Genomic DNA, 54928 nt, shown 5'->3' on the forward strand with positions numbered 1-54928 from the left:
CCCCCCCTCCCCCTCCTCCTGCGTCACGCTGTCGGTCACGCTGTCACGCTGGGGTGTCACGCTGGCCTGCGTGACGTCACGCCGGCGGGTCTGCGTGACAGCAGGCGCCACGGGCACCGACCGGGCCGCCAAGAGGCTGGCGAGGACGCGCTCGTACGCGGCGCGCTCGCCCTCCGCGCGGCCCTCGCTGCGCGCCAGGTCCTCGCGCAGCTGCGCCACCTGGACGCGCAGGGCGTCCAGTTCGTCGTGCAGGGCGCCCGGGTCGAAGGTGTGCGCGCAGCAGGCCCCTGCGGGCTCGCGGCGGTAGGTGGGCGCCTCGGGCTCCGGCGCGGGTGAGGCCTCGCTGGGCCAGCGTGCCTCTGGCGGAAGTTCGCCGGGAATCACCTGGGCCGCTTCCTCCTCGCTGACGAGCTGGCCGGACAGCAGGCGCATCATGCCCGGGGGCACGGAATCGCCCTCGGCGATCTCTGGAGGCGGCGGAGGAACGGGCTGGCGCCGCTGGCGGACGGGCTGCTTGGGGCAGGTGCTCATGGTGTCGTGTCCAGGGAGAGCCGAGGGCAGCAGGAGGGAGGAATGGGTCGGTCCACGCAGTCGGCCAGCGCCGCGACGCCGTGGGGGCAGGTGGGCCACTGCGTCGGGTGGCGCCCGCGCACGGACTCAGAGGCGACACGCGGCGCGTGGGGCGACGGCCGGCCGTCCTGCGTGATGGCGTCGCCCAGGCGGGTGGCGCCGCAGTGCTCGCAGCGCACGGCGGGCAGGCGGCAGCGGCTCAAGGCGACACCCCTGCGGCGCAGCTGTGCGGCAGGCACCCGGGCGCGGTGCAGCGCCAGGCCCGGCACGTGGAGCACTTCGTCATCGCGCGCCGGCAGCTGCACTTCCGGAGGACGCGGTCCTTCAGCGACTCGGGCTCGCGGCCTCCGGCACGCGCGGCGCGGGCTTCGTAGGCGTCCCAGCGTGCCTTGTCCGCTCCGACGAGCGCCCCGAAGCCCAGCCGCACCCGGGCCAGCACCTGCGAGGGAACCTCCCACAGCGTGTCCGCGGGCCCAGGCTCGCAGGCCACGGGCTCCCGCAGCGCGACCACGTCCTCCAGCCACAGCCCCACCGGGCCCACGTACCAGCGCGACTGCCGCTCGCCGTCCGGCCATAGCGACACCGCGGCGACGCGCGCCACCGCCACCACCGCGCTGGTCGGTACCTCGCCCGCGCGCGGGGCCGCGACGCCCGGCCCATGCCAGGAGGCCATCCACTCGGCCAGCTCCGGCACGTACTCCGCCGCCGCGCACACCGCGACGTAGGCGCCCAGCACGTCCTCCTCCGGGGCCTGGTGGAGGTTGAGCACCGGCGCGTTGCGGACCTGGATGCTCCACGCCCATGGCTGCGGCGCCGTCACGCCGTAGATGGGGACACGCATGGGGGCGTCGCAGGAGGTCACGCTGCCCTCCGGTTCTTCAGGAAGGCCTCGGCCAACTTCCGTACGCGCCCCTCGTCCGTCTCCAGCCGCTCCATGAGGCTGGCCTGTGGATCGCGGATGCCATCCATCTGGTTGCGCTTGATGCCGAGGACGTCCGCCACCACCGGGTCGGAGCCGGAGTCGGACACCAGGAAGTAGGCCATGACGGGGTCCGTCTGGCCGTCGCGGTGGACGCGGCCGCACGCCTGCTCGTGCACGCCGGGGCTCCAGTCCAGCTCGCCGAACACCACCGTGCGGCAGCAGTGCTGGAGGCCGTCGAGTCCCGCGCCCGCGCGCAGCGACATGATGAGGATGGGCGTCTGCCCGTCCTTGAAGCGCTTCGCCTGCCCCTCCTTCTGCGCCGGACTCTCCTGGCCGGTGAAGATGGCCGGGGAGTACTCCGCGAGCCGCTCGCGCCAGATGCTGTACACCTCGTGGTGCCAGCCGTAGAGCAGCACGCGCTCGCCGTTCTCCACCAGCATGCGGACGAACTCCGCGACGAAGGGCGCCTTCGCGATGCCGGTGGCCTGCCGCAACCTCCAGGACAGCTCCCCGGAGGCGTGGAGCCGCTCCTCGGGCTTCACCCCGCCTTGCGCGAGGATGATGCGGGCGAGCTCCGCGGCCTTGTCCTGCACCTCGTCGAGCACCCGCGTGTCCGACTCCACGGTGTGCACGTCGCGTGAGAGGGACGGCAGCTCCCGCCCGACGTCCTGGCGTGTGCGGCGCAGCATGAGGCCCGCGTCGCGCAGGTACGTGCCGAAGGCGCGCGGGTCCTTGAAGTTGAGCTTCTCGTCCACGCCGGTGCACCACTCCCGGCTGAACTCCTCGCGCGTGCCCAGGACGCCGGGCTTGAGGGCGTCCAGGACGTGAAACATCTCCCCGCCGTAGTTGTAGATGGGGGTGGCGGACAGGCCGATGACGAAGGGCGTGCGCTCCGCCAGGTAGTGGGCGGCCCGGTACTTGTCCGACTCCGGCCCGCGTCGCAGCTCCTGGCACTCGTCGAAGACGATGGAGCGCACGCCCGCGTTGGCCAGCGTGTCCGCCCAGCCCGACAGCTTGTGGTAGTTGAGGATGAGGACGTCGGGCCAGGGCAGCTTCTGCCCTCCGCGCCCGCGGGTGACGTCCTCTGGCGTCGCGCGCTTCGCCACGTGCACGCGCAGGCGCGGAAGGAAGCGCGCCAGTTCGCGCTGCCACTGGCGGGGAAGGTGCGTCAGCGTCACCACCACCGCCGGCAAGGTGCGCGTGTCCGTGAAGCCCGTCAGCGCGGAGGCCGTCTTCCCGAGGCCCACGTCGTCCGCCAGCAGCAGGCGTTGCAGGCGCAGCCACATGTCCGCCGCCTTCCGCTGGTACTCGCGGGGCGGGACATGCATCGCGAAGTCGGGCGCCTGGTACTCAGCGGCCAGCAGCTCCGCCACCTGCGCCTCGCGCCGGGCGTGCTCGCGCGCACCGCGCCGCAGGAAGTCCTTGGCCTCCTTCCCCACCACCTCCATGGGGTAGCGCTCGAGGAACCACTCCAGCTCGCGCGCCGTCTCCGCGGTGGCTGCCAGGAGTACTTCGCCGACGTCCCCTTTGTTGATGCGGTCGAAGACGCGCTTCAGGCGCACCGCCACGTGGGGCTCCGCCTGCACCACCCACGCGGGCCGCTCCCCTCCCCTGCTGCCCAGCTTCCGCGCCTCCAGGCGCACCGTCCCGTACGTCTTCACAGCAGGCCTCCTCTCAGCACAGCGACGCGCACGGGCTTGCCCTGCATGTGGGCCGGCAGGCTGTCGTGGCGGGAACGAGTCGTGATGAGCAGGAGGGCGTGGATGTCCTCCCGCTCCGCGTAGCGCAGCAGTTGGCGGGTGACCTCGGAGAGGCCCCCGTCCACCTTCACCTCGAGGCCCACGCGGGCCTCCGTCAGCAGGAAGTCGATGCGGCCCGCGTCCCCTAGCCGCACCTCGCGCTGGAAGGGGATGCCCGCCTCCGTCAGCACCTGGGCGAGTGCCTCCTGCAGGAGGGCCTCCCCGGCGCAGCGGAAGCGGTGGCGGGTGACGAGGGCGCGGACCTGCTCCAGCGCCCTCATGGCGGGCGTGGACGTGCTCATGCCCCACCTCGGCTCGAACCAGGGGCGCCTACGACCCACACCAAGGAGAGCCTCGGACTGAGACCGACAGCACGTCCGTGTGGGTAGGGCTGGAGTACGGTCTCCGCGTGGCCCTTCAAGACCTCACATCGCGGGAAGCAGTCCTGGCAGCCATCGCCGAATTTCGGGAGATCGGCCGAGAAGCCTTCCTCCAGAAGTACGGGTACGGAGAAGCCCGGAGCTACTTCCTCTCGTTTGAGGGGGAGCTTTTCGACTCGAAGGCCATCGTCGGTGCGGCCCACGGCTTCCAGCACCCGAAGCCGCTCGCCAACACCGCCTTCAGTGGCGGCGATGCCACGGTGCGCGCGAAGCTTGAGTCGCTCGGCTTCAACGTCGTGTCGTCGAAGGAGTCCGCCGGCGGCTCCTCGCCGCGCCCCCTGCCGAGCCTCGAACCAGGTCGCATCTACTCCTGGGACGAGCTCGGCAATCTCTTCGACTGCGAGGCGAACTACTTCAGCTCCGTCGGAGGAATGGCCTCCCGGCCCGAGATGCAGGCGCTGCTGCTCATCACCCACATCGGAGGGGCGAAGTCCTTCGACTACGAGGACTACTGGGACGGCGACGAGCTCATCTACACGGGCCGCGGGCAGACTGGAGACCAGCGCATGGACGGGCAGAACAAGCTGCTCGCCAGCAACCGCTACACGAACTTCATGTTCGAAGGCGCCGCCACACGTCTCCTGCGCTTCCTGGGTGTCGTGCGTAGCACGCAGCACTGGTGGTCGACCGGCCCAGACAGCAACGGCACCCAGCGCCGCATCATCCGATTTCGGCTGAGATTCAACGAGCGGGCCGGCGCCACCACCGCGGCGCCAACCACAGCTAGTCGACGGGCGCGCAGGGCGCCGACGCTCACGCCTCGCCCATTTGACGAGACACGGGTCCCGAGTGCCGCCGTCCCTGGCGAAGAGAAACGGTCGCCCGAGGAAACGCTCGCGCTGAAAGAGAAGGCCGTGCAAGGCCACTTCCACCTGGTTGCCGCTCTCAACCGCGCTCTCCTGTCCGCAGGCTGGCAGGAAGTCAGGGAGATACCCACGTCGGTGGACCTTTGGGGAAGGCGTCCTGGCGATGGAAGGCGTGTCATCTTCGAGGTGAAGACGCTGGGCGAAAGAAGTGAGGTTGACCTGACGCGCGACGCGCTCTCGCAGCTGCTGGAGTACCGACACTTCCGCGGCGAGCCAGACGACCTCCTCTGCCTCGTCATGAACGCGCCGGTGTCCGATGCCCGAGAGCGCTTCCTCCGCTCGCAAGGCGTCGCTGTCCTCACGTACGACGGCACGGGCTTCGAAGCCGCGGGACCGCTCGCGCTGGAGATGGTCGGCACGCTCGTCGAGCAGACGTAGCGCCAAGGAAGCAGCCGCGACAAGCGCCGCGAAGAGGGAGAGGACGGCGAAGAGAAAGGCGCCCAGGCGCGGATCCGCGTGGGCGAGGAGATAGCCGGCGCACGTGCCGGCCAGGAGGAGGCGCGCGGGGCTCACGACAGAGCCTCCCGGTAGAGCTGCGGCCGCAGGTGGCCGGCGAGGTAGAGCGGGTGCCGGGGCTCACCCGCGCCGGTGAGCGCGAGCGCGTGCACCGGGTGGTACCGGCGCAGCAGGGCCAGCACCGCGGGCGCGCGCTGGGGCACCAGGCGGTGGGCGCCCCAGGCACCGACGACGAGGGAGGCCTCGCGCGCGGCGCACTCCAGGGCCGCATCGTTGAGCGGCCCCACCGCGTCCTTCGCGGGCACCAGGTCCGCCGGGTCCGTGGCCCGGAAGGCGAAGAGGTTGCAGAGCGTGAGCGCGCCGTAGCCCCACGCCTGCGCGAAGCCCACGCAGCGGCGCAGCGTCGGGTCGTCCTGCTGCCCGTCGGCGACGGAGGGGTTCAGCATCACGAAGAGGACGCGCGGCGCGCTCTCCAGCGCGGACCAGCGGCGCCAGAGGCGGTACCGGTACAGGCCGCACTCACTCAGTTCTGCTCCGGTATCCAGGTAGCGGGGGGTCATCGCACGCCCTCCACCTGCTTGAGCTCCACGCGCCAGACCCAGGGGTTGGCGTCCCAGGATTCAGCGCCGTTGATGGACTCCCAGAGGATGCGGAAGCCGTCGCGATACGGACCGCCGAGGCTCGGGACGATGCGTGCGCCACGTGCCTCATCCCGGAAGGTGATGCCAATGGGCTCAGCACCCTCCGCCTTCGCGTCCTCCTCGGTGATGTCGTGCAGGCGTTCCGCGCGCACGGACACCACCTCTCGGATCAAGCGGCAGGCCCAGCGCGGCATGTGGATGGAGGGGCGCCAGCGCGTCGGTGTGTAGTCCGACGCCAGGTAGAAATGCTTGTCGAGGTTCGCGCGCCACGCCGCAGCGCGGTCGGCCTGCCACACAACGCGTTGGCCATCCCCCTCCAGGTCCTCCAGGGCCCACGTCTCGCGAGCCCAGAGCCGGTCCCCGGGCTGTCCGTAGGGGCTCACCTTCGCGAGCGACGCCACCGCAGGGCGCCCGTCAGGGGTCTGCCCGTAGCACCAGTCCTTCCAGCACAGGTTGCCGCGGTCGCTGATGGTGGGCTGGGGCTTGATGATTCGCCGGGTGACTGTCTTCCGGCCGCCGAGCAGCGCTCGGACCATCGGCCCGCTGAACAGGATGGGGCGCTCAACCACGGGCCACCTCCGGCATCTCGTCCCAGGTGCGCCCGTCGAGGACGCGACCAGCGACCTTCTTCCGCACGCCGCCCCACTGCTTGAAGAAGAAGGCCACGCCGGCGGCGGTGCACTGGTCGCGGATGGAGCGGACCCAGTCGGGGTGCAGGGCCCGCGCGCCGGGGCCGCTTTCGCCGCCAACGATGACCTGGTGGATGCCGCGCAGGTCGAGCGTCCCGAGGTCCTCCAGCAACGGCTCGACGGAGAGGACGCGGACAGCGGCCGGCGTCTGCCGCAGGTGCTCGATGCGCGGCAGGCCGTACTTGCGGTCCTCCACGCTGACGCCCAGCCACACGTTGGGCAGCGGCCAGGGCGGGTAGGAGATATGCCGCGAGCGAGTGGTGTAGCGGTCCGCCTGTCCGAGGCACGCGCGCACCTGCGCGTCCTCACCGGGCGCGTCCAGTCCTCGCACCCACTGGAACCACGCCAGCATCCGCGTCGCACGCTTCGTGAGCACCTGGAAGGTGTGGTCCCCCCGAGCCGCCATCACGCCGAAGACGGCGGCGATGTACTCGCGCGGCACGTCCTCGTGGAACAGGTCGGACATGCTGTTGACGAACACGCGGCGCGGCTCGCGCCAGCGCAGCGGCTCCGGCAGCTTCTCCGGGACAAGGCGCAGCTCGAAGCCCTGCTCGTAGGGATGCCCAGGCACGCCCCGGAAGCGCTCCGCGAACGTCTCCGCGTAGCAATGCTTGCAGCCCGGGCTCACCTTCGTGCAGCCGCGCACCGGGTTCCACGTCGCGTCCGTCCACTCGATGCTCGTCTTACCCACGGGCCACCTCCCGCTGCGTAGAGAGGCCACCCGGCAGCACGCGCAGGGCGGGCCTGCCGGTGGTGGAGGTGGCGGCGCGGGACCCACGGCGCGCCAGGAGGAGCAGCACCGCGGACACCAGGTGCAGCGCGACGGCCGCGAGGTGCAGCGACTCGACGAGCAGCTCACGCATGGGACACCTCGTGCCCCGGCGCGAAGGTGGCCAGCAGCGCGGCCTTCGCGCGCTCATGAAGCGAGCGCTCCCGCTTCAGCGCGCGGCGCCAGAGGTACCAGCAGGTCCTGTCCTCACAGGTGGCGACGGGCCGCTCCTGAAGCTCGTTCAGTTGCTGGCGGCGCGGGCGCAGCGTCCAGCACACCGCGCACCGCGCCTTCAGGCCGCCGTACCCGGCGTCCTCCGGCGACATGGGCGTCTCCTGGTACAGCCGCAGGCGCAGCAGGCCGCGCTCGCCATCCGGACATGTGCGCACCAGCGCGCGGACCTGCTCGCGGCGCTCCTCGGGCGTGGGCAGCGCGCTACCCATGGAGCACCTCGGGGTGCGCCGAGAGGTATGCCTGGGCCACGGCCTTGCCGGACGGGGTGAGGCGCAGCGAGCGCGCCACCTTCGCCTCGCGCGTCAGGAGCCGGAGCTGCTCCAGCCGGCCGAAGTAGTCAGCTGCGGCGTTCGTCGAGGCCCAACTGAAGCGCTCGCACAGCTCACGCGCCGTCGGCGCGCGCTCGTGGGCCTCCTTGTAGGCGTGGACGTACGCGAGCACCTCCTGCTGGCGCTGCGTCGGAGCGCCCCCGGAGGGGCCATTCTCGGGGTGGGGACGGCAACTCATCGCGTGGGCCTCCGGGTGACGACGGTCTGGCAGCTGGCGGCGCGCTCGCGGCGCGCGCGGTCAAGGTCATCGGCCTTCGCCCAGGCCGCGCGCGCCTCTGCGTCCCAGACGCTGACGACAAGGCCGGTGGCGTCGCTGATGGACACGCGGTGCCCCGTGCCGCTGCGCAGGGACACCTTGATGACGGCAGCGGAGCGGGTGCCGGCGGCGCTCACGCGGCACCTCGCAGCGCCTCCGGGGCATCCCCGGGCACGCGCACCACCAGGGCGGTGCAGTTGTCGCGGCTACCAGCGGCGAGCGCGGACTCCACCAGGGCCTGTGCTGCAACCTGGGCGTCGGCGCCGTCCGCCAGCACGGCGGCGAGTTGCTCGGGCGTCAGCGAGTCGTGCACGCCGTCCGTGGACAACAGCCACACGTCTCCGGGCCGGACGTCCGTCTCCACAACGTCCGGCGCGGTGTCGTCAGCGGTCGCGCGCTCGCTACCCAGGCTCCGCGTGATGGTGTGCCGGGAGAACGGGTGCCGGTGGTCCTCGGTGAGCTGCTCCAGCTTCCCCGCGCGCAGCCGGTACACGCGGCTATCGCCCACGTGCGCCACCACCGCGCGCTCCCCCACCACCAGAAGCAGGGCCAGCGTCGTCGCGCCCGGCTTGCCCAGGGCATCCAGCGCCTGCCTCGCTTGGAGATGGGCGTCAGCGACGGCGCCTTCGACACCGGGCCGGAGCGAGTCATCGGCCACGACTCCCGGCGCCCAGAAGTGATGCTGCAGCATCGTCCGCACCGCAACCTGGGCGGCGAGGTCACTGCCCTCGTAGCTGCCCACGCCGTCCGCTACCGCGGCAATGAGCCCGCTGGTGATCGGCTGACGGCCCACGGCGTCCTGCTGGTAGTCCCGGCGGCCCTGCTCGGAGCACGCCCCGACATCGAAGGCGTGGCTCATTGGCCACCGCCCTTCTGGCCGTCAATGGCAGACGTGATGTGCGGAAGGCCAACAGCGGAAGAACGGAGACACTGCAACTCCGCGACGGCTGCCTCCAGGGCGTGGCGAGTACATGCCTGGGCAGGAGAGCCAGGCCAGCACGCTAGGCCGCAGGAGACGCACCCGGGCACGGGCGGCACAGACCTCGCGAAGGCGAGGACCGCACTCGGCTCGGCGTCGGAGACTGTGCCGCAACGCCACGACAGCGCCACGGACCGGGTGCGCCCGGGAGCCCGCGTCCCCGCCCCGACGAAATCTTCAGTCGGGACGGGGGGTTGCGGAGTGACCCCGACAGGAATCGAACCTGTGGCCTGCGGTTTAGGAAACCGCCGCTCTATCCAACTGAGCTACGGGATCGGTGCTGGCGGGCGTTATAGCAGGGGACTTGTCGCGCGCAACGGGTCTGACACCCGTCCATGCGGGCTCTGTCCACCCTGCGGCTGACGGCTCCCCGAGAGCGCACGAGGCAAGCAGGCAGGGTCCGGTCCTCGCGGTCTTCCTGGAACAGAAGCCCGGCGTGGTTCCAGCTTCTGGAGAACCCACCGTGACGTCTGTCTGGGTTTGGCGTTCCGTCAGGCCATCAGCGCAGATCGCCCACGGCAAGACCCGGGGACCCTTCAGGCCCCGCCTCGAACTCGACACCTTGAAGTCAGGCCCGGAATCATCAAAATTGCCGGGATACGCGTGCTTCCGGGCCTGCCCGGCGCCTGCTCCCCACCTCGCGAGACGACACCCATGCTCGACCGCCCGATGTACCTGAAGCCCGATGTCGCCATCGAGCCGCTGTTCAACCAGTGGTACGTCTGGTGGTACCTCATCTCCCCCGCCACGGCGCCGCTGTTCATGTCCCGCCTGCATCTGAAGCTGATGCAGTCGTTCGTCGCGAACCCGGACGTGCACGTGGCCGCGCTCCAGAACCCGGCGCTGATGGGTGGCCCCTTCATCAACCACCCCGTGTCGCGCGTGAACGAGGTGAAGGCGCTGCTCGAGCGCACCACCCGCGAGAATGCGGACATGCTGGCCTACACCAAGGCCGTGTCGGACCTGGAGCAGCTCCTTGCCAGCTCCAAGGGTGAGTCGCTGGAGCCGCTCTATGCCAAGGTGCCGGACATGCTCCGCGGCTTCGTGGAGCTCCACTACGACCTGGCCCACCGCGCCAACGCCCGCATCATGGAGCCGCTGCTCTACCGCAGCAGCCTCTACAAGGAGTCGTCGCAGAGCATCTCGCTGATGCGCGTCTCCGGCGACGCCCGCAAGTACGTCTTCAGCACGCCGCGCCTGGAGGGTGATTCGCCCCTGTGGCTCCAGGTGCCCTTCCGTCACGAGGGCATCGACGCGCTCTTCCGCATGCGCCACACGCCGGGCAGCCCCGGACAGGTGGCGGAGATGCTGGGCGTGCCTGCTTCCGCGGCGAACGCGTTCGCGGACCTCTTCACCGAGACGGCCCCTCGCAAGCCCGCGCCCTACACCGGCTCCGGCGTGCGCGTGCGCTACTTCGGCCACGCGTGCGTGCTGATGGAGACGCGCGAGGTGTCCGTCCTCACCGACCCCGTCATCAGCTACGAGTTCCCCACCGAGCAGGGGCGCTTCACCCACGCGGACCTGCCGGAGAAGATCGACTACGTCCTCATCACCCACGGCCATGCGGACCACCTGATGATGGAGACGCTGCTGCAGCTGCGTCACCGCATCGGCACCATCGTCGTGCCCCGCTCGAACGCGTACTCGCTGGCGGACCCCTCGCTGCGCCTGGTGCTGGAGAGGACGGGCTTCCGCAACGTCATCGAAATCGACGACCTGCAGGAGATCGCCATCCCCGGCGGGTCGCTGATGGGCATCCCCTTCATCGGCGAGCACAGCGACCTGGCGGTGCAGGCGAAGACGGCGCACCTGGTGCGGCTGGCCGGCCGCTCGCTGCTGATGGCCGCGGACTCCAACGCGCTGGAGCCGCGCATGTACCAGCACCTGTCGGAGCTGGTGGGGCCGCTGGACGCGCTCTACCTGGGTATGGAGTGCGAAGGCGGCCCGATGAGCTGGATGTACGGCCCGCTGCTCAGCCAGCCCCTGCCGCGCAAGATGGATCAGTCGCGGCGGCTCAACGGCTCCGACAGCGCCCGCGCCACGGAGATCCTCAACCACCTGAACCCGAAAGAGGTCTTCATCTACGCCATGGGCCAGGAGCCCTGGCTGCGCCACGTCATGGTGCTCCAGTACGACGAGACCGCGCCCCAGATGATCGAATCCAACAAGTTCATCGAGGTCTGCCGCGGCCGGAACATCCCCGCCGCGCGGCCCTTCCTGACCATGGAGCGCATCCTGGAGTAGCGCGGGCGTGGGCGGACGACCGGCCACTGGCGCTCGCGCCTGGGCACCGGAACGCAAAACGCCGGCAGGTCCGCTGCCGGCGCTTCGCGCTCACGTCATCCGCTCAGATCGTCTTCCTGCCCGGCAGATCGAAGCGGTCCAGGTTCATCACCTTGGTCCATGCGGCGATGAAGTCCTGCACGAAGTGCGCTTCGCCGTCGCTGGCCGCGTAGACCTCCGCCAGGGAGCGCAGCTGCGAGCTCGAGCCGAAGACGAGGTCGGCGATCGTCGCCGTCCAGCGCAGCTCGCCCGTGGCGCGGTCGCGGCCCTCGAACACGTTCGGCGTCGTCTCCGACCGCTTCCACGCGGTGCGCATGTCGAGCAGGTTGGCGAAGAAGTCGTTGCTCAGCTTGCCCGGGCGCTTCGTGAACACACCGTGCTGCGCGTGGCCGACGTTGACGTCCAGCGAGCGGAGGCCGCCCACGAGCGCCGTCATCTCCGGCGCGGTCAGGGTGAGCAGGCTGGCGCGGTCGATGAGCGCGGCGGCGGTCGTCGGCTCGGCGCCGGCGCGGACGTAGTTGCGGAAGCCGTCGGCCGCGGGCTCCAGCACGAGGAAGGAGTCGACGTCCGTCTGCTCCGCCGACGCGTCCGTGCGGCCCGGGGTGAAGGACACGGAGACCTTGTGGCCGGCGTCGCGCGCGGCGGCTTCAACGGCCGCGGTGCCGCCCAGCACGATGAGGTCCGCCAGCGACACCCGCTTGCGGTTGCCCTGCGCGGCGTTGAACCGCTTCTGGATCGCTTCGAGCTTGCCGAGCACCTGCGCGAGCTCGGCGGGCTCGTTGACCTCCCAGTCCTTCTGGGGCGCCAGGCGGATGCGCGCACCGTTCGCTCCGCCGCGCATGTCGCTCCCGCGGAACGTCGACGCCGAAGCCCAGGCCGTCTTGATCAGCTGCCGGTTCGAAAGGCCGGACCCAAGCAATTCGGCCTTGAGCGCGGCGATGTCCGCGTCATCGATCAGCGCATGATCCACGGACGGGATGGGGTCCTGCCAGAGCAGGTCCTCCTTCGGCACCCAGGGGCCCAGGTAGCGCACCTTGGGGCCCATGTCGCGATGGGTCAGCTTGAACCAGGCGCGTGCGAAGGCGTCCGCGAACTTCGCCGGGTGGGCCATGTAGTCGCGGGAGATGCGCTCGTAGACGGGGTCGAAGCGCAGGGCCAGGTCGGCGGTGGTCATCATCGGCGCGTGGCGCTTGCCGGACACGTGCGCGTCCGGCACGGTGCCGGCGCCGCTATTGCCCACGGGCTTCCACTGGTGCGCTCCGGCCGGGCTCTTCGTCAGCTCCCACTCGTAGCCGAACAGCGTCTCGAAGTAGGTCATGTCCCACTTCGTCGGCGTGGGCGTCCACGCGCCCTCCAGGCCGCTGGTGGTGGCGTGCGCGCCGATGCCGCTCTCGTAGGCGTTCTTCCAGCCCAGCCCGAGCTCCTCGATGTTCGCGCCCTCCGGTTCGGCGCCGACGTGGTGAACCGGGCCGGCGCCGTGGCACTTGCCGAAGGTGTGGCCACCGGCGACGAGCGCGACGGTCTCCTCGTCGTTCATCGCCATGCGCGCGAACGTGTCGCGGATGTCGCGCGCGGATCCGGCGGGGTCGGGCCGGCCGTTCGGACCTTCCGGATTGACGTAGATGAGGCCCATCTGCACGGCCGCCAGCGGGTGCGCCAGCTCACGCTCGCCGCTGTAGCGCTCGTCACCCAGCCAGGTGGACTCCGGGCCCCAGTTGATGGACTGCGGCTCCCAGATGTCCTCCCGGCCGCCGCCGAAGCCGAACGTCTTGAAGCCCATGGACTCCAGGGCCACGTTGCCCGTGAGGATCATCAGGTCGGCCCACGACAGCTTGCGGCCGTACTTCTGCTTGATGGGCCACAGCAGGCGGCGCGCCTTGTCGAGGTTGCCATTGTCCGGCCAGCTGTTGAGAGGCGCGAAGCGCTGCTCACCCGAGCGCGCGCCGCCGCGGCCGTCGAAGATGCGGTAGGTGCCCGCCGCGTGCCACGCCATGCGGATGAAGAACGGACCGTAGTGGCCGTAGTCCGCCGGCCACCAGGGCTGCGAGTCGGTCATCAGCGCGTGCAGGTCCTTGACCACCGCGTGGATGTCGAGCGTCTGGAATTCCGCCGCGTAGTTGAAGTCCTCGACCATCGGATCCGACAGCGAGGAATGCTGGTGAAGCATCGCGAGGTTGAGCTGGTCCGGCCACCACTGCGTGTTCGTGCGGGCGCGGCGGGGGCCGTGCGCGACGGGGCACTTCGGTTCGTCGTTCATGCGAGTCTCCTCAGCGGGCGGCGCCGCGCACCGGCGGCGGGCGCGCGAGTACGTAGCGCGGCGTCGCGGAATGCTGGTGACCGGATGTCGGGAAGGGCCCGGTCGCCGTTCGCTACCGAACCCAACTCCCCCTCCCCGCGCCTGGAGACCGTCAGGCCGGCTTCAGTGCTTGCGGCGCTGGAGCTTGCGCAGGCCCGTGAGCAGCGCCTCGCCGTCCGGCGTGCCCAGGCCCGTGCACGCGTTCCACACCGTCGCGTCGCTGGCGAAGTACGCGCCGTTGCCGCCGTGGGTGATGCGCCGGACGACGGGCTCACCCTCGGTGACGAGCGCGTACAGCCGGGGGTGGAGGAAGCCCACGCGTGCCCCCAGCGCCTCGTTGAGGCGGACGATGAGCGCGGCCCACATGGGCGCGGCGGCGCTCGTGCCCGCGGCCACGCCCTGCTGGCCCTTGAAGACGATTTGATAGCCGGTGTGCAGGTCCGCGTTCGCCGCGACGTCCGGCACGCCCCGGCCGGTGCCGCGGGAGACTTCGAACACGCCGTTCTTCCACGACGACATCACCAGGTCCGGCACGCCCATGCCCTGCTGGTACAGCGGCAGCGCGTTCATGGTGCTGACCCCGCCGCTGCTCGCGCCCGCGGCCGTGGCGGCGTTCCCCAGGATGCCCATGGACATCGCCTCGCCCAGGCGGTTCCACACGCGCTCGTGGTGGAGGACGTCTCCCACCGCGTCCAGCGTCGTGCCGCCGCAGCCCAGCACCAGCGCGCTCGCGGCGGGATAGCTCGTCGCGGCCACGGTGATGGCGCCGGTGGGCGAGTGGGCGTTGACGGGCACCTGCGAGCCCAGGTCGCCGGACGCGGCGCACACGGTGATGCCCAGCAGCGCCGCCTCGATGAAGAGCCGCTCGAAGGCCAGCTCCTCGCCCTGCTGGATGAGCGACCCTTCGTAGAAGGACCAGCTGGTGGTCAGCACCGACGGCAGGTTCTCCCGGTCGCTGATGGCCTCTGACAGGACGCGGTGGTAGTCGCGCAGCGAGTAGTCCTTCGAGCCCGCGTTGTAGACGACGACGCGCGCCGCTGGACACACGGAGGCCACCAGCTCCACGTCCATGGTGACCTCCGCGTTGGAGGCGGTGTTGAGAAGCCCCGCCTTGTTCGGCCCCACGTTCACCACTGGCGCCGTGCGCTCCACGCCCACCGACTCCAGGTATTGCGTCAGGTCCTCCGGCTTGTATCCGCCCGCCAGTTCGATGATGCCGACGCACTGGCCCTCGCCCTGGTTCTGGGGGTAGCGGTAGAGCTTCGCCACCTGGGGCGCCGTGTACGAGCGCACCCCGGCCTGCTTCGCCATCTCCCGGGGGATGGGCAGGGACGCCGAGTTGTGGGTGACGAGCGGCCGGGTGTCCAGGCCCAGGACCCACTCCGCCACGCCATGCAGCGCGCCCGGCAGGTTCACCGGCTTCGTGTGCGTCAGGTAGGACGTCTGCCCGTGCTGGTAGCGCCGCAGGTCCACGCCGAAGGCCTTGTTCATCGCCGCCGGGGCCCCCTGGAGGACCACGTAGCCCCGGTCGCGCTGCTCGGACACGACGCGCAGCGCGTGCTTCTTCGCGAAGGCACGGACGGTCTTCAGGTCCTTCGGATCCGTGCCGTACTTCGCCTCGAATTCGTCGTGGGTGAGCGGGCGGCGCGGAGGATCCGCGCACAGCTCCGCCACCGTGGGCAGCGGCGAGCCGTGGCGCAGCACCAGCGTCACTTCCACGGTGCCAGTGGCTGCGCGGCTCCGGAGGGGCGGATGCACGGATTCCGGGGACAGACGCGCGCTCTTCGACAGGGGGATGCGGGCCATGCGCGGCGTTCTACCACGCGGAGTCCGGGCTCCCGGTAGCCCAGGCCCGGTCGTATCCACGGGCGCGGGCCCCGGCTAGGCTCGCCCGCCTGCCCATGGACCGAGTCCTCCGCATCAAGCCCCACCTGCGCGCCGAGGTGCTCGACGCGCGGCGCGTGTTCCTCGTCGGGGAGCGCGCCCAGTTCCTGCTGGAGGGCGAGCTGCACGCGAGCATCGTGCCCCTGCTGGATGGTGAGCGCACCGTGGCGAACGTCATCGCCGCGCTGGCGGGACGGGCCTCCGCGCCGGAGGTGCTCTACGCGCTGTCGCTCCTGGAAGAGCGCGGGCACGTGGAGGAAGCGCACGACGTCTTCGACGCCAGCGTCGCCGGCTTCTGGGAGTCGCTGGGCGTGGGCGCGACCACCGCGGCCGGGCGGCTGCTGGACATGTCCGTCGCCGTGCGCGCCGTCGACGGCGAGGATGGGGAGCGGCTGGCGGAGGCGCTGCGCGACACTGGCCTGGACGTGCGCGAGGACTCCGACCGCCACGTGCTGCTGGTGGACGACTACCTGTCGCAAGAGGCGCTCGCGCTGGCCCGCGAGGCCCGGAGCGCGGGCGCGGCGTTCCTGCCGCTGAAGGTGTCGGGCACCACGTGCCATGCGGGCCCGGTGGTGGGCACCGGCGAGCGCGCCTGCTGGACGTGCCTCACGGCGCGGCTCCTGGACAACCGCCCCATCGAGAAATACCTCGCGCGCAAGGGTACCCCTCCGCGTGCCATCCGCCCGCCGCGCACGGGCCTGCCCACCACCGCGCAGGCGGGGCTGTCCTTCGCGGCGACGCTCGTGGCCCGCTGGGTGGTGGACGGGCCCACCGGCGCGGGCCAGACGCGGCTGTGGACGCTGGACTTCGCCACCTGGAAGCTGGAATCGCACGCGGTGACGCGGCGTCCGCAGTGCCCGGATTGCGGTGACCCCCACTGGATGGAGGCGCGCGCGAAGACACCGTTGGAGCTGGCCTCGCGCCCCAAGCGCTTCACCGGCGACGGCGGCCACCGCATCCTCACGCCCGAGGAGACCTGGGAGCGCCACCGCCATCTCATCAGCCCGGTGACGGGCGTGGTGAGCGACCTGCGCGCGGTGCCGGGCGACGCGCCCCTGGGCCACATCCAGTCCGCCGTCTTCCGCGTGTGCCCGTGGACGGACGCGCCGGCCTCCGACGACTTCCACCGCTTGGCCAGTGGCAAGGGCCGCACGGAGGCCCAGGCCCGCGCGGGCGCGCTGTGTGAAGCCCTGGAGCGCTACAGCGCGGTGTTCCAGGGCGACGAACCCCGAGTCCACGCCACGGCGTCGCAGCTGGGCGCGCGGGCCGTGCCTCCGGACGCGCTCCAGCACTTCAGCCCCGCGCAGTTCCAGGCCCGGTCCGAAGGCGGAGGCCGCCGCGACATGCGCACCGCGGTGCCCTTGCCGTACGCGGATCAACCCATGGACTGGAGCCCCGCGTGGTCGCTCACGCACGGGGTCGCCAAGTACGTGCCCACGTCGTTCGCGTACCTCTTCGCGCCCACGCTCGGAGAAGGACCGTTCTGCTTCTTCAACTCCAACGGGAACGCGGCGGGCAACTGCGTGGAGGAGGCCATCCTCCAGGGCTTCCTGGAGCTGGTGGAGCGCGATGCGGTGGCGCTCTGGTGGTACAACCGCCTTCGCCGTCCGCGCCTGGACCTGCGCTCCTTCGATGAGCCGTGGTTCGCGTCCGTGGAGGCGCACTACCAATCGCTCGGCGTCCAGTTGTCGGTGTTGGATCTCACGCACGACCTGGGCATCCCGGTGTTCGTCGCGCTCGCGTGGTCGCCGGAGCGCGGGCGGGCCTGGGCCGGGTGCGGTTGCCACTTCGACGCGAAGCTCGCCGTGCAGCGCGCGCTCACGGAGGTGGCCCAGTGCTACGACCCGCAGGACCTGTCCCCGTCGCCATGGGACTCCGGCGCGCACGACGACGTCACCTGGCTCTTCCCCGACGAATCCGTCCCCGCGCGCGTCCGCGCCGACTTCCCGCGCCTGTGGCATGACGACCTGAGGGACGACGTGCGCGAGTGCGTGGCCCGGGCCGCGCGCGTGGGCCTGGAGATACTGGTGGTGGAGCAATCACGGCCGGACGTGGGCGTATCCGCGGTGAAGGTCATCGTTCCGGGGCTGCGGCATTTCTGGCCCCGGCTGGGGCCCGGCCGGCTGTATGACGTCCCGGTGCGGATGGGGTGGCTCCAGGCCCCGAAGACCGAAGCGCAGCTCAACCCCGTGCCCTTCTACTTCTGAGCGATGGCGTCCGTCCTTCCCCCCAAGCCCCGCATCCTGCTCGTCCAGTGTGGCCCCGACCGGCGCCACGTGGACCGCGAGACGGAGGACTTCGACCCCGAGCGCGGACTGGTGAAGCGCGCGACGATGACGCCGCTGGCCTGCGCGACACTCGCGGCGCTCACGCCGGACGACTTCAGCGTGGACATCTGGGACGAGGAGCTGCACGGGCAGCTGCGCGCGGACACGGAGCTCGCGGACTACGACATCGTCGGCGTGTCGGTGATGTACTCCGCCCTCACCTACCAGGCGCGCTTCCTGGGCGGCCTCTTCCGCGACCGGGGCGCCACCGTGGTCGCGGGCGGCCCGGCCGTCTCCGCCGCGCCGGAGGACTACCGCGGCTTCTTCGACGCGCTCTTCGTCAACGAGGCGGAGCGCACCTGGCCGCGCTTCCTCTCGGACTGGCTCGGGGGTGAGTACGCGCCCGAATACCGGCAGCTCGACAAGCCCTCGCTGAGCGAAAGCCCCCTGCCCCGCTGGGACGCCATCGCGGCGGACCTGCCGCGCTACGCGTGGGGCTCCGTGCAGACCACGCGCGGCTGTCCGTTCGACTGCTCCTTCTGCGACGTCATCTACCTGTACGGCCGCAAGCAGCGGCACAAGCCGGTGGAGCGCGTGCTGGACGAGGTGCGCACCCACGCGGCGCTCGGGGCGGAGGGCGTCTTCTTCGCGGACGACGAGTTCATCGGGGACGCGGCCTACGCGAAGGAGGTGCTCGCGGGGCTGGTGCCCCTCAACCGCGCCCTGCCCCGCCCGCTGCGCTTCTTCACCCAGGTGACGATGAACCTGAGCCGCGACGCCGCGCTGCTGGAAGGCATGGCGGACGCCAACTTCTACACCGTCGTCCTGGGCATCGAGTCCTTCGACCCCGCCGCGCTCAAGGAGGCGCAGAAGCACCAGAACGTGCGCGCGGACCTCGTGGGCGACCTGCTGCGCATCCAGGCGCACGGCATTGGCCCCCGAGGCAGCTTCATCGTCGGGTTCGACCAGGACACGCCCGCGGTCTTCGACTCCCTGCACGCGAACATCCAGCGCACGCACCTGCCCTGGGTGGTGGTGGCGCCCCTCCAGGCCCCGCGCGGAACGAAGCTGTGGACGCGGCTGCGCGCCGAAGGCCGGCTCGCCACGCCCAGGAAGACGCACGCGAAGGACCGGGGCGCCATCGTGCTCAACGTGATGCCCCTGGGCATGACGCGGCCCCAGTTGCTCGAAGGCTTCCGCGACCTGGTGGAGCGGCTGTCCACCTGGGACGCCGCCTGCGAGCGCATCCGGGGCTTCATCGCCGGCATCCAGCGCCCGCCCCAGGTGAAGGAACCCGAATGGCCGGAGGCCGTCACCGACCGCTTCCTGCGCGAGGCCACCGCCGCCTGGGCGCTGACGCCCGCGGAGCGACAGGCATTGGGGGACACGCTCGCGGAGGTGCGCCGCACCGCCCCGGCGATGCTGCCGCGCGCGGTGTTCTTCCTCGCGCGCAACCAGAACGAGCGCCGCCGCCACGAGCGCCTCTTCACGGACTTCGACGCGGTGCTGGCCGCCGAACGGCTGGGCGACCTCGTCCCGGACACGCAGCCCGTCTACGTCCCGGCCACCTTCGCCACGGCGATGCGCGACGTGTTCCCGGACCTCTTCGTGCGCCTGAGCCGCGACCTGCCCGACCGCCGCGACGTGCCGGAGGCCTCGCGCGACGTGCTGGTGGACTTCGTCGCCCGCTGGGGCGAAGGCTTCCAGATGCTCCAGCCGCAGCACCACGAATTCCTGCGCGAGTTGTGCGACCGCGAAGTGGCGGCCCGGGGCGGACACCCGGGCCGCATGGAGGACGCGGAGGAGCAGGCCCTGCGCTCCCAGGCCCGCCGCACCGGCCTGCTGGAAGCGCTGCTCAAGGACGTGCGCGACGAACTCGCGAGCTGGGGACCCTGACGCATGCGCGACGGCCTTCGCATCTTCGACGCCGACCGGCACGTCCTGGAGCCGCTGAGCCTGTGGGCCGAGCAGCTGGAGCCCGGCCTGCGCAAACACGCACCCCGGCCTGGACGCCTGCCGGACGAGACCCTGGAAGCGCGCGTGGAGCGGCTGGGCCCCCAGGGCCTGTTGCCCGTGCTGCCCCTGCCGGAGGTGGACGGCAAGCCGCTGTGGAACCACATGCCGGAGAAGGCCTGGGTGGAGTTCTCCTCGCGCTCCTACGCGCAGCTGGGCCGCAATGAGCTCCTGCAGCGGCCGGACGTGTACCTGGCCCAGATGGACCGCGATGGCGTGGACATGGCGGCCCTCTTCCCCACCTACGCCCTGCTCCTGGAGGGCTTCTCCCCCCTGAAGCCCCGCGTCGCCACCGCGTTCGCGTCCGTCTACAACACCTGGCTGCAAGGCTTCTGCGCGCACCAGCCGGAGCGCCTGCGGGGTGTGGGGCTCATCAGCCGGCATGAACCCGAGGCCATGGTGGCGGAGGTCCGCCGCGTCGCGGGCTTCGGCTGGCGCGCGGTGATGGTGCGGCCCAACCCCATCGGGGGCCGCCTCCTGTCGGACGCCGCCTATGAACCCTTCTGGTCCGAGTGCGAGAAGCTCTCACTCGCGGTGGTGCTCCACGGCAGCGGCCATGTCTACGTGCCGTCCGCGGGCGCGGACCGCTTCGACACCCGCTTCGCCAACCACGTCTGCGCCCACCCCATGGAGCTGATGATGGGACTGCTCGCGCTCCTCCAGGGGGGCGTGCTGGAGCGGCACCCGGCCCTGCGCATTGGCGCCATGGAGGCCGGCTGCGGGTGGTTGCCGTACTGGGCGTGGCGTCTGGATGAGGAATATCGCGCTGTGGGTGCAGAGGTCTCCGCCACCATCCGACAGCTCCCTTCCTCCTACCTGCGCCGGCACTGCTTCGTTTCCATGGAGCCGGATGAACCGTACGTGTCTGACATGGTGCGCCACCTCCCGGAGGACCGCCTGGTCTTCGGAAGCGACTTCCCGCATCTGGACCACGGCGAGGATGTGCTGGGTTCGATGCTGTCCTTGCGTGACGCAATGACCGAAAGTCGTCTACGAAAGGTTCTCTGGGAAAACCCGACTCGGTTCTACGGTGTGGAACCGTGAGGCCGCACGAATGAGATTGTCGCTCGCCGAAGGTGTGGCGCTGCGTTGCCCCGACGCGGAGGACGCGCGCGTGGAAGGCCCTGGCCGCTCGCTGCGGTTGGGCCCGCTGGCTCCCGGTGTGCGCGCCGTCTTCGAATCGCTCGCGGACGGAGGCATCCACGAGGCGGAGGTGCCGGCCGCCGCGGGCTCGGACACGACGCTGGCGTGGTACTGGCTGGACCTGGCCGGCGACGGAGGCCTGCTGTCGTGGACGGTGGAGGAGCGGGGCAACCTGCTGCTCACGCTCACGCCGGCCTCCGCGTCGTTCCTGCGCCACCGCGCCACGTTCGACGCGACCCAGCCGCTGCAGCTGTCGCGCTTCGCGCACACGCGCATGGCGGAGGGCCGCGCGGTGCTGGACTGCCCCACGGTGCACGCCACCGCGGCGCTGCACGACCGGCGCGTGGTGTCGCTGCTCTTCGACATGGCCCGCCCCACGCTGCTGGCGCGGCTCAACCAGTTCAACACCGGCATCGAGTCCTTCACGCTGCGCGAGCTGGTGCGCCTGCTGGCGGAGACGGGCATCCTGGTCCCCAACGGCCTGGACGTGCCGGCGTCGGAGGAGACGCAGACAGCGCTCAAGCAGTGGGAGCCGCACGACCTGCTCTTCCACCTGCGCTCGCGGGGCTGGGGCCACCAGACGCGCGCGGGCGCCACCTACCGCTTCCGGGGAGAGCTGCCCAACCCGCCCGCCATCAAGCCGTCGGTGACGCAGGAGGCGGTGGACCTGTACCGGCCGGACATGGAGAAGCTGCGCACCGGGGACAGCACCTTCACGGAGGTGCTGGAGGCCCGCCGCAGCCTGCGCGGCCGGGGCGCGACCCCGCTCACCGTGCAGCAGCTGGGTGAGCTGCTCTACCGCGCCGCGCGCGTGCGCGACGTGCGCACCACGCAGGACGGAGAAATCACCGACCGGCCCTACCCCGGCGCGGGCGCGGTGTACGCGCTGGAGCTCTACCCGATGGTGGGCGAGTGCCAGGGCCTGGCCCCGGGCGCCTACCACTACGATCCGCTGGGCCACCGGCTGGAGAAGCTGAGCGGCCCCACGCCGGAGTTCCACGCGCTGCTGGACGAAGCCCGCGCGCCGGTGGAGCCCTTCGAGCGGCCGGAAGTGCTGATGGTGGTGGCCGCGCGCGTGCCGCGGCTCGCGTGGAAGTACGAGACGCTGGCGTACTCGCTGGTGCTGCAGGACACCGGAGCGCTGGTGCAGACGCTCTACCTGGTGTCCACCGCGCTGGGACTGCGGCCCTACGCGCTGGGCCGGAGCGACCCGGACTTCTTCCAGCGCGTGGCGGGCGTGGACGGCTTCGGCGAGGCGTCCGTGGGAGCCTTCGCGGTGTCGGGGGGCGATCCTCCGGACCCGGCCCCCTGAGCGCCCCGAGCCTGGGCGGCGGTCAGCAGCAGGGACTGCCGCAGCAGTGCGAGCGGCCGTAGGTGTCGGTGAGGCTGGAGAGGGCCACGGCGTGGTCCGCCACGTCGGCCGGCTTCTTCGGCAGGTGCAGCTCCACCTCCGCGCTGTTCACCTTCCAGGTGCCGTCCGTCTCCGCCGCCTTCGTCGTGGAAGGAACGACCTTCAGGTGGATGCTGGCGGGCAGGTCGAAGTCGAAGCGCGCCTTGAGGGCCTGACGCGGATCCTTCTTCAGCGCGGCCTCGAAGTCCGGCTCCTTCCACGCCAGCGCGACAGCGCGCATCCACACCGCCTGCCAGTCATTCACCGTGGCCTTGCCTCCGGGGCTCCGGGTGGGCTTGCGCGCCACCGGGCGGGCCCGTGCGGGCGCGGGCGCGGCCTTCGACTCCGGCTTCTTCTTGCTCATGTCAGCGTTCTCCTCCCAGCGCTCCCAACAGTGCGCGGGCCTCCGAGACGGGCGGCGTTTCCCATCCTTCGGAGAAAGTACTGTAGACCGTTTGCAGCCGCTGCCGGGCTTCTTCCTGTCTTCCCGACGCCTGGAGCACTCGCGCCAGAGCGGTGACGGCCTGCAGCTCGCGCATCCGCGCCCCCTGCGCGTGCGCCACCTCCGCCGCCTGGCGGAAGCACGTCTCCGCGGAGAGTGCAGTGTTTCCATCCCGCTGCATCAACACCTGCCCCTTGACGCGAAGCAGCTTGGACTCGTGGTACGCCTCGCCCAGGGCCTGCGCGCGCTGCCGGCCGCGCTCCACGGACGCGAGCGCCGCTTCGACGTGGCCCAGCTCCAGCTCCAGCTCCGCGAGCATGGCGTAGTAGGCCGGCTGGTCCATCTCCGTGCCGAACGCCTCGCGCATCGCCACGCTGCGCCGCACCGCCTCCAGGTCCTTCACCGCCCAGCCGCGCAGGATGCCCACGTAGGCGGACTGCTCCAGCAGGCCGTAGCGGTGGGACAGCTCCGCGTGCTGGGCGATGAGCTGGAGCGCCTCCGCCCGGTCGCCGTGCTCCTGCGCCATCAGCAGCAGGTAGATGAAGGACAGGCCAATGCTGGTGCCGTGGTTCAGCTCGCGGCCCCACGCCACCGCGGCCTCGCCGTGCGCCTTCGCCTGGTCCGGGAAGCCCAGCAGCCACAGCCCCCGGCACAGCACGGACTCACCGCCCACGCGCGTGTCCTGTCCGTAGAGGATGCGGTGCATCCGGTGCGCGACCGGGTCGAAGAGCGCCAGGCACCGCTCCGCCTTCGCCTTCGCATCGCCCAGGCGGCCCTCCAGCAGCTCGATGTTAGAGAGGATGGTGAGCGCCACCGCCTCCTGCCCCGCGTCCCCGGTGCGCTGCGCCAGCGCGACCAACCGGTCCAACAGCCCGCGCACCCGGCGCTGATCACCCCCCAGGTGGTAGAAGATGGAGAGGACCCACAGCGTCGGGGCCGCGTAGGGGCTCTCGCCCACCGTGAAGAGCAGCTCCAGCGAGCGCTCGGCCACGGTGCGCAATTCCTGTGAGCGCCAGCCCTGCGTGGACATCAGCGCCGGCGCGAGCACGCCGTTGAGGCTCAGCTCCAGCTGCGCGCGCTCCACCGGGTCGTCGATGGCGTCCAGCCACGACAGGCCCAGCCGGGCGAAGAGGATGGCCTCCAGGTAGGCGGAGCGCACCAGCGCGGCGAACGCGGCCTTCTGCGCGTAGACGATGGCCTTGCGCTTCAGGTTCGCGGCGGACAGGTGGTGCGCGAGCAGGTCCGGCCGCGACTCCACCTGCTCCGGGAAGTGCGCCTCCAGCGCCTCCGCCGTCTTCGCGTGCACCTGCTGCCGGTACCGCTTGAGCATGGAGTCGTAGGCCGCGTCCCGCACCAGCGCGTGCTTGAAGAGATACACGGGCCCCTTCGGCCGGCGCTTGCGGTGCAGGAGCCCCGAGCCCACCAGCCGCTCCAGGTCCGCCTCCAGCGCCTCGGGCGTCAGCGGGCTCACGTGGCGCAGCAATTCATGCGTCAGCTCACGGCCCAGCACGGAGGCGATCTGCGCGGTCTCCTTGCCGCGGCCCAGCCGATCCAGGCGAGCCACGAGCAGGTCGCGCAGCGTCCCCGGCACCGCGGGCCCCGCCTTGCCTGCCTCCAGCGCGAAGCGGCCCTCGCGCTCCACCAGCGCGCCGGACTCGCGCAGCGTGCGCACCAGCTCCTCCACGAACAGCGGGATGCCGTCCGTGCGCGTGACGATCTCCTCCAGCGCCTCCGCGGAGAGCGCGCCTCCCGCGGCGGCGGTGGCCAGCCGCTCCACCTCCGCGCGAGCGAGCGCGCCCAGCTGAACCAGCGTCACCGATGACGCGGCCCAGGGCGGCTCGAACTCCGGGCGCGCGCTGAACACCGCGAGCAGGCGTGACGAGGACACCTCCTCCACCAGCGCCTTGAGCAGCTCCAGCGTGGACGGGTCCGCCCAGTGCAGGTCCTCCAGCGCCAGCACCACCGGCTGACGCTCCGCCATCGCGGCGAGGAACGCGAGCAGCGCGTTGCGAGTGAGCTCCCGGTGCTTCAGGGGCGACACGTCCAGCGGGGCCCAGCGCTCCGGCGGCAGCGGCAGGGACAACAGCGACGCGAACAGGGGCAGCGTCTCCGGCAGGTCGAAGCTGTAGCCGGACAGCAGCGCCTCCAGGCCCGTCAGCCGGCCTTCGGGGGACAGGTCGCGGTTCGGATCCAGCATCCGCGTGAGCAGGTCCACCACGGGCGCATACGCCTGGCCGGAGCTGTCCGCCGTGCCGCGGGCCTCCAGCCACGTGTGGGGCTCCGCGCCCAGCCGGTCTCCCAGCTCCCGCGTGAGGCGCGACTTGCCGATGCCCGGCTCGCCGGTGATCAGCACCGCCTGCCCCTGCCCCGCGCGCACCTGCTCCCAGCGCGACAGCACCAGGTCCAGCTCCCGCGCGCGGCCCACCAGCGTGAGCGCGTCGTCGGTGCCGCTCCACGTCGCGTCCGCGCCCTGGAGCGCGAACGTCTCCAGGCCCGGTGGCAGCAGCTCGTTGGGGGACGCGGGCACGGGGTCCAGCGGGAAGTGCTTGCGCACCAGCTGCTGCGTGTCGCCCGTGACGAGGATGGCGCCAGAAGGCGCGGAGGTGGACAGCCGGAAGGCCAGCTTCGGCGTGGTGCCCACCACGAAGCCCAGGCCGGAGAGCGTGGGGTCCCGCTGCTCGCGCGACACCACGAGGCCCGTGTGCAGGCCCACGCGGATCTCCACCCGCGTGCCGCGCTCGGCTTCAATCGCGCGGCCGCGCCGCTTCACCTCGGCCACCATGTCCAGCGCCGCCTGCGCCGCGCGCCGTGCGTCGTCCTCCCGCGCCGCCGGATAGCCGAAGTAGAAGAGGACGATGTCGCCCAGCGCGCTGGCGATGTGGCCGTTGTAGCGCCGGGCGATCTCGATGCAGACCTCCTGCTGGGCGCCCAGCACGTGGTCCAACTCCTCGATGTCCACCGGCCCTGGCGCCGTCTGCGTCGCGGACAGCGTGCAGCACACCACCGTCAGCTGGCGGCGCTCGCCTTCCGCCCACCGGCGGGCGCGCGTGGACAGGGCGTTGGGCGTGCGGCTGGACAGCTCCACCGTCGCCGTCTCGGCGTTGGGGGCCGCGGGCTGGATGCGCACGGGCGCGGGCCGGCGCGGCAGGTTGGACACGTCCACCGCCTCCAGCTGGCGCAGCAGCACCTCCGCGGACACGGTGCGCTGGGAAGGGTCCTTCGCGGTGGCGCGCTGGAGCAGCTTGCCCAGCGGGTGCGCGGCGATGGCCGGCGGGATGGCCACCGGCTCCGTGGAGAGCTGCTGGAAGATGACCTCCGCGACGGTGGCGCCCTCGAAGACGCGCCGGCCGGTGAGGCACTCCAGGAACACCAGTCCCCACGCGTACAGGTCCGAGCGCGGCGTGGGCGCCTGCCCGCGAAGCTGCTCCGGCGCCGCGTAGGACGGCGTGCCCAGCGACTCATTGGTGGACGTGATGCGCGGCTGCGCCTCCGCGCGCGTCAGCTCGTCCGTCACCGACCCGATGCCGAAGTCCAGCACCAGCGCGTTGCGCCGCGCGCCCGTGGGCACGACCATGATGTTCGCGGGCTTCAGGTCGCGGTGCACCACGTTCTGCGCGTGCGCGCACGCCAGCGCGTCCAGCAGCTGGAGCATCAGGTGGCGCGTCTCCACCGGATCCAGCACGCCCTCCTCCGCGAGCACCTGCGCCAGGTTCTTCCCCGGCACGAACTCGAAGATGGAGTAGACGGCGCCGCCCTGCGCCCGCCCTGAATCGATGAGCCGCACGATGTTCGGGTGGTGCATCTGCGCGCACAGCTTCATCTCGCGCTCGAAGCGCGCGCTGCGGCGCTCCACGGACTCTGGCGTCGCGCCGTCCGTCAGCCGCAACAGCTTCACCGCGACGTTCTGGCCGGTGGTCACCTGGCGGGCCTTGTAGACGCGGCCGAAGCCGCCCTCGCCCAGCTCGGACAAGAGCTCGTACCGGCCCTGGAAGGCTTCCAACAGCTGGGGATCCATGGGGTTCTTCATCGCGTTCCCGAGCCTCGCTCCGTTGATGACCGTCCCCCCCGCCTGGGCAGGGTGATGACGAACTCCGTGAACTCACCCGGCACCGTCTCCATGCGGAAGGTACCCTGGTGGCCCTGCACGATGATGTCATGGCTGAGTGACAGCCCCAGCCCCGTACCCTGCCCCGGCGGCTTCGTGGTGAAGAAGGGGTCGAAGATTCTCGCCGCGCTCTCCGCGGGGATGCCCGGCCCGTTGTCGCGCAGCCGGACCTCCACCTGTTCCTGCCGCGCGAGGGTACGGACTTTGAGCACCGGCACGTACGTGGTGCCCTGGGCCTGGCGCTTCTGACGCATGGCGTAGAGCGCGTTGTCCACGACGTTGATGATGACGCGGCCCACCTCCGCGCGGCTGAGCTCCAGCTGGCCCACGGCCGGGTCGTACTCGGCATCCAGGCGGACGGTCAGGGGCTCACCCCGCATGCCGCCCTGCCCCAACGCGACGCTCTCCGCGACCAGGGCGTTCACTTCCACCAGGGCTCGCGGGCCGGGCGAGCGGCGCGCGTGCTGGAGCATGCCCTGGATGAGCGCGTCCGCGCGGCGGCCGTGCTCGTTGATCTTCTGCACATTGGTGCGCAGGCACGCGAGCGCCTCGTCCACGTCGCGCACGGACTCCGGCGTCAACCGTTCGCGCTGCGGCTCCATCACGCTGGCCAGGTCCTCCGTGAGGCCCACGGACAGGCCGGCGAAGTTGCTGATGAAGTTGAGCGGGTTGCGCAGCTCGTGCGCCATGCCGCCCACCATGGCCGCGAGCGAGGCCAGCTTCGCGTCCATGATGAGCTGCATGCGCTGCACCGTCTCCTGTTCGATGCGGCGGTAGAGCCGGGCGTTCTCCAGCGCGAGCGCCGCCTGCCCCGCGAACGCGACGAGGAAGTCCAGGTCGTCCTCGGAGAAGCTCTTGGGCGTGGAGACGTTGTCCACGTACAGCACGCCCAGCACCTCGTCGCGGGGCTTGAGCGGCACGCACATGGAGGCGCGGATGGAGCTGAAGATGACGGACTCCGCGGCGCCCAGGCGCGGATCATTCACCGCGTCGGAGAAGAGGGCCGCCACGCTCCGGCGCAGCACGAAGTCCACGATGTTCTGGCTGTAGATGGGCCCGCGTACGGCCGTGCCCTCCGCCGTCTTCGACACGCGCGGCTCCATCTTCCCGGTGGCCTCGTCCATCAGCAGGATGACGCCCCGCTCCACGTGGAGGATCTGAAACGCCAGGTCCAGCACCTTGCCGGGCAGCGCCTCCAGGTCGTCCGTGACGGACAACAGCTTCGCCACCTCCTGGAGGATGCGCATCCGTTCGCGGGAGCGCGTGGCGGTGCTGGGGGCCTCCACCGCGGACTTCTCCGTGCCGGACACCGCCTGCACCAGCGTCTTCAGCGGCACGCGGGTGAGTGCGCGCGTGAGCTGGGGACGGGGCTCGTCCGGCGCGCCGGACGACGCGCCGGACTGGCCCGAAGGCACGGACGACGGGGGTTCGTGGGTGAGCAGGAAGACGAGCTCGCCCAGGGTCAGCGTGTCGCCGGGGCGCAGCTCCTTGCGGCGGATCTGCACGCCGTTGACGAAGGTGCCGTTCTTGCTCTGCAGGTCCGTGACGAAGACGCGCCCGTCGGAGGACTCGATGCGGGCGTGCTGGCGCGACAGGCTGCGGTGGGGAATGCAGATGCCCTGGTCGTCCGCGCGGCCAATGGTGATGGGCGCGTCCGCCAGCGGGTAGGACAGCTCATCCGGCTGCCCTGGGTTGTAGACGAGCATCGGCACGGCCTGGAACCCCCTCCCGGGGGTAAGCCTAACCGAAAAGCCCGCCCCGCCGCCCCGGGTGGGAGCGACGAGCGGCGTGGCGCCTGACTAGGCGGCGCTCGCGGCGGAGGCCAGCAGGCCCCGGTCCCGCAGCGTGTCGAGGATGCGCTCCAGGCCCGCCTCCACCGTCTCCGCGTCGGAGCGAACGGTGATTTCAGGGGACTCGGGCGGCTCGTAGGGATCCGACACGCCGGTGAAGTGCGGAATCTCACCGGCCAGGGCCTTCTTGTAGAGCCCCTTCACGTCGCGGGCGATGAGCGCGTCCAGGCTGGCCTGGACGTAGACCTCCAGGAACGGGATGCCGGCCTGGGTGGCCAGGGCGCGCACCTCGTCCCGGGAGCTCTTGTACGGCGAGATGGCGGCGGTGATGACGCCCACCTCGTGCTTCGCCAGCACGCGCGCCACATAGCCGATGCGCCGGACGTTCTCCTCGCGGTCCGCGCGGCTGAAGCCCAGACCGCGGGACAGGTACGTGCGCACCTCGTCCCCGTCGAGCAGCTCCACGCGCTGCACGGGCGAGAGCTGCCGTGCCACCGCGGCGGACAGCGTGCTCTTGCCCGCGCCGGACATGCCAGTGAACCAGAGGATGAAGCCCGGACGCTGTTGCATCGCCATTCCCTACCTGTCCACGGCGGGGCCGTTGATCATCCCCGCGCCCACGGTGGCGTTGGTGCCTTCGTCCACGAGGATGAAGCTGCCGGTGCTGCGGTTGCGCCGGTACTCGTCGAAGAAGAGCGGCACCGTCGTGCGCAGCGTCACCCGGCCCACCTCGTTGAGCTTGAGGCCGGGGGTCTGGTCGTCGCGGTGCAGCGTGTTGACGTCCAGCCGGTAGTGCAGCTGCTTCACCATGGCGCGCGCCATGCGGGTGGTGTGCTTGATGGCCAGCCGCGACCCGGTGGACAGCTGCGTCGTGTCCGACAGCCAGGTCACCATCGCGTCGATGTCCTGGCTCGCGGTGGGCGGGTTGCCCGGGCGGCACAGCATGTCGCCGCGGCTGATGTCCAGCTCCTCCTCCAGCGACACGTTCACCGACATGGGCGGGAACGCCTCCGTCAGCGGCTTGCCGGCGAGCTCCAGCGACTTGATGCGCGTGGTGAAGCCGGACGGCATCACCATCACCTCGTCGCCCGGGCGCATCACGCCGCCCAACAGCTGCCCGGAGTACGCGCGGTAGTCGTGGAACTTCTTCGCGGACGCGGGCCGGATGACCCCCTGCACGGGGAAGCGCAGGTGGATGAGGTCGCGGTCGGACGCGATGTGCACGTTCTCCAGGTGGTGCAGGAGCGTGGGGCCCTGGTACCAGGGCATCTTCTCCGAGCGCGTCACCACGTTGTCCCCGCCCAGCGCGGAGATGGGGATGAACGACAGGTCCGTCACGTCCAGCTTCATGGAGAACTGGCGGAACTCCTCCCGGATGCGGTCGAAGATGCCCTGGTCGAAGTCCACCAGGTCCATCTTGTTCACGCACAGCACCAGGTGCGGCACGCGCAGCAGCGACGCGATGAACGCGTGGCGGCGCGTCTGCTCCAGCACGCCCTTGCGCGCGTCCACCAGGATGAGCGCCAGGTCCGCCGTGGACGCGCCCGTCACCATGTTGCGCGTGTACTGAAGGTGTCCGGGCGTGTCCGCGATGATGAACTTGCGCTTCACCGTGGAGAAGTAGCGGTACGCCACGTCGATGGTGATGCCCTGCTCGCGCTCGGCCTTCAGGCCGTCCAGCAGCAGCGCCAGGTTGACGTACTCGTCGCCCCGGGCGTGGCTCGTGCGCTCCACCGCGGCGAGCTGGTCCTCGAGGATGGACTTCGTGTCGTACAACAGCCGCCCGATGAGGGTGCTCTTGCCGTCATCCACGGAGCCCGCGGTCGCGAATCTCAGCAGTTCCACTAGAAGTATCCCTCGCGCTTGCGGTCTTCCATCGCCGTCTCAGAGAACTTGTCGTCCGCGCGGCTGGCGCCACGCTCCGTCACGCGGGAGGCCGTCACCTCCGCGATGACCTGCTCCACCGTGGACGCGGTGGAGGGCACGCACGCGGTGCACGTCATGTCGCCCACGGTGCGGAAGCGCACCGTCTCCGTCGTCACCGTCTCGCCGGGCATCATGGACATGAAGGGCGACCAGGCCATCAGCATCCCGTCCCGGCGGAACACCTCGCGCCGGTGCGTGTAGTAGATGGACGGCAGCGCCACGTTCTCCCGGCCGATGTACTGCCAGATGTCCAGCTCGGTCCAGTTGGACAGCGGGAACACGCGCAGGTGCTCACCGCGGCGGTGGCGGCCGTTGTAGAGCGCCCACAGCTCCGGCCGCTGGTTCTTCGGATCCCACTGGCCGAACTCGTCGCGGAAGGAATACACGCGCTCCTTCGCGCGGGCCTTCTCCTCGTCGCGCCGGGCACCGCCGAAGACGGCGTTGAAGCCGTTCTTCTCGATGGCCTCCAGCAGGGGCTGCGTCTGCAGGCGGTTGCGGGACGCGCGAGGACCCTTCTCCTCCGTCACCTTGCCTGCATCGATGGCCTCCTGCACGGACGCGACGATGATCCGCGCGCCCAGTTCCGCCACCCGTTCATCGCGATATTGGATGACCTCCGGGAAGTTGTGCCCCGTGTCCACGTGCATCAGCGGAAACGGTAGCGGTGCGGGCCAGAAGGCCTTGACCGCCAGGTGCAACATCACCGCGGAGTCCTTCCCACCGGAGAAGAGCAGCACCGGCCGGTCCAGCTCCGCCGCGACTTCCCGGATGATGAAGATGGACTCGGCTTCCAGCGCCTCAAGATGTGAAAGCTCGTAGCTCACGGCCGGGCAAGCTACCACAACCCTCCCGCCGCCCAACCGTGGCCCATGAAAGTTTCCGCGTCTTCGGGCCCTGAGACACACCGGATGCGACATGCGGGAGGGGGCGGTGAAACAAGGCCGTCCGACCTGCTGGGACGGATGTTTCACGGGCCCACGCCCGGTGCGTGCCCGGGGGCCTCACCGGGGGTGCGGGAGGGCATTCCCGCGAGGGAGGCCCATGGTATAGACGGCCGCGCCATGGCAAGCGCCTCCCCTCCCGTCCTTGATCGCTGGTTCCCCTCCCGCAAGCCGCTTCCGGAGCCGCGCCTGCGCCTGTTCTGCCTGCCCTTCGCGGGTGGGAGCGCGGCCATCTACACGCCCTGGAGCATGGCGCTGCCCACGGGGGTGGAGCTGTGCGCGGTGCAGCTGCCCGGGCGCGAGCGGCGCCTGATGGAGCCCGCGCTCAAGTCCATGCCGGAGCTGATGGACGTGCTGATGCCGGCGCTGACGCCGCTGATGGACCGGCCCTTCGCGCTGTTCGGCTACAGCATGGGGGCGCGCATCGGCCTGGAGGTGGCCCGGACGCTGAAGCGCCAGGGCGGGCCGAAGCCGCTGGGCTTCATCGCGGCGGCGGCGCCCCCGCCGTCGCACAACGAGCGGGACCCCATCCACAAGCTGGATGATCCGGGCTTCATCGCGAAGCTGCGCGAGTACGACGGCACGCCGGAGGAGGTCCTCCAGCACAAGGAGCTGCTGGAGCTCATCCTCCCCACGCTGCGCGCGGACTTCGCGCTGGCCTGGTCCGAGGACGGCGCGGACGCGGCCCCGCTGGACATCCCGCTGTCCGTGTACGCGGGCAAGGGGGACAAGCACGTGGAGCTGGCCACGATGGAGCACTGGCGCGAGGAGTCCACCGCCGACGTGCGCATCCGCCACTTCGATGGCGGCCACTTCTTCATCCGCACGCACGGGCCGCCGGTGCTGGCCGCCGTGCGCGAGGACCTGACGCGCTGGATGACGGCCGCGACCTAGACGGCGCGGATGCGCGATAGTCCCGCGCATGGCTCAGCACCGCATCCACGCGGGGACGGACATCGCCTGCGTGGGAATCTGGGACGCCGGACTCCCCTCCGCGAAGCATCCCATCGAGGGAAAGGCGCTGGAGGCGAGCGCCGTGCGCGGGGAGGTGCTCGTCATCGACACCAGCGCGGACGGCGGCTACATCCTCCAGGTTCACGTTGATGAGCCGTTCGTCCCACTGCCCGGGAAACGGTTCGACACGATCGGGAACGAGCTGGGGCTCCACCTCGGTTCGGGAACCGCGATGGCGGGTGGGTGCGAGGACTTTCGCAATCCCCGCCCGCGGATCACGTCCGCCGAGGACCGGTTCCACGTCGAGCCCTCCTGGTATCGCGTCCGTGTCCATTTCAACCGGATGGAGGACCCCGAGGAGGAGCAGCGCGCCCACGAGGAGGCAGCGCGAGCCCTGACCTCCGAAGAGCTGGCGAGGTACCTCCGGATGGGCAAGTCGCTCCGCACGGGCTGGCTCATCGTGGCGGCGTCGGCGGTGGCCGCCCTCATGACCTCCGCGTTCCTCCAGGCCGGGCCCACCCTGGGCGCGCTTGGCGCGGGGATGGCCGTGGCGGCGGGCTGGGGCCTCTTGCGTCTCAAGCGGGGCGACTACGACGCGCTCCACCTGCGCTACCAGCGCGCTCTCAAGGCGGCCTACCCGCCGGACATCGTCCTGGAGCTGCACCGCGCGCCAGGCCCCCTTCCGGGAGGCACCGTGGCACTGGACGGCCCGCCCGCCCCCTGACGTCAGCCGTAGGCTCAGGCCGTCTTGACGACCGGGGCCATGTCCCCGGCGAGCGGCACGGTGTGCTGCCAGCGCACGGAGAGCGCCCCACCCCGGGGCCTGCGGAAGGCCACCGCCGCCTGATGCCGCGTGGACGGCTGGTGCTGCATGAACTGCCACACGTCCGGCAGGTCCTGCATCCGAGGGTCGAAGGAGATGTGCGGCATCTGCCCCGGCACCAGGTCGAAGGCGAATTGATCCAACGGCAGGGACAGGCCCGCGCCTCGCGCCTTGATGTAGGCCTCCTTCAAGGTCCAGTACTCGAAGAAGCGCTTGCGCTGGAGCTCCTTCGGCAATGCGCGCAGGGCCTGCACCTCCGTCCTGGCGAAGTAGTGGTCGGCGATCTCCACCGTCTCCCCCGGCCGGTCGGCGTCCTCGATGTCCGCGCCCAGGTCCACGTCCCGGCCCACCGCGACCAGGGCCATGCCGTCGGTGTGGCTCAGGTTGAAGCGCAGCCACTGGCCCACCGGACCGACGATGGCGGGACGGCCGTACTCGTTGGGCACGAAGCGCCAGGCCTCCGGCGCGACGGGGGCGTAGCGCGACAGGGTCAGCCGCACCAGCGCATGGGACACGAGGTACTGGCGCTGGTGCCGCTCGAAGTGGAAGCGCCGCTGCCGCTCGCGCTCGCCGGTGTCCAGCAGGGCCTTGTAGGCCTCCAGCAGGCGCGGGTCTTCGATGCGCTCGGGTTCGACGAGCCACACGTGGACCTCGTCGGGGCGCAGGTCGAGGGGCGAGGAGGAAGAGGACGCCGTCATGTCGCGCAGGCAATCAGGAACCGCCGCGCCTGTCACGGGGGCTGGTCCGGCCTGGAGCCGGGCGCGTAGGCTTCACGGCCCAACGGCTAGGGGGAGGAACGCATGGACCTGTCCACCGCGACGACGAAGCTCCAGGCGCTGCGCCGGGACATGACCGGCCACACGGACCGGGACGACGAACGCCGCATCCTGGACCTGCTGGCGGGCGCCACCAGCGAGGAGCTGAACTTCCTCCTGTCCAACGTGGACCTGGTGCGCCTGCTGTCGGACCTGGATGACCGGCTCCTGGGCCCCGACCATCACACCGAGCTCCTGGACCTCTTGTGCGCGCGCCGTGCGGCGGAGCTGTCCCTGCCGGTGCGCGCGTCGCTGGCCACCGCGCTCCAGAAGGGCGCCACGCACGCGCAGGCGGAAACGCGGCTGCGCGACCTGTTCCTGGGGTTGAAGGGCCGGGAGCTGACCGGGTTCAAGAACCTGCTGGACGCGGGCGGCGAGTACCACGACCTGCACAAGCTGGTGTTCGACGACGTGGACGACGTGGCGGTGCGAACGCAGGTGCTCGCCCACTTCCAGCGCGAAGCGCAGGCCTTCCCCAGCGGCGAGAACAAGGTCCTGAGCGACATTGACGACACGTTCTTCGTCAACTGGGTGGACAAGCGCTATCCGTCGAAGACGGTGTACCCGGGCGTGCTCACGTTCTACCAGGAGCTGGACCGGGGGCCGGGCATCATCCCGGGCCGCGCGGGCGACCTCGTGTTCGTGAGCGCCCGTCCGCAGGATCCGCTGGGCCTCATCGAGAACGCGACGCTGGACTCGCTGAGCAAGCGCGGCGTGCCGCTGGCGGTGATGCTGTCCGGCAGCTTCTTCTACCTGGTGGGCAACACGCGCATCGCGCAGAAGAAGTTCGAGAACTTCGAACAGTACGCGCGCCTCTTCCCCGAATACGGCTTCGTCTTCGTGGGAGACAGCGGCCAGGGCGACGTGGAGTTCGGCGCGAGGATGCGCACGGCCCTCCCCCAGGCGGTGCGCGCCGTGTTCATCCATGACGTGGTGGCGACGCCCCAGCAGAAGCGCGACGCGTGGCGCGCACAGCACGTCTTCTTCTTCGACACCTACGTGGGCGCTGCGGTGGACGCGTTCCACGCGGGCGTCATCTCCCGGGACGGCGTGGACCGCATCTCCGCCGCCGCGACCGAGTCCCTGGCGGCCATCACCTTCACCTCCCCTGCCCAACGCCAGGCGCGAGAGGCGGAGCTGGCACGGGACCTGGCCCTGGCGTCGGCGCTGCCCCGGGCGCCTGGCGCCGCGCGGACAGGGCGCGACTGAAGCTTCCCTGACAGCCCTCGGCCCACCGGTCCCGGGCAGTTGGCGGGACGTGCGAGACACCCCAACCTTCCGTGCGCTTCACAGGGGTGGAGCGGCCGTCTGGGGACGGAAGGAAGGGCTCCGGGAAGTTCCCGGGGCCCTTCCGGGGCGTGAGGGGGCGCGCGGGGCCGATGGAACTGTTTCCCATCCATTTGCTGTTCATCGTCGTGTTGATGAACCGCTACATCCTTGGCCCCTTCTTGAGGCGGCTGAAGGGGCGGCGGTTCGAGCGGGTGGATGACACCTACCGCCCGAAGGTCGCCATCGTCGTTCCGCTGTTCAACGAAGGCCAGGGCATCTTCCACACGGTCAAGGCGCTGCTGGATCAGGACTATCCCAGCGAGCTCACGGAGATCATCGTCGTGGATGACTGCTCGCGCGACGACAGCGTCGCGTGGGCCACCAAGGCCGCGGAAGGGCACCCCAACGTCCGGGTGATGCGCAACCCGGAGAACATGGGCAAGCGCAAGGGCATCAACCGGGGCGTCCGCGCCGCGGAGGCCGCGGAGATCATCGTCTCCGTGGACTCCGACGTGGTGGTGGAGCGCAGCGCGGTGCGCCAGCTCATCCGCCGCTTCGTCCACCCCAACGTCGCCGCGGTGGGCGGACGCACCTTCGTCATCAACCGTCACCAGAACTGGCTGACGCGGATGATCGAAATCAAGTTCCACTTCGCCCAGAAGTGGCTGAAGGACCTGGAGCGCTCGTTCCGCCAGGTGATGTGCCTGTCCGGCTGCCTCACCGCGTACCGCCGCTCCGTGCTGCTGGAGCTGGAGCCCATCCTGGAGGCGCGCGCCATCGCGGGCATCCCCATCAAGTACGGCGAGGACCGCTTCCTCACGCGGCAGATCGTCAAGCACGACTACGAGACGGTCTACACGCTGGACGCGTTCTGCTTCACCGCCGCGCCGTCCACGCTCGCGGGATACTTCAGCCAGCAGCTGCGGTGGCGGCGCTCCAACCTGGTGGACCTCCTCTGCGGCCTGTCGCACGCGTGGCGGCTGCACCCGGTCATCACCGTGCACTACGTGTCGCAGCTGGCGCTGCTGCTCGCGTACCCGGTGGTCATCGTCCACAACATGCTCAACGGCGAGTTCTGGGACATCCTCGCGTTCCACTTCCTGGTGATTGGCCTCCTGGGCTTCATCTACCGGATGGAGACGCGCTACCTGCCCGAGGACCGGCGCGTGCCCGCCGTGAGCTTCCTGCCCATGGCGCTGCTCATGCCGGTGACGTACGCGCTCTTCACGCCGCTGGCCCTGCTGACGCTCGACTCCGGGAGCTGGGAGACGCGCGGCAGCCCGACGCCGGCCTCTGCCCCGGCACCCTCCCCCGCCCCCGCGAAGCTCACTTCCAACTCCGCAGGCGAGGGAACTCCGTCATGAACCAGCAGGTCGCCAACCGGCTCAACTCCGTCGCCGTCTCCGCATACAAGTTCATGGGGTCGGTGCTGCTGGCGCTGATCCTCCTGGGCCTGATGTCGTTCCTCGCGGTGCAGGGCTTCTTCCTGGCGAGCACCAGCTGGGTGGCGCCCACCATCCTGTCGCCCACCGACCCCAACGTCCTGTCGCTCAACGCGCAGGCGGCGCAGCAGGAGTCGGAGCGGGACGGGCTGCTCGCGCAGCGGCGCGAGGCGTCCGACCGGCTTCAAGAGGCCGACCGCACCCTGGCCACGGAGCGGTCCTTCCAGCAGCGCTTCGTCGTGGCCCTCAAGGGCGAGAAGCGCTCCCGCGACCGGCTGGCGAAGCGGCTGTCCTCGCTGCGCCAGGAGTACCTGCGCGCGGGCGGGGAGATCGCCGAATCCAACCGCGCGTTCAGCGGCCTGGCGCGCACCCGCACGAACGCGCTCTACGGCGCGAAGCTGATGGAGCGCGAGGACGTGCTCACCACGAACCACCACCTGGCGCAGATGGCGCAGAGCAACCTGTCGCTGGCGCAGGAGACGGTGGACCTGGACATGCGCCTGGACACGCTCCGGCGCGAGAGCGAGGGGCTCACCGCCGCGGAGAACGGCCTGGGCCGCGACGACGCCCCGGAAGGCCTCACCACGGACACGCTGCTGCTGGAGCGTGAATACACGCAGTCGGTGCTCGTGATGGCGCGGGCGGAGGCGCAGCGCAAGAGCCTGGAGGCGGACGTGCTCGCGCTGGATGAGCGCATCCGCCGCTTCAACCACCTGCTCCAGGTGGTGCATGCCTCGCCGTACCTGAAGGCGCTGGAGCAGAACCTCACGGTGGCCTTCGTGCCCTACGAGAACCTGCCCAACGCCCGGGCCGGCACGCCGCTCTACACCTGCGCGCTGAAGATCTTCTGGTGCCGCGAGGTGGGCGTGGTGGGGCCGGTGCTGGAGGGGGAGATCTCCCAGCAGCACCCCATCCGCCAGTACCACTTGCGAGGCGTGATGGTGGAACTCCAGCTTCGGGATGCGCCAAGCGCGCGCGAGCCGCTGCTTCACCTGGGCCATCCCCCGTTGATGCTGTGAGCCCTGTCTTGAAAAAGGAAAGGAAGCGGAGGATGCGGACGAGCCTCGCGAGAGGAGCCCTGCTGGGGCTTGGGTTGTGGGCGGGCATGGCCCCAGCGGCGGAAGAAGCGGGGACGGTGCGGGCCCAGGGCGACCTCGCGAAGGGCTACTGCGAGCGCGTGCGCGGCACCTCGCGCGCGGAGGCCGCGCTGGAGCTGGCGCCAGAGGTGTTCGCCAGCGTGGGCGCGGTGAACGCGGGCGACGCGATGGGCGGCTCGGACGACACGCCACTGGGCTCGCCCAAGCTGCGCGTCACCGCGGGGCTGGGCTACGACTTCGTGGGTCTCTACCGGGGCCACACGCTGCGCTCGCGCGCGGAGGCCGAGTGCCGGCGCTACCAGGCGCTCGCGGCGCTCCAGAGCGCCGTGGAGCAGGGTTCACGGCTGGGCGAGGCGGCGGCGTTGGACGCGCGTGCCCGGGCGCTGGCCGCGTCCCTGCCCCGCGCGGAGACGCTGGTCGCGGAGCTGCGCAACGACCTGCGCGACGGCGGCACGACGCTGGAGGAGCTCAACGCGGTGCAGGTGCGGTTGGATCACCTGCGCTCGCTCGCGCGCGACACCGCCCAGGCGCGCGAGCAGCTGGCGCTCGAACCCGCGCCGCCGGAAGGGCAGACGCTGAGCGCGCTGCTCAGCGCCTTCGAGGCCGCGGATGATCAGGTGGAGGTCCTGTCCGGCGGCCTGCGCACGGCATCCGCGTGGCGCCTGAGCGTGCGCGGAGGCTACGACGAGGTCTTCAACGTGGAGCAGGACACGCCCCTCTTCGGCCAGCTCACGCTGGGCTACAACCTGGGCCACCTGTGGCAGGGCCGGGCCAACGCCCAGGCCCGCGAGGGCCGCCGCCAGGAGACGCGCGACGCGGTGGACGGAGCGCCCCGGCGGGTGCGCCAGCTGCTGGGCGAGCTGCGCATCACCGAGCGGAGCGAACAGCAGCGGCTGGGCGAGGTGTCCGCGCTGGTGACGGACCTGCAGGGACAGCTGCGCGAGGTGGAGCAGTTGCAGACGCGGCAGGTGCGCCGCTTCCGGGACTACCTGCTGCTGGAGCTGGCACGGCTCCAGGCGGAGCAGGCCTACCTGGGCGCGCACCTGGAGACGCTCCGCTCGATGCTGGGGAGCACGGGGCCATGAGCGACGCACGGCAACGGCGGTGGGTGGCGCTCGGAACGTCGGGCGTGTTGATGCTGTGGGCAGGAGGACTGCTCCTGAGCCACGGCGCCTGCAACGGCACGAGGAAGCCCATGGACTCCCCTGCATCCTCCAGCACGCGCGCGCTTCGCGCGGATCCGCTGCCCTCGAAGGATGGCCTGTCCCCCGTCACGCGACGGCAGCTGCACATCACGGAAGGGCAGCTCGTGAGTCTCCAGGAGGAGGAGCCAGACGGGACGCACTTCGCCATCGAGGTGCCTCGTCAGCGCGCGGTCGTGCCGGAGACGACGGGCGACGAAGCGGTGCTGCGCTTCACCTGGCTGGGCATCACCGACCCGGCGATTCCGCTGGCGTCCGGCCAGCAGCGCGAACAGGTGGGCCTCAAGCTGCGCGCCAGGGATGGCTGCAACGTCATCTACGCCATGTGGCGCATCGCGCCTTCCGCGGGCATCGTGGTCAACTTCAAGCGCAACCCGGACGACCATGAAAGCGGCGAGTGCGGCAACGCCGGCTACACCACCGTGCGGCCACGCTTCATGGAGCCGTTGGACAAACTCTCCCCGGGCGAGTCGCATGTGCTGCGTGCCCGCATCGACGCGGACGTGCTGACCGTGTACGCGGACGGCAAGCGCGTCTGGGAGGGCATCCTGCCCGCGGATGCGCTCGTGCTGGAAGGCCCCGCCGGGATGCGCACGGACAACGCGCGCGTGCGCTTCCAACTGCTCGTGCCCCAGACAGCGGGAACCACGTCGCGACGGTGAGCCCCTGGCGTGGGCCCGGGATGGGCAGTTACAACGCCCCCTTGGTCCCTACTTCCAGGAAGCGCCCCGTGACACGAACCCCGTGGCTTCGCCGTGTTGTGTTGCTGTTGTCGCTCGCCCTCCCGACGGGTGTGGCCCTCGCCCAGGAGGATGCCGGATCGTTCGTCATCGAAGGGGACATCATCCGTCCCCGGGAGGACACGCCGGCCCGCGGCCTGGCGAAGGCCGTGAGCAACACCACGCGCCTCTGGAACTACAAGGACCCGGCGAACCCCAAGGTCGTGCTGGTTCCCTATACCTTCTCGAGCAATCTCCCGACCAAGGCGAAGACCGCCATCAACGCCGCCATCGCGGACTACACCCGGCTCACATGCGTGAGGTTCGTTCCACGCGTCAACCAGCCGAACTACGTCCAGTTCTTCGATGGAGGGGCCAGCCAATGCTACTCATACATTGGAATGCTGAACGACGGGATGCAGAAGCTCAGCGTCGGAGTTGGCTGTGACGTGAAAGGCGTTGTCCTTCACGACATGAACCACACCCTGGGCTTCTCGCACGAGAACAACCGGCCTGACCGCGACCGGTACGTGACCATCGTGGTCAACAAGGTCCCGCGAGACATGCTGGTCAGTTTCGCGGTCGAATCGCTAATGGATACGCAAGGCTTGCCGTATGACTATGGCTCCATCATGCACTATCCCGGGGTCGCGTTCTCCACCGATGGCTCCCGGACCATCATTACGAAGGACCCCAAAGCGCAGTCGAAGATCGGCCAGCGTGCCGGCCTGAGCAAGCTGGACATCCAGAAGATCAACAAGCTCTACAAGTGCGAGCTTCCGGCTCCAGCGCCGTGACCCGCTCCGGGACACACTCCCGGACGGAATGATGCCTGAAGGGGGGCGATTGGCCGGCCGCCCCCTTGCGTGAAGAATCCGGGCGTGGGTTGCTTCAGGTCCGATGCCCGACCGCGATCCGCTGGCCTCGACGTACCGTCCTCCGCAGGGTCTGGAGGCGCTGGAAGACGCCCTCCGCCGCGACCTGGACATCCTGTCCTACCCCGCCCGGAGCTGGGTGCCGCCGCGCTCCACGCCGGACGGCCGCCCCATCCTGGACGTGCTCATCGTGGGCGGAGGCCAGAGCGGCCTGGGCGCCGCGTTCGGCCTGATGCGCGAGCGGGTGACGAACCTGATGGTGCTGGACGACGGCAAGGACGGCTTCCACGGGCCCTGGAAGACGTTCGCGCGGATGATCACCCTGCGCACGCCCAAGTACCTCACCGGCCCGGACTACAACATCCCGAACCTCTCCTTCCGCGCCTGGTACGAGGCGCAGCACGGCGTGGAGGGCTTCCAGCAGGTCGCCCTCATCCCGAAGGAGCTGTGGGCGGACTACCTGCTCTGGTACCGGCGCGTGCTGGGCATCCCCGTGAAGTGCGGCACCAAGGCGGGCGCGCTGCGCTGGCGCGCGGACCTGGAGTGCTTCGAGGTCCCCGCCGCGCACAACAACGAGGCGGAGTTCCTTTTAGCGCGCAAGGTGGTGCTGGCCACCGGCATCGACGGCTCCGGCCGCTGGGACGCGCCGCCGGAGGTGCAGTCGCTGCCGCGCGCGCTGTGGGCGCACACGCATGACCCCATCGACTTCGACGCTCTGAAGGGCAAGCGCATCGGCGTGCTGGGCGCGGGGGCCTCCGCGTTCGACAACGCCTCCGTGGCGCTGGAGGCGGGCGCGGGCCAGGTGGACCTGTTCTACCGCCGCAAGAAGCTGCCCAACGTGAACCCTTACCGCTGGGCGGAGTTCGCGGGCTTCCTGCGCCACCACGGCGACCTGCCGGACGCGCAGCGCTGGCGCTTCATCCGGCAGATCATCGAAATGGGCCAGCTGCCGCCGCGCGACACCTTCGAGCGCGCGCGCCGCCACCCGCACTTCCACCTGCACGCGGAGAGCCCCTGGGTGGAGGTGAAGTCGCAGGACGGCCAGGCCGTGGTGCGCACGCCGCACGCGACGCACACGTTCGACTTCCTCATCATCGCGTCCGGCTTCACCACGGACCTGTCGCTGCGGCCGGAGCTGGCGGAGCTGCACCCGCACATCGCGCTGTGGAAGGACCGCTTCACGCCGCCGGAGAACGAACGGCACGCGGACCTGTTGCGCCACCCTTACCTGGGCCCGTCGTTCGAGTTCCAGGAGAAGCAGCCCGGCAGCGCGCCGTGGCTTGGCGGCGTGTTCAACTACACCTTCGGGTGCCTGCTCTCGCTGGGCTTCGGCGGTGCCAGCATCTCCGGCATGAAGTACAGCCTGCCCCGGCTGGTGGGCGGCATCACCAAGCAGCTCTACCTGGATGACAGCGAGCGCCACTTCCGCGCGCTCGCGGACTACGCGACGACGGAGTTCGAGACGTGAGTGCATCTGTAACGGTGTTTCGCAGCGAGCGCGTGGTGACGCCCGAAGGCACGCGCGCCGCGGCGGTGGTGGTGCGCGACGGGCGCATCGAAGGCATCCACGCGACGGTGGACGTGCCCAGGGACGCTCAGGTGGTGGACCTGGGCCGGGACGCGCTGTTGCCCGGCATCGTGGACAGCCACGCGCACATCAACGAGCCCGGCCGCACGGACTGGGAGGGCTTCGCCACGGCGACGGCCGCGGCGGCGGCGGGCGGCATCACCACCGTGGTGGACATGCCGCTCAACTCCATCCCCGCGACCACGTCCCTGGCCGCGCTGCGCACCAAGTCAGAGGCCGCGTCAGGCCAGTGCGCCATCGACTACGGCCTGTGGGGCGGCGTCATCCCCGGCAACGCGAACGAGCTCCAGGCGATGGTCGACGCGGGCACGCCGGGCTTCAAGTGCTTCCTCGTGCACTCGGGCGTGGACGAGTTCCCCGCCGCCACGCGCGAGGTGCTGGACGTGGCCATGCCCATCCTCGCGAAGGCGGGCGTGCCGCTGCTCGTCCACGCGGAGCTGACGGACCACGAGCCGCCCTTCGCGGGCGACGTGCGCGCGTACGCCAGCTACCTCGCGTCGCGCCCGGCCGCATGGGAGGTGGACGCCATCCGGATGATGATCGACCTGTGCCGCAAGCACCGGGGCCCCGTGCACATCGTCCACCTGTCCGCCGCGGACGCGCTGGACGACATCGCGAAGGCGAAGGCGGAGGGCCTGCCCTTCACGGTGGAGACGTGCCCGCACTACCTCACCTTCACCTCGGAGGAGATTGAAGCCGGCGCCACCCACTTCAAGTGCGCCCCGCCCATCCGCGAGGCGGCGAACCGCGAGCGGCTGTGGGCGGCGGTGAAGAGCGGCCTCATCGACCTGGTGGTGTCGGACCACTCGCCCTGCACGCCCGCGCTCAAGAAGCTGGAGGCCGGGGACTTCTCTGGCGCGTGGGGCGGCATCGCCGGGTTGCAGCTCAGCGTGTCGGCGGTGTGGACGGGCATGCGCTCGCATGGCCTGGGCCTGGACACGCTGGTGGAGCGCATGGCGCACCGCACCGCGAAGCTGGCCGGACTGTCGGGACGCAAAGGAGCGCTCAAGCCCGGGCTGGACGCGGACTTCGTCGTCTTCGCCCCGGAGGCGCGCTTCAAGGTGGCGCCAGAGGACATCCGCCACCGGCACCGGCTGACGCCCTACGCGGGGCGCGAACTGGAAGGCCGGGTGTTGAGGACATACCTGCGCGGCCAGCGTATCTTCGACGCCACCGAGGGACTGACGGGCCCGCGCATCGGCCAGTGGCTGCCGCGCGGATAGCCCCGGCGGTCCGGGAGAGGACAACCGATGCAAGCCGAAGCACCCGGGGCGATGCACGTCGCCTTCGCCGACCTGATTGATCTCGCCGCACGCAAGGTGGGCGGCAAGGCCCTTTTGGCCAACGATGAGTTCTTCGCGCCCAAGGAAGCGATGCTGGAGCCCGGGCGCGGCGTCTTCATCGCGGACAAGTACACGGAGCGCGGCAAGTGGATGGACGGCTGGGAGACGCGCCGCAAGCGCGTGCCCGGCTACGACTGGTGCATCGTGAAGCTGGGCCTGCCCGGCGCCATCCACGGCATCGACGTGGACACCAACCACTTCATCGGCAACTTCCCCGAATACGCCTCCCTGGAGGCGTGCGAGGTGGACGGAGATCCGACGCCGGAGTCGCTGGCGGAGGACGTGTCGCGCTGGACGGAGCTGGTCCCCAGGCAGCGCCTGCGCGGCGGCTCGCGCAACCTCTTCGCGGTGGCGAACGAGCGGCGCTTCACGCACGTGCGCCTCAACATCTACCCGGACGGCGGCGTCGCGCGCCTGCGCGTGCACGGGCAGGTGCTGCCGGACTGGCACGCCCTCAAGAAGGCCGGGCTGGCGGACCTGGCGGCGGCGGCCAACGGCGGCTCCGTCGTCACGTGCAATGATCAGTTCTTCGGCACGAAGGACAACCTCATCTTCCCGGGCCGCGCGGCGAACATGGGTGAAGGCTGGGAGACGCGCCGCAAGCGCGTGCCGGGCTTCGACTGGATCGTCGTGAAGCTGGCCACCGCGGGCACCCTGCGCCGCGCGGAGGTGGACACCCACTTCTTCAAGGGCAACTTCCCGGACCGCTGCTCGCTGGAAGGCATCCACCTGGAGGAGCCGCTGCTGGACTTCGCCAACGCGACGCACCTGAAGTGGAAGGAGCTGCTGCCCCAGTCGAAGCTCCAGGCGGACCACTGCCACGTCTTCGAGAAGGAGCTGAAGGACGTGGGCCCCATCACCCACGTGCGCCTCAACATCTTCCCGGATGGCGGCGTCAGCCGGCTGCGCCTCTTCGGTGAGCCGGCGTGACGACGCCCCTGGAGCGCCTGAACACGGCGACGACAGAGGAGGCCACCCAGGCCTTCACCCGCTGCTGCGGCAGCACGAAGTGGGTGCAGCGGATGCTGGCCGTCCGCCCGTTCCGCGACGCGGAGCACCTGTACGCGGAGGCCGTGGACGCCTGGGGGCGCACGGGGCCGGAGGACTGGATGGAGGCCTTCACGCACCACCCGCGCATCGGCGACGTGTCGAAGCTGCGGGAGAAGTTCGCCTCCACCGCGCAGTGGTCGTCGCAGGAACAGAAGGGCGTGTCCGGCGCGGACGAAGGCGTGTTGCAGGCGCTGTCCCAGGGCAACCGGGACTACGAGTCCCGCTACGGCTTCATCTTCCTGGTGTGCGCCACGGGCAAGAGCGCCTCGGAGATGCTGGCGCTGCTCCAGGACCGCATGCACAACACCCCGGACGCGGAGCTGCGCATCGCTGCCGGAGAGCAGGCGAAGATCACCCGCATCCGACTGGAGAAGCTCCTCGCGTCATGAGCACCCTCAGCACGCATGTCCTGGACACGAGCACGGGCCGTCCCGCCGAAGGCCTCTCCCTCACGCTGGAGGCCCGGACGGAGGACACCTTCCGGGAGCTGGCCCGGGGCGTCACCAACGCGGATGGACGGGTGAAGGACCTGTCGGGCGCGAACACGAAGCTCGCGCCCGGCGTGTACCGCCTCACCTTCGACACCGGGGCCTGGCTCCAGGCCCGGGGCCAGCGGGGCTTCTACCCGTCCGTGCAGGTGCTCTTCGAGATCACCGCCACGGACGAGCACTACCACGTCCCGCTGCTCCTGAGCCCCTTCGGCTTCTCCACCTACCGGGGCAGCTGAAGCGTCAGACGCGCGGCGGTTCGACGGGCGCCTTGTCCACGGCGGGCAGCTTGTCGGCCGGGGCCTTGTCGCCGCCGCGCTCCGGCTTGTCGGCGACGGGCTCCGCGCAGAGCGTGGAGTTGTTCGTCTTGCACCCGCCGCCGTTCTGCAGGTCGAACTGCCAGCGGTGGCGCGGGCACACCACGTAGCGGCCCTCCTCCACCCAGCCCTCCGCCAGGTCCGCGCCCTGGTGCGGGCAGAACCGCTGGATGGAGAAGCGCTTGCCGCCCGCCTCCACCACGGTGCGCTCCTTCTGGGACTCCGTGGCGCGGATGCCGTCGCAGAACTCGCGGATGTCCTCCACCTCCACGCCCAGGAAGCCGTGCAGCACGGGCTCGTACACGTCCGGGTTGCGGGACAGGCGCAGGCGGAAGGACAGCAGGAAGTCCTCCCAGTTCAGCTTCCGATCCAGCACGCGCACGATGTCGCTCGCGCTCACCTTCATCGCGTAGCGGCTCTTGTCGCGCATCTCCGTCACTTCATCCACGCGGCGGCCCTTGAAGTCCACGCGCAACAGCCGGGTGGGCGCCTCCGTCAGTTCCACGTAGAGCGGCATGCCGACGCGGTCGTGCAGGTCCAACAGGTCCAGCTTGCGCTGCAGCTCCACGCGCAGGCGGCCGTGGATGTCATCCACCTCCTCGCGCATCAGGTTGCGGCGGCGCTCGCGGAAGACGTAGGCCATGTCCTTCGCGTACGTCTGGAGGTAGTCCTTGAAGTTCTCCGTCGTCACGCGCTCCGGCACCTGCGACACGAACTCCAGCGAGCCCGCGTCCAGCACGTCCCCGGGCATGGGCTCCAGGTAGCGCGTGGGCAGCGTGGGCAGGCGCTTCTCCAGGTAGGAGAAGAGGGCCGGCGCGCGCGGGAAGATGTTCACGTCCTCGAAGTTCAGGCTGAAGAGTGACGGATCCAGGAAGGCCGCGGGGCCCGCCGCCGCGATGTACGCGCGGGGCCGCACCACATCCAGCGCGCGCGACACCGCCTCGAACTTGCTGTCGCGCTTCTTCAGGCTGATGGCCGAGTACGTCTCCTTCGGGTACTCGTAGCAGGTGGGGTGCCAGATGGCGCCGGAGAACTGGGCGGAGAAGACGTCGATGGGCCCCTCCTCCGCGATGACGCGCACCAGCCGGTCGTGCATCTTGCAGTCGTTGATGTTGAGGAAGCACTGCCCGTCGCCGCGCACCATCACGCTGGAGTCGCGGTTGGTGCCCTGCTCGGACACGAAGAGCTTGATGTAGCCGCCCTTGATGGGAATCTCGCGCGAGTCCTCGCACGCGATGACGCGCTTGCAGCCGTACTTCTCGAAGATGTCCCGCAGCTCCGAGCGGCGGAACTTCGGCACCAGCACGGTGAAGTCCCGCTTCGCGATGGTGGCCAGGAACTCCGGGTCGAAGTGATCCTTGTGCTCGTGGCTGATGTAGAGGAAGCGCTCCTTGCCCGGCGTCTCCAGGAGCTCCTTCACGCGCGGCGCCAGGTGGTGGTTGCGCGGCAGCTGCATCCACGCGGAGTCGAAGGCTCCCTGGGGCGTCAGCCACGGATCCATGACGACCAGCGCTCCGGCGGTCTCCACCGCGAAGCCCGCATGACCCAGGAAGGTGATCCGCATGAACGTCGTCCCTCGTGTAGAGGGCCCGGCCGGGACGACCGCGCCCTGGAGTGGCTGTGCGCGGGCGGCCCGTGGCCCCGGCGTCAGCTAGGCTGCGAAGCTAGGGCGTCTCTTTCCAGCGGCACCCCGGCGCGCCCCTCCTGTTGGAAAGCCCACGCACGCCACGTCGGGCCGCGAACAAAAAAAGGGAGGGAGCCCGCACGAGGCCCCCTCCCCTGATGCTTTCAGGACACGCAGCGTGCGGCCCGCCTAGGGCTGGATCTCCCGGACGCTCATCCACTTGAAGTCCACGTCGGTGGCGTTGTCCCAACGGAACGTGGCGATGGGCCCGCCCCACGTGATGGGCATGGCGCCCACCGAGCCGCCGCAGTGCTGGGCATCCCCGCCCCAGGCCCCGTCGTCGGTCATGTCGTAGACCTTGGTCCAGGTGACCTTGTCCGCGTTGTCGTTGAGGTACAGCTCCAGCTTCACGGCCTCCGTGCCCTTCGCGCCCGGCACGTTGTGCATCACCGCCTTGAAGCCCACCCAGCGGCCCTTCAGCGCGGAGGTGGCCGGCTTGTACGGCGCCTGGTCGTAGGACACGTGCCAGGTCTCCTTCTCCCAGCGCACGCGGCCGTCGTAGTGCAGGCCGCCCTTGTAGCTGCTGCCCTCGCAGCCGGAGCTGTTGTCGTTGTGCTTCCCGCCTCGCGCGTACCAGGCGAAGTTGTCCTGCGTGTTGTTCACCGCGTTGACCTTCACGAAGCCGGTCATCTCGATGTTCTTCCAGTCGTTCGCCGCCTGCATGTAGCCGCGGCCCGCCAGCACGTCGCGGTCGTACGTCGCGATCTGCTTCGCGTCGTAGCCCGTGGCCGGGTAGGCGCTCATGCGGACCTTCGTGCTCTTCATCTTCCAGGAGCCGTCCGCGTTGCGCGTGATGGTGCCCTGGGGATCAAAGCGCTTGTCCGCCGTGGCGTCGTCCGCGAGCGCCCAGGCCTCTCCCCCTGGCTTGGACGGGTAGAGCATCGTCACGCCGAAGCCGTCCACGCCTGACGGCGCGGGGGCTGGCGAGGCCTCCGGAGGAGCCGTGGGCGCGGGCGTGGAGGGGTCCGCCGGAGCTTCGGTCTCCGAGGGAACGGGCTCCGGAGTGCCCTCCGGCTCGGGGACCGGCGTGGGCGTTGTGGGGATGCCAGGGGCGGGACCCGGCGCGGGGGTGCTCACCTCGCCGGTCGGGGTCGTCGTCTCACCTTCGGGGCTGGCGCCGCAGCCAAAAGCATGGAGCGCCAGCAGCAGTGCGCTGGACGTGAAGACAAATCGGTTCCGCATCGGGCAGGGGGGTTCCTTGCACGGGGGCCATGAGCCGGGCAGAGGCCGCGACGCCTTCGCCGGCGGCCTCGTCACCCACGTCCCAAGCCTCCGGGCTCACGTGCCACGGGAGGTTCGGGCGCTCGGCTGGTCTCAATGGCCCGGTGGAAAGCGTTCTCAGCCGGGGCCATTGCAAACCGCGACGGAAGTGAACACTTCCCACGGCGACAAGGGCATCCAGAGCCCCCGTCCGTCCGGCTCCCTGGCCCGGCGCACGCCTGCTCTCGGTGATACTTCCGTTTTCCCGAAGTATCGCGTCCGGATTCTCTATTTGCCGAAGATAGCCAAGGCTCCTATTTGAGAGGGGTTGGCTCCCCGTGCCTTCCCCAGGTGAACGCCTTGGAATCCCTCCAAACCATCGGCAGCCCCGTCATGTGGGGCGGCTTCATCGCTTTTGTCTTCGCGATGCTCGCGTTGGACCTCGGTGTGTTCCACCGCAAGGCCCACACGGTGAGCTTCAAGGAGGCCGGGGCCTGGAGCGCGGTGTGGGTGAGCCTGTCGCTGGCGTTCAACGCCTTCCTGTGGTGGCGCTTCGGCGCCGGGCCGGGCATGGAGTTCCTCACCGGCTACCTCATCGAGAAGTCGCTCTCCGTCGACAACATCTTCGTCTTCGTCGTCATCTTCTCCACGATGAAGGTGCCGGCCATCCACCAGCACCGGGTGCTCTTCTGGGGCATCCTGAGCGCGCTGGTGCTGCGCGCGGCGATGATCTTCGCGGGCGTGGCGATGCTGGAGCGCTTCCACTGGCTCATCTACGTCTTCGGCGCCTTCCTCATCATCACGGGCGTGAAGCTCTTCATCCAGCGCAACCATGAGGAGCACCCGGAGGACGGCTGGCTGATGCGCACCGCCCGCCGCGTGATTCCCTCCACGCCGCACTTCCACGGGCAGCACTTCCTCACGGTGGAGAACGGCCGGAAGCTGGCGACGCCGCTGCTCATGGCGCTGATGCTGGTGGAGGCGTCCGACGTGCTCTTCGCGCTGGACTCCATCCCCGCCATCTTCGCGGTGACGCGCGACCCGTTCATCGTCTTCACGTCGAACATCTTCGCCATCCTGGGCCTGCGCTCGCTCTTCTTCCTGATGGCCGGAGCGATGGAGAAGTTCACCTATCTGAAGGTCGGCCTCTCCGGCGTGCTCGTGTTCGTGGGCGCGAAGATGGCGCTGGTGGACGTGGTGCACCTGTCGCCGGCCGTGTCCCTGGGCGTCATCGCGCTGGTGCTGGGTTCCAGCATCGTGGCCTCGCTGGTGAAGGCCCGGAACACGCCGCCGCACGCGCCCACCGGTGACACGTCACCGGAGGTCCCGCGCAACACGCCGGCCCCCGCGAAGAGCTGACGCCTTTCGCCGGACAAACCTTTCCTGGCTGTGGGTCCCATGGGGTGTGGGGCTCCGGGCCCGGGCCCCCGAAGCGCATGGGGGCTCGGGCCTCTTTTTTCAGTGGGCCCGCGACAGCTCCATGAACTCCAACCAGGAGCGGATGGCGTCCTCGAACTCCTCCAGGGGCAGGTCCTGGGAGCGGCCGGGGATGGCCACCTCGCTGTGGATGGAGGCGCGGGCCCGGTTGAGCTCCAGGCTCCAGGTGTCGCCGGTGACGTCCCACCGGTCCCGCCTTCCCTGCCGCAGCGCCGTCAGCACGCGCAGCATCCCCTGCGCCCGGTCCAGATCCGGCCGCAGCTCCTGGGCGAGGTAGTCCGCCAGCACGTCGTCGGGCGGCAGGCCACTCACGACCGCCCGTCCCTGCTGATCCCACGTGAATCGCAATGTCCTGGGCACGGCCGTGACGGTCGCACAATCCGTGGATCGCGGGCCACGACCCGCCCCGGTCGATTGCGCCGGAACCCGACACTGCGGCCCTGCCGCGTGCGGCAGCCAACGGGCGTCTCCGCCCGGCGAACAGCGGCGTGTCAGACGCTGGAAAAGCAAAAGGCCGTGAGCCCTGGAGGACTCACGGCCTTTCTTTTGAAATGGGCGCGGCAGGTTTCGAACCTGCGACCCCTGCCGTGTGAAGGCAGTGCTCTACCGCTGAGCTACGCGCCCTGCTGTCTGCTGCCCGCCGCGCCACCGCTGCGCAACGGACGCGGCGGTAAATGCCATCCGCTCGCGCGGGTGTCAACGCATTTCCTAGGAGGATTCTTCCGACAGCGCCTCCAGCTTCTCGTCCAGCTCACGCAGGCGGCGCTTGAGGCCCGCGAGCTGCTTTCCCACGGCCTTGAAGTCCCCCTTCGGCGCGAAGTGCAGGGCCTTCATGACCTCTTCCTGCCCGCGGTCCAGGGCCTGCTTGCCGCGCTGGACCCGGCCAATGGCCTGGGCCAAGGCCAGGGCGCGCTTCTCGTCGGCCATGAGCTTCTCCATGGCCAGGCTGGACAGCCCCAGCGCCTGCTTCTTCAAGTCGTCCCGGATGCCCATGGTGGCGGTCCTCTGGCCTTTAGGGGCCGTCAGGGAACTCGGTCTTCAGCGCGGCGAAGACGCGGTCCGCGATGCCCTTGTAGCGCATGCGTTCGATGAGCGGCTGCAGGTCCCCGCGCATGGAGATGCGGCGCTTGAGCACGGCCTCCACGGGGTCCAGCGTGCCCAGCAGGAGCTGCTTCCAGACGGAATAGGGCGCGCGGGCCAGGTACACCGGCTCCAGCTCGTCCAGGTCGTCCGGATCCGACAGCACCCGGGCCCGCTTGATGTTGCAGTCGCCGGGCTCCACGTGGACGACGAAGGACTTGTCCAGCTTGCCCTTCTCCGCCTCGATGATGGCCCCGAAGTCGCCCTTCCAGCCCTTGCCGGCGATGGCGCACTCCGGATCTGCATTGGTGAGCCGGACGGCTTCGTCCAGCCATTCCTTCGACGGAAACTTCGGCATCGCGCCTCCCTACCCCCTACGGAAGATGCTCTTGATGCTGGAGAAGAGGCCGCGGTCGTCGCTCGGCCCGCTGCTGTTCGACGGAGCGGCCTGCGCGTTGCGCGAGGCCACCTCCTGCAGCGCCTTCTTCAACTGCTCCGGTGTGTCGCGGGTGGCCAGATCCACCTTGCGCGACATGCCGTTCGCGTCCTCCACCTGCACCTGGAGGAGACACTCCTCGGTGAGGCGGAAGTCGATCTTCCGGCCCGCGGCTGCGGCCGGCACGCGGACGGTGCCCAGGTACTCGTTGTCCACCATCAGGTCGCTGTCACCCTGGTAGATGTCCAGCTCGATGAACTGCGCGCCCGGCTGCTGCGGCGGCGGCAGGCGGAAGCTCTTCACCATCGGGATGAGCGAGTTCTTCTCGATGATGCGCTTCACACGGCCGTTGGGCATCGCGTAGCCAATGGGCATGGACAGCGCGTCCAGCAGCGTCACCGCGTCGATGCTGCCCAGCGAATCCCCCAAGAGCGCCGCGCCCAGGGCCACGCACTCGTCCGGGTGCACGCCCTTGCGCGGGGCCTTGCCGAAGTGGGCCTGGATCTTCTGCTGCACCAGCGGCATGCGGCTCTGGCCGCCCACCAGGATGATCTCGTCGATCTCCGAGCGGCTGATGCCCTTCTCCGCGAGCACGCGGTCGCAGATGTCGAAGGTGCGGTCCACCAGGTCGCCGGTGAGGTTGTTCAAGTAGTCGCGGGTCAGCGGGATGCGCAGGTCCAGCGGCTTGCCCTTGCGCTCCTCGATGTACGGCAGGTCGATGACGACGTTCGGGATGAGCGTCAGGTCGATCTTCGCGGCCTCGGCGGCGTTCTTGATGCGCTGGAGGGCGATGGGGCTTTCGGTCAGGTCGACCTTGGTCTCGTCGCGGAAGCGCTCCAGCACGTACTCCATGATGCGGTTGTCGAAGTCCGCGCCACCCAGGAAGGAGTCGCCGCCGGTGGCCAGCACTTCGAAGACGTTGCCGGCCAGGTGCAGCACGCTGACGTCGAAGGTGCCGCCGCCCAGGTCATAGACGAGGACCTTCTGATCCAGGCCCCGGTTGAAGCCGTAGGCCAGCGCCGCGGCGGTGGGCTCGTTGACGATGCGCTTGACGTCGAAGCCGGCCAGCCGCCCCGCTTCCTTGACGGCATTGCGCTGGTTGTCGTTGTAGTAGGCGGGGACGGAGATGACGGCCGCGTCGATGGGGCCGCCCAGGAACTGCTCCGCGATCGTCTTCAGCTGCGACAGCACGAAGCTGGAGATCTGCGGCAGCGTGTAGAGCTTGCCGCCCATCGTCACCGCCGCGTCCCCGTTGGGGTCCTCGACGATGTCGTAGGGGAAGTACCCCTTGAGGTCTTCCACCGCCTTCGAATGGTACTTGCGGCCGATCAGCCGCTTGGTGCCCCAGAGCGTATTCTTGGGGTTGGTGACCATCTGATCCTTGGCCACGCCGCCGACCAGCAGGTCGTTCTTGGAGGACAGCGCGACCACGGAGGGCAGGATGAGGTTGCCACGGTCCGTGGGGACGATCTTCGGGATGCGGTTTCGCACGGACGCCACCAGGGTGTTGGTGGTGCCCAGGTCAATCCCGACGATGCGAGGTCTGTCCGCCATGAAGGTCAACGTGCGCAGCTCAGGGGGAGGCCGCGCCCGTCCTCACTCTCTAGCACGTCGAGGCGTCGCGTGCGCGTTTCTAGGCGGACGCTTCCTCCCTGACTGTAGTTCTGGGCTGCCCGCCCACCAGGGAGGCTGATTCGGGGCTGCCGGGCCTACAAGTCCCGGTCTGGATCCGGTCCCAGTTCGCGCAGGCGGATCGGCCCGTCGGGCTCTGGGGGCGGAAGGGTTTCACACACCGCGTCAGGGCCCGCCGGCAGCTCGGCCAGGAAGCGCGACGGGGTGAGCAGCAGGCGTCCGTCCTCCCGGGGCAGCGAGGTGTGGGGGTACACGAGCCACAGCGCCTCCCGGGCCCGGGTGACGGCGACGTAGAAGAGGCGGCGCTCCTCCTCCTCGTTCTCCGGGGCGCGCGTGGCCTGCGACAGGGGGAAGCGCCCGTCCACGAGCCCCAGCACGAAGACGGTCCGCCACTCCAGCCCCTTGGCCTGATGGACCGTGGTGAGGGTGAGCACGTCGTCCGGGGATTCACCGTCCAGGGCGGCCCTGGCGGAGAACTCGGCCACCAAGGCGATGGCGGACAGGAAGCGGGGCACGTCCTCGAAGCGGCAGGCGAACTCCTGGAGCTGGCGCAGGTCCTCCGCGCGAGGGTCCTCCGCTTCCGGGGCGGCCGGGGGCTCGCGCGCGGCCAGCACGTCCTTGATCAGCGCGCCCGGGCTCCCCAGGCTCCGGAGCCCTCCGGCGGACAACGTGGTCATCAGCGCCTGGAAGCGCTGGAAGGCGGCCTGGGCCTTGCGAGGCACGTGGGCCTGGACGTCCGGGTGGGCCAGCGCGTCCGGCAGGGACAGCTCCGGGGGCAGCGCGGCCAGGGCGGTCCACAGGTGCTCGGTGCTGGCGGTGCCCACGCCGGGGAGCTTCCGCGCGAGCCGCTTGAAGGCCAGTTCGTCCGCGCGGTGGTGCGCCCAGCGCAGGTGGGCGAGCGCGTCCTTGACGTGGGTCTGCTCGAAGAAGCGCACCCCGGAGCGCACGCGGAACGGCAGCCCGTGGCGCGCCAGCTCCAACTGCAGCTCCAGCGAGTGCAGGTGGGCGCGGTACAGCACGGCCATGGACTCCAGCCGCTGGCCCCGGGCGCGCAGTTCGAGGACGCGCTCGGCGACGAAGGCGGCCTGGGCCTTCACGTCACGGGTGGGGACCACCTGGGGCACGGGGCCGGGCGCGCCGTCGGACACGAGCGTCTTGGGGAACTGGCGCGTGTTGCGCGCGATGACGGCGTTGGCCAGCCGCAGCACCTGGGGCGTGGAGCGGTAGTTGCGCGTGAGCGGGTAGATGCCGCAGCCGGGGTAGCGCTGGGGGAAGTCGATGATGTTGGTGAACTCCGCGCCCCGGAAGCTGTAGATGGACTGGCAGTCGTCGCCCACGACGGTGAGGTTCTTGCGCTCGCCCACGAGCAGGTCCACGAGGTCGCCCTGGAGGCGGTTCGTGTCCTGGTACTCGTCCACGAGCACGCCCTGGAAGCGCCCGGTGAGCTCCGCGCGGATGGACGGGTGGTCCTCCAGGAGCCGCTTCAGGTGCGCGAGCAGGTCGTCGTAGTCCATCAGGTGCAGCTGCACCTTGCGCTGCTGGAAGCGGCGCGCGGTGGCGAACACCTCCGGGGCCACGGGGAGCATCTCCCTGCGCCGGTCCACCAGCACCTGGGACACGGGCTGCTGGAGGTTGGTGGCCAGGGAGACCAGGTCCAGCAGCGCGTCCGGGCGCGGGAAGCGCTTGTCGCTGCGCAGCTTCCGCTCCGCCAGGCACGTGGCCATCAGGTCGCGAGCGTCCTCGCGGTCCAGCACCGTGAAGCCGGTGGAGAAGCCCAGCGCCCCCGCGTGCTGGCGCAGCAGCACGTGCGCCGCGTGGTGGAACGTGCCGCCCAGGAGGCTGCCCACGTCCGCGAAGCCGCCGGCCAGCTCCTCCACGCGGCGGATCATCTCGCGCGCGGCCTTGTTGGTGAACGTGAGCAGCAGCAACGAGGACGGCGGGACGCCCCGCTCCAGCATGCGGGCCACGCGGTACGTGAGCGTTCGCGTCTTGCCGGAGCCCGCCCCGGCGATGACCAGCACGGGCCCCTCCCCTGCTTCCACCGCCGCGCGCTGCTCGTCGTTGAGCGCGCCGTCCAGGTCCAGACGGCGCGGGGGCGCTCCGGCGG

General features: G+C 70.4%; 49 protein-coding genes and 2 tRNA genes. 20 read left to right on the forward strand and 31 right to left on the reverse strand.

Features of this window, described 5'->3' with window-relative positions:
• The 5 genes from D7X32_RS15240 to D7X32_RS15255 all read right to left on the reverse strand — a co-directional run.
• Positions 1–531: hypothetical protein (locus tag D7X32_RS15240; RefSeq protein WP_208752426.1), on the reverse strand; the 531-nt coding region annotated here is incomplete at its 3' end.
• The gene (locus D7X32_RS44990; RefSeq protein ID WP_147450161.1) at positions 528–773 is read right to left on the reverse strand and encodes a hypothetical protein; all 246 of its coding nucleotides are present in this window, start codon (positions 771–773) and stop codon (positions 528–530) included. The genes D7X32_RS15240 and D7X32_RS44990, both read right to left, overlap by 4 nt.
• Complete coding sequence (locus D7X32_RS15245) at positions 770–1432, reverse strand: hypothetical protein (RefSeq protein ID WP_120603276.1); 663 nt, start codon at positions 1430–1432, stop codon at positions 770–772. Before D7X32_RS15245 ends, D7X32_RS44990 begins: the two co-directional genes overlap by 4 nt.
• Positions 1429–3153: a DEAD/DEAH box helicase gene (locus D7X32_RS15250; RefSeq protein ID WP_208752428.1), complete on the reverse strand. Its 1725-nt coding sequence runs from the start codon at positions 3151–3153 to the stop codon at positions 1429–1431. Before D7X32_RS15250 ends, D7X32_RS15245 begins: the two co-directional genes overlap by 4 nt.
• A complete protein-coding gene (locus tag D7X32_RS15255) occupies positions 3150–3533 on the reverse strand; it encodes a GxxExxY protein (protein ID WP_147450162.1) in 384 nt (127 codons plus the stop codon). Before D7X32_RS15255 ends, D7X32_RS15250 begins: the two co-directional genes overlap by 4 nt.
• Before the next feature lie 107 nt (positions 3534–3640).
• Here D7X32_RS15255 and D7X32_RS15260 point away from each other — a divergent pair, with 107 nt between their 5' ends.
• Complete coding sequence (locus D7X32_RS15260) at positions 3641–4915, forward strand: ScoMcrA-related endonuclease (protein WP_147450163.1); 1275 nt, start codon at positions 3641–3643, stop codon at positions 4913–4915.
• Positions 4916–5046: 131 nt separating this feature from the next.
• Here the strand turns inward: D7X32_RS15260 and D7X32_RS15265 are convergent, their stop codons facing one another.
• The 9 genes from D7X32_RS15265 to D7X32_RS15305 all read right to left on the reverse strand — a co-directional run bounded on the left by D7X32_RS15265 (position 5047) and on the right by D7X32_RS15305 (position 9166).
• Entirely contained in the window at positions 5047–5553 is a 507-nt protein-coding gene (locus D7X32_RS15265) for a DUF1643 domain-containing protein (protein WP_120603279.1), read from the reverse strand.
• The gene (locus D7X32_RS15270; RefSeq protein WP_120603280.1) at positions 5550–6203 is read right to left on the reverse strand and encodes an ASCH domain-containing protein; all 654 of its coding nucleotides are present in this window, start codon (positions 6201–6203) and stop codon (positions 5550–5552) included. The genes D7X32_RS15265 and D7X32_RS15270 overlap by 4 nt, the downstream gene beginning before the upstream one ends.
• Positions 6196–7014, reverse strand: a complete 819-nt coding sequence (locus D7X32_RS15275) for a DUF5131 family protein (protein WP_120603281.1) — start codon at positions 7012–7014, stop codon at positions 6196–6198. Before D7X32_RS15275 ends, D7X32_RS15270 begins: the two co-directional genes overlap by 8 nt.
• Entirely contained in the window at positions 7007–7186 is a 180-nt protein-coding gene (locus tag D7X32_RS15280) for a hypothetical protein (protein WP_120603282.1), read from the reverse strand. The genes D7X32_RS15275 and D7X32_RS15280 overlap by 8 nt, the downstream gene beginning before the upstream one ends.
• Positions 7179–7535 carry a hypothetical protein gene (locus D7X32_RS15285; protein ID WP_120603283.1) on the reverse strand — a complete coding sequence of 119 codons (357 nt, stop codon included), beginning with the start codon at positions 7533–7535 and terminating at the stop codon, positions 7179–7181. Before D7X32_RS15285 ends, D7X32_RS15280 begins: the two co-directional genes overlap by 8 nt.
• Complete coding sequence (locus D7X32_RS15290) at positions 7528–7833, reverse strand: LexA family protein (protein WP_120603284.1); 306 nt, start codon at positions 7831–7833, stop codon at positions 7528–7530. Before D7X32_RS15290 ends, D7X32_RS15285 begins: the two co-directional genes overlap by 8 nt.
• Complete coding sequence (locus D7X32_RS15295) at positions 7830–8048, reverse strand: hypothetical protein (RefSeq protein ID WP_120603285.1); 219 nt, start codon at positions 8046–8048, stop codon at positions 7830–7832. The genes D7X32_RS15290 and D7X32_RS15295 overlap by 4 nt, the downstream gene beginning before the upstream one ends.
• On the reverse strand, positions 8045–8770 hold the full coding sequence (locus D7X32_RS15300; protein WP_120603286.1) for a PP2C family protein-serine/threonine phosphatase: 726 nt from the start codon (positions 8768–8770) through the stop codon (positions 8045–8047). Before D7X32_RS15300 ends, D7X32_RS15295 begins: the two co-directional genes overlap by 4 nt.
• A gap of 322 nt (positions 8771–9092) precedes the next feature.
• Positions 9093–9166 (reverse strand) — tRNA-Arg (locus D7X32_RS15305).
• A 378-nt stretch (positions 9167–9544) separates the two neighbouring features.
• Here D7X32_RS15305 and D7X32_RS15310 point away from each other — a divergent pair.
• Positions 9545–11134 (forward strand): MBL fold metallo-hydrolase, encoded by a 1590-nt coding sequence (locus D7X32_RS15310; protein WP_120603287.1) that lies wholly within the window; start codon positions 9545–9547, stop codon positions 11132–11134.
• A gap of 103 nt (positions 11135–11237) precedes the next feature.
• On the opposite strand, the gene katG is transcribed toward D7X32_RS15310, so the two are convergent.
• Positions 11238–13430 (reverse strand): catalase/peroxidase HPI, encoded by a 2193-nt coding sequence (katG, locus tag D7X32_RS15315; RefSeq protein ID WP_120603288.1) that lies wholly within the window; start codon positions 13428–13430, stop codon positions 11238–11240.
• A gap of 162 nt (positions 13431–13592) precedes the next feature.
• Complete coding sequence (locus tag D7X32_RS15320; protein WP_120603289.1) at positions 13593–15275, reverse strand: S53 family peptidase; 1683 nt, start codon at positions 15273–15275, stop codon at positions 13593–13595.
• 95 nt (positions 15276–15370) lie between these two features.
• Here D7X32_RS15320 and D7X32_RS15325 point away from each other — a divergent pair, with 95 nt between their 5' ends.
• Genes D7X32_RS15325 through D7X32_RS15340 form a run of 4 tightly spaced genes read left to right on the forward strand, consistent with a single transcriptional unit; the run spans position 15371 to position 22088 of the window.
• Positions 15371–17560: a TOMM precursor leader peptide-binding protein gene (locus D7X32_RS15325; protein ID WP_120603290.1), complete on the forward strand. Its 2190-nt coding sequence runs from the start codon at positions 15371–15373 to the stop codon at positions 17558–17560.
• A 3-nt stretch (positions 17561–17563) separates the two neighbouring features.
• A complete protein-coding gene (locus D7X32_RS15330; RefSeq protein ID WP_120603291.1) occupies positions 17564–19516 on the forward strand; it encodes a B12-binding domain-containing radical SAM protein in 1953 nt (650 codons plus the stop codon).
• 3 nt (positions 19517–19519) lie between these two features.
• Complete coding sequence (locus D7X32_RS15335) at positions 19520–20677, forward strand: amidohydrolase family protein (RefSeq protein WP_120603292.1); 1158 nt, start codon at positions 19520–19522, stop codon at positions 20675–20677.
• Between the two features lie 10 nt (positions 20678–20687).
• Positions 20688–22088 carry a SagB family peptide dehydrogenase gene (locus tag D7X32_RS15340; RefSeq protein WP_120603293.1) on the forward strand — a complete coding sequence of 467 codons (1401 nt, stop codon included), beginning with the start codon at positions 20688–20690 and terminating at the stop codon, positions 22086–22088.
• A gap of 22 nt (positions 22089–22110) precedes the next feature.
• On the opposite strand, the gene D7X32_RS15345 is transcribed toward D7X32_RS15340, so the two are convergent.
• The 6 genes from D7X32_RS15345 to cysD form a co-directional block, all read right to left on the reverse strand.
• Complete coding sequence (locus D7X32_RS15345) at positions 22111–22530, reverse strand: BMA_0021/BMA_0022 family TOMM bacteriocin (protein ID WP_120603294.1); 420 nt, start codon at positions 22528–22530, stop codon at positions 22111–22113.
• Position 22531: 1 nt separating this feature from the next.
• Complete coding sequence (locus D7X32_RS15350) at positions 22532–26623, reverse strand: TOMM system kinase/cyclase fusion protein (RefSeq protein ID WP_244239026.1); 4092 nt, start codon at positions 26621–26623, stop codon at positions 22532–22534.
• An 8-nt stretch (positions 26624–26631) separates the two neighbouring features.
• Entirely contained in the window at positions 26632–28419 is a 1788-nt protein-coding gene (locus D7X32_RS15355) for an ATP-binding protein (RefSeq protein ID WP_120603296.1), read from the reverse strand.
• 93 nt (positions 28420–28512) lie between these two features.
• On the reverse strand, positions 28513–29073 hold the full coding sequence (gene cysC / locus D7X32_RS15360; protein WP_120603297.1) for an adenylyl-sulfate kinase: 561 nt from the start codon (positions 29071–29073) through the stop codon (positions 28513–28515).
• Positions 29074–29082: 9 nt separating this feature from the next.
• The gene (locus D7X32_RS15365; RefSeq protein WP_120603298.1) at positions 29083–30348 is read right to left on the reverse strand and encodes a sulfate adenylyltransferase subunit 1; all 1266 of its coding nucleotides are present in this window, start codon (positions 30346–30348) and stop codon (positions 29083–29085) included.
• Positions 30348–31253, reverse strand: a complete 906-nt coding sequence (gene cysD, locus D7X32_RS15370) for a sulfate adenylyltransferase subunit CysD (RefSeq protein ID WP_120603299.1) — start codon at positions 31251–31253, stop codon at positions 30348–30350. The genes D7X32_RS15365 and cysD overlap by 1 nt, the downstream gene beginning before the upstream one ends.
• Before the next feature lie 237 nt (positions 31254–31490).
• On the opposite strand from cysD, the gene D7X32_RS15375 reads away from it, so the two are divergent.
• Both D7X32_RS15375 and D7X32_RS15380 read left to right on the forward strand, forming a co-directional pair.
• Complete coding sequence (locus D7X32_RS15375; protein WP_120603300.1) at positions 31491–32264, forward strand: thioesterase II family protein; 774 nt, start codon at positions 31491–31493, stop codon at positions 32262–32264.
• A 28-nt stretch (positions 32265–32292) separates the two neighbouring features.
• Positions 32293–33048: a hypothetical protein gene (locus D7X32_RS15380; protein ID WP_120603301.1), complete on the forward strand. Its 756-nt coding sequence runs from the start codon at positions 32293–32295 to the stop codon at positions 33046–33048.
• A gap of 14 nt (positions 33049–33062) precedes the next feature.
• Here the strand turns inward: D7X32_RS15380 and D7X32_RS15385 are convergent, their stop codons facing one another.
• Positions 33063–33845: a 4'-phosphopantetheinyl transferase family protein gene (locus D7X32_RS15385; RefSeq protein WP_120603302.1), complete on the reverse strand. Its 783-nt coding sequence runs from the start codon at positions 33843–33845 to the stop codon at positions 33063–33065.
• Positions 33846–33947: 102 nt separating this feature from the next.
• Here D7X32_RS15385 and D7X32_RS15390 point away from each other — a divergent pair, with 102 nt between their 5' ends.
• From D7X32_RS15390 to uraH, 11 genes are all read left to right on the forward strand, one after another.
• The gene (locus tag D7X32_RS15390) at positions 33948–35171 is read left to right on the forward strand and encodes a phosphatase domain-containing protein (protein ID WP_120603303.1); all 1224 of its coding nucleotides are present in this window, start codon (positions 33948–33950) and stop codon (positions 35169–35171) included.
• 170 nt (positions 35172–35341) lie between these two features.
• Positions 35342–36595: a glycosyltransferase family 2 protein gene (locus D7X32_RS15395; protein ID WP_120603304.1), complete on the forward strand. Its 1254-nt coding sequence runs from the start codon at positions 35342–35344 to the stop codon at positions 36593–36595.
• Positions 36592–37692: a hypothetical protein gene (locus tag D7X32_RS15400; RefSeq protein WP_120603305.1), complete on the forward strand. Its 1101-nt coding sequence runs from the start codon at positions 36592–36594 to the stop codon at positions 37690–37692. Before D7X32_RS15395 ends, D7X32_RS15400 begins: the two co-directional genes overlap by 4 nt.
• 32 nt (positions 37693–37724) lie before the next feature.
• Positions 37725–38855, forward strand: a complete 1131-nt coding sequence (locus tag D7X32_RS15405) for a hypothetical protein (protein ID WP_120603306.1) — start codon at positions 37725–37727, stop codon at positions 38853–38855.
• On the forward strand, positions 38852–39634 hold the full coding sequence (locus D7X32_RS15410) for a hypothetical protein (RefSeq protein WP_147450164.1): 783 nt from the start codon (positions 38852–38854) through the stop codon (positions 39632–39634). The genes D7X32_RS15405 and D7X32_RS15410 overlap by 4 nt, the downstream gene beginning before the upstream one ends.
• Positions 39635–39702: 68 nt before the next feature.
• A complete protein-coding gene (locus tag D7X32_RS15415; protein WP_158625692.1) occupies positions 39703–40488 on the forward strand; it encodes a M12 family metallopeptidase in 786 nt (261 codons plus the stop codon).
• A 103-nt stretch (positions 40489–40591) separates the two neighbouring features.
• Complete coding sequence (locus D7X32_RS15420) at positions 40592–42034, forward strand: FAD/NAD(P)-binding protein (protein WP_120603309.1); 1443 nt, start codon at positions 40592–40594, stop codon at positions 42032–42034.
• Positions 42031–43377 (forward strand): allantoinase AllB, encoded by a 1347-nt coding sequence (gene allB / locus D7X32_RS15425; RefSeq protein WP_120603310.1) that lies wholly within the window; start codon positions 42031–42033, stop codon positions 43375–43377. The genes D7X32_RS15420 and allB overlap by 4 nt, the downstream gene beginning before the upstream one ends.
• A gap of 27 nt (positions 43378–43404) precedes the next feature.
• A complete protein-coding gene (gene alc / locus D7X32_RS15430; RefSeq protein ID WP_120603311.1) occupies positions 43405–44427 on the forward strand; it encodes an allantoicase in 1023 nt (340 codons plus the stop codon).
• Positions 44424–44936 (forward strand): 2-oxo-4-hydroxy-4-carboxy-5-ureidoimidazoline decarboxylase, encoded by a 513-nt coding sequence (gene uraD, locus D7X32_RS15435; protein ID WP_120603312.1) that lies wholly within the window; start codon positions 44424–44426, stop codon positions 44934–44936. Before alc ends, uraD begins: the two co-directional genes overlap by 4 nt.
• Positions 44933–45274 (forward strand): hydroxyisourate hydrolase, encoded by a 342-nt coding sequence (uraH, locus tag D7X32_RS15440; protein WP_120603313.1) that lies wholly within the window; start codon positions 44933–44935, stop codon positions 45272–45274. Before uraD ends, uraH begins: the two co-directional genes overlap by 4 nt.
• 4 nt (positions 45275–45278) lie before the next feature.
• Here uraH and D7X32_RS15445 read toward each other — a convergent pair whose 3' ends face one another.
• Positions 45279–46916 (reverse strand): Rieske 2Fe-2S domain-containing protein, encoded by a 1638-nt coding sequence (locus D7X32_RS15445; protein ID WP_120603314.1) that lies wholly within the window; start codon positions 46914–46916, stop codon positions 45279–45281.
• Positions 46917–47165: 249 nt separating this feature from the next.
• Positions 47166–48218, reverse strand: a complete 1053-nt coding sequence (locus D7X32_RS15450; RefSeq protein ID WP_120603315.1) for a carbohydrate-binding protein — start codon at positions 48216–48218, stop codon at positions 47166–47168.
• 411 nt (positions 48219–48629) lie between these two features.
• On the opposite strand from D7X32_RS15450, the gene D7X32_RS15455 reads away from it, so the two are divergent.
• Positions 48630–49595, forward strand: a complete 966-nt coding sequence (locus D7X32_RS15455) for a TerC family protein (RefSeq protein ID WP_439328999.1) — start codon at positions 48630–48632, stop codon at positions 49593–49595.
• A gap of 99 nt (positions 49596–49694) precedes the next feature.
• Here the strand turns inward: D7X32_RS15455 and D7X32_RS15460 are convergent, their stop codons facing one another.
• The 6 genes from D7X32_RS15460 to D7X32_RS15485 form a co-directional block, all read right to left on the reverse strand.
• The gene (locus tag D7X32_RS15460) at positions 49695–49985 is read right to left on the reverse strand and encodes a YacL family protein (protein WP_208752430.1); all 291 of its coding nucleotides are present in this window, start codon (positions 49983–49985) and stop codon (positions 49695–49697) included.
• 240 nt (positions 49986–50225) lie between these two features.
• Positions 50226–50297, reverse strand: a tRNA-Val gene (locus tag D7X32_RS15465).
• 84 nt (positions 50298–50381) lie between these two features.
• Positions 50382–50666: a hypothetical protein gene (locus D7X32_RS15470; RefSeq protein ID WP_120603317.1), complete on the reverse strand. Its 285-nt coding sequence runs from the start codon at positions 50664–50666 to the stop codon at positions 50382–50384.
• Positions 50667–50685: 19 nt separating this feature from the next.
• Positions 50686–51111: an SCP2 sterol-binding domain-containing protein gene (locus D7X32_RS15475; RefSeq protein WP_120603318.1), complete on the reverse strand. Its 426-nt coding sequence runs from the start codon at positions 51109–51111 to the stop codon at positions 50686–50688.
• Between the two features lie 9 nt (positions 51112–51120).
• Positions 51121–52743, reverse strand: a complete 1623-nt coding sequence (locus tag D7X32_RS15480; protein ID WP_120603321.1) for an Hsp70 family protein — start codon at positions 52741–52743, stop codon at positions 51121–51123.
• Between the two features lie 155 nt (positions 52744–52898).
• Positions 52899–54928, reverse strand: a 2030-nt coding sequence (locus D7X32_RS15485; RefSeq protein ID WP_147450165.1) for an ATP-dependent helicase, incomplete at its 5' end; no start/stop codon positions are given.

Origin of the sequence: Corallococcus carmarthensis (assembly GCF_003611695.1) — a bacterium.
Taxonomy (GTDB): Bacteria; Myxococcota; Myxococcia; order Myxococcales; family Myxococcaceae; genus Corallococcus; species Corallococcus carmarthensis.

Bases quoted from the DNA above. Each gene is read 5' to 3' on its own strand.
- D7X32_RS15255 (WP_147450162.1), bottom strand. From the start codon at position 3,533: ATGAGCACGTCCACGCCCGCCATGAGGGCGCTGGAGCAGGTCCGCGCC.
- D7X32_RS15265 (WP_120603279.1), bottom strand. From the start codon at position 5,553: ATGACCCCCCGCTACCTGGATACCGGAGCAGAACTGAGTGAGTGCGGC.
- D7X32_RS15280 (WP_120603282.1), bottom strand. From the start codon at position 7,186: ATGCGTGAGCTGCTCGTCGAGTCGCTGCACCTCGCGGCCGTCGCGCTG.
- D7X32_RS15285 (WP_120603283.1), bottom strand. From the start codon at position 7,535: ATGGGTAGCGCGCTGCCCACGCCCGAGGAGCGCCGCGAGCAGGTCCGC.
- D7X32_RS15290 (WP_120603284.1), bottom strand. From the start codon at position 7,833: ATGAGTTGCCGTCCCCACCCCGAGAATGGCCCCTCCGGGGGCGCTCCG.
- D7X32_RS15300 (WP_120603286.1), bottom strand. From the start codon at position 8,770: ATGAGCCACGCCTTCGATGTCGGGGCGTGCTCCGAGCAGGGCCGCCGG.
- D7X32_RS15310 (WP_120603287.1), top strand. From the start codon at position 9,545: ATGCTCGACCGCCCGATGTACCTGAAGCCCGATGTCGCCATCGAGCCG.
- katG (WP_120603288.1), bottom strand. From the start codon at position 13,430: ATGAACGACGAACCGAAGTGCCCCGTCGCGCACGGCCCCCGCCGCGCC.
- D7X32_RS15320 (WP_120603289.1), bottom strand. From the start codon at position 15,275: ATGGCCCGCATCCCCCTGTCGAAGAGCGCGCGTCTGTCCCCGGAATCC.
- D7X32_RS15325 (WP_120603290.1), top strand. From the start codon at position 15,371: ATGGACCGAGTCCTCCGCATCAAGCCCCACCTGCGCGCCGAGGTGCTC.
- D7X32_RS15330 (WP_120603291.1), top strand. From the start codon at position 17,564: ATGGCGTCCGTCCTTCCCCCCAAGCCCCGCATCCTGCTCGTCCAGTGT.
- D7X32_RS15335 (WP_120603292.1), top strand. From the start codon at position 19,520: ATGCGCGACGGCCTTCGCATCTTCGACGCCGACCGGCACGTCCTGGAG.
- D7X32_RS15340 (WP_120603293.1), top strand. From the start codon at position 20,688: ATGAGATTGTCGCTCGCCGAAGGTGTGGCGCTGCGTTGCCCCGACGCG.
- D7X32_RS15345 (WP_120603294.1), bottom strand. From the start codon at position 22,530: ATGAGCAAGAAGAAGCCGGAGTCGAAGGCCGCGCCCGCGCCCGCACGG.
- D7X32_RS15350 (WP_244239026.1), bottom strand. From the start codon at position 26,623: ATGGATCCCCAGCTGTTGGAAGCCTTCCAGGGCCGGTACGAGCTCTTG.
- D7X32_RS15355 (WP_120603296.1), bottom strand. From the start codon at position 28,419: ATGCTCGTCTACAACCCAGGGCAGCCGGATGAGCTGTCCTACCCGCTG.
- cysC (WP_120603297.1), bottom strand. From the start codon at position 29,073: ATGCAACAGCGTCCGGGCTTCATCCTCTGGTTCACTGGCATGTCCGGC.
- D7X32_RS15375 (WP_120603300.1), top strand. From the start codon at position 31,491: ATGGCAAGCGCCTCCCCTCCCGTCCTTGATCGCTGGTTCCCCTCCCGC.
- D7X32_RS15380 (WP_120603301.1), top strand. From the start codon at position 32,293: ATGGCTCAGCACCGCATCCACGCGGGGACGGACATCGCCTGCGTGGGA.
- D7X32_RS15385 (WP_120603302.1), bottom strand. From the start codon at position 33,845: ATGACGGCGTCCTCTTCCTCCTCGCCCCTCGACCTGCGCCCCGACGAG.
- D7X32_RS15390 (WP_120603303.1), top strand. From the start codon at position 33,948: ATGGACCTGTCCACCGCGACGACGAAGCTCCAGGCGCTGCGCCGGGAC.
- D7X32_RS15395 (WP_120603304.1), top strand. From the start codon at position 35,342: ATGGAACTGTTTCCCATCCATTTGCTGTTCATCGTCGTGTTGATGAAC.
- D7X32_RS15400 (WP_120603305.1), top strand. From the start codon at position 36,592: ATGAACCAGCAGGTCGCCAACCGGCTCAACTCCGTCGCCGTCTCCGCA.
- D7X32_RS15405 (WP_120603306.1), top strand. From the start codon at position 37,725: ATGCGGACGAGCCTCGCGAGAGGAGCCCTGCTGGGGCTTGGGTTGTGG.
- D7X32_RS15410 (WP_147450164.1), top strand. From the start codon at position 38,852: ATGAGCGACGCACGGCAACGGCGGTGGGTGGCGCTCGGAACGTCGGGC.
- D7X32_RS15420 (WP_120603309.1), top strand. From the start codon at position 40,592: ATGCCCGACCGCGATCCGCTGGCCTCGACGTACCGTCCTCCGCAGGGT.
- alc (WP_120603311.1), top strand. From the start codon at position 43,405: ATGCAAGCCGAAGCACCCGGGGCGATGCACGTCGCCTTCGCCGACCTG.
- uraH (WP_120603313.1), top strand. From the start codon at position 44,933: ATGAGCACCCTCAGCACGCATGTCCTGGACACGAGCACGGGCCGTCCC.
- D7X32_RS15445 (WP_120603314.1), bottom strand. From the start codon at position 46,916: ATGCGGATCACCTTCCTGGGTCATGCGGGCTTCGCGGTGGAGACCGCC.
- D7X32_RS15450 (WP_120603315.1), bottom strand. From the start codon at position 48,218: ATGCGGAACCGATTTGTCTTCACGTCCAGCGCACTGCTGCTGGCGCTC.
- D7X32_RS15455 (WP_439328999.1), top strand. From the start codon at position 48,630: ATGTGGGGCGGCTTCATCGCTTTTGTCTTCGCGATGCTCGCGTTGGAC.
- D7X32_RS15470 (WP_120603317.1), bottom strand. From the start codon at position 50,666: ATGGGCATCCGGGACGACTTGAAGAAGCAGGCGCTGGGGCTGTCCAGC.
- D7X32_RS15475 (WP_120603318.1), bottom strand. From the start codon at position 51,111: ATGCCGAAGTTTCCGTCGAAGGAATGGCTGGACGAAGCCGTCCGGCTC.
- D7X32_RS15480 (WP_120603321.1), bottom strand. From the start codon at position 52,743: ATGGCGGACAGACCTCGCATCGTCGGGATTGACCTGGGCACCACCAAC.